The sequence below is a fragment of the Sporolactobacillus putidus genome, from assembly GCF_014647035.1.
Taxonomy (GTDB): Bacteria; Bacillota; Bacilli; order Bacillales; family Sporolactobacillaceae; genus Sporolactobacillus; species Sporolactobacillus putidus.
This window is the reverse complement of record NZ_BMOK01000012.1, coordinates 1-57671: the sequence shown is the minus strand read 5'-3', so window position 1 is coordinate 57671 and position 57671 is coordinate 1. Positions and strand designations below refer to the sequence as shown.

The 57671-nt window shown below is 45.9% G+C and carries 51 protein-coding genes, 3 pseudogenes and 1 riboswitch (1 of these 55 running past the window's edge); of the genes and pseudogenes, 9 read left to right on the top strand and 45 right to left on the bottom strand.

Going from position 1 to position 57671, the window contains the following annotated elements; all coding sequences use genetic code 11:
- The 20 genes from pcrA to IEX81_RS12600 all read right to left on the bottom strand — a co-directional run.
- A protein-coding gene (gene pcrA, locus IEX81_RS12695) for a DNA helicase PcrA (RefSeq protein WP_188803893.1) crosses the window boundary here: on the bottom strand, positions 1-2139 show its 5' portion. 96 nt of this gene lie to the left of the window's left edge; only the first 2139 of its 2235 coding nucleotides appear in the window; its start codon is at positions 2137-2139; the stop codon falls past the left edge of the window.
- A gap of 95 nt (positions 2140-2234) precedes the next feature.
- Positions 2235-2531: a YerC/YecD family TrpR-related protein gene (locus IEX81_RS12690; RefSeq protein WP_188803891.1), complete on the bottom strand. Its 297-nt coding sequence runs from the start codon at positions 2529-2531 to the stop codon at positions 2235-2237.
- Between the two features lie 150 nt (positions 2532-2681).
- On the bottom strand, positions 2682-4415 hold the full coding sequence (locus IEX81_RS12685; RefSeq protein WP_188803889.1) for an adenine deaminase C-terminal domain-containing protein: 1734 nt from the start codon (positions 4413-4415) through the stop codon (positions 2682-2684).
- Positions 4416-4829: 414 nt separating this feature from the next.
- Positions 4830-5810 (bottom strand): L-lactate dehydrogenase, encoded by a 981-nt coding sequence (locus tag IEX81_RS12680; protein WP_188803887.1) that lies wholly within the window; start codon positions 5808-5810, stop codon positions 4830-4832.
- Positions 5811-6043: 233 nt separating this feature from the next.
- Positions 6044-7321 (bottom strand): isocitrate lyase, encoded by a 1278-nt coding sequence (aceA, locus tag IEX81_RS12675; RefSeq protein WP_188803885.1) that lies wholly within the window; start codon positions 7319-7321, stop codon positions 6044-6046.
- Positions 7322-7399: 78 nt separating this feature from the next.
- Positions 7400-8995 (bottom strand): malate synthase A, encoded by a 1596-nt coding sequence (gene aceB / locus IEX81_RS12670; protein ID WP_188803883.1) that lies wholly within the window; start codon positions 8993-8995, stop codon positions 7400-7402.
- A gap of 398 nt (positions 8996-9393) precedes the next feature.
- Complete coding sequence (gene purD, locus IEX81_RS12665; RefSeq protein ID WP_188803881.1) at positions 9394-10668, bottom strand: phosphoribosylamine--glycine ligase; 1275 nt, start codon at positions 10666-10668, stop codon at positions 9394-9396.
- A 24-nt stretch (positions 10669-10692) separates the two neighbouring features.
- The gene (gene purH, locus IEX81_RS12660; protein ID WP_188803880.1) at positions 10693-12234 is read right to left on the bottom strand and encodes a bifunctional phosphoribosylaminoimidazolecarboxamide formyltransferase/IMP cyclohydrolase; all 1542 of its coding nucleotides are present in this window, start codon (positions 12232-12234) and stop codon (positions 10693-10695) included.
- A gap of 17 nt (positions 12235-12251) precedes the next feature.
- Positions 12252-12821 (bottom strand): phosphoribosylglycinamide formyltransferase, encoded by a 570-nt coding sequence (purN, locus tag IEX81_RS12655; protein WP_188803877.1) that lies wholly within the window; start codon positions 12819-12821, stop codon positions 12252-12254.
- Positions 12811-13851 (bottom strand): phosphoribosylformylglycinamidine cyclo-ligase, encoded by a 1041-nt coding sequence (gene purM / locus IEX81_RS12650; protein ID WP_188803875.1) that lies wholly within the window; start codon positions 13849-13851, stop codon positions 12811-12813. The genes purN and purM overlap by 11 nt, the downstream gene beginning before the upstream one ends.
- Positions 13852-13868: 17 nt before the next feature.
- On the bottom strand, positions 13869-15293 hold the full coding sequence (purF, locus tag IEX81_RS12645) for an amidophosphoribosyltransferase (protein WP_188803873.1): 1425 nt from the start codon (positions 15291-15293) through the stop codon (positions 13869-13871).
- On the bottom strand, positions 15269-17491 hold the full coding sequence (purL, locus tag IEX81_RS12640; protein WP_188803871.1) for a phosphoribosylformylglycinamidine synthase subunit PurL: 2223 nt from the start codon (positions 17489-17491) through the stop codon (positions 15269-15271). The genes purF and purL overlap by 25 nt, the downstream gene beginning before the upstream one ends.
- Positions 17472-18164 (bottom strand): phosphoribosylformylglycinamidine synthase subunit PurQ, encoded by a 693-nt coding sequence (gene purQ, locus IEX81_RS12635; RefSeq protein ID WP_188803870.1) that lies wholly within the window; start codon positions 18162-18164, stop codon positions 17472-17474. The genes purL and purQ overlap by 20 nt, the downstream gene beginning before the upstream one ends.
- Positions 18161-18412 (bottom strand): phosphoribosylformylglycinamidine synthase subunit PurS, encoded by a 252-nt coding sequence (purS, locus tag IEX81_RS12630; protein ID WP_188803867.1) that lies wholly within the window; start codon positions 18410-18412, stop codon positions 18161-18163. Before purS ends, purQ begins: the two co-directional genes overlap by 4 nt.
- Entirely contained in the window at positions 18409-19119 is a 711-nt protein-coding gene (gene purC, locus IEX81_RS12625) for a phosphoribosylaminoimidazolesuccinocarboxamide synthase (RefSeq protein ID WP_188803865.1), read from the bottom strand. Before purC ends, purS begins: the two co-directional genes overlap by 4 nt.
- A 282-nt stretch (positions 19120-19401) precedes the next feature.
- Complete coding sequence (gene purB / locus IEX81_RS12620) at positions 19402-20700, bottom strand: adenylosuccinate lyase (protein ID WP_188803863.1); 1299 nt, start codon at positions 20698-20700, stop codon at positions 19402-19404.
- Entirely contained in the window at positions 20697-21848 is a 1152-nt protein-coding gene (purK, locus tag IEX81_RS12615; protein WP_188803861.1) for a 5-(carboxyamino)imidazole ribonucleotide synthase, read from the bottom strand. The genes purB and purK overlap by 4 nt, the downstream gene beginning before the upstream one ends.
- On the bottom strand, positions 21845-22303 hold the full coding sequence (gene purE, locus IEX81_RS12610; protein ID WP_188803978.1) for a 5-(carboxyamino)imidazole ribonucleotide mutase: 459 nt from the start codon (positions 22301-22303) through the stop codon (positions 21845-21847). The genes purK and purE overlap by 4 nt, the downstream gene beginning before the upstream one ends.
- Before the next feature lie 187 nt (positions 22304-22490).
- A riboswitch (purine riboswitch) is annotated at positions 22491-22592 on the bottom strand.
- A 166-nt stretch (positions 22593-22758) separates the two neighbouring features.
- Positions 22759-23034, bottom strand: coding sequence for a hypothetical protein (locus IEX81_RS12605; protein WP_188803858.1), 276 nt, complete (start codon positions 23032-23034; stop codon positions 22759-22761).
- 198 nt (positions 23035-23232) lie between these two features.
- Positions 23233-24546: an NCS2 family permease gene (locus IEX81_RS12600; protein ID WP_308424087.1), complete on the bottom strand. Its 1314-nt coding sequence runs from the start codon at positions 24544-24546 to the stop codon at positions 23233-23235.
- Between the two features lie 625 nt (positions 24547-25171).
- Between IEX81_RS12600 and IEX81_RS12595 the strand changes: the two genes are divergently transcribed.
- From IEX81_RS12595 to IEX81_RS12580, 4 genes are all read left to right on the top strand, one after another.
- A complete protein-coding gene (locus IEX81_RS12595) occupies positions 25172-26188 on the top strand; it encodes a D-2-hydroxyacid dehydrogenase (protein ID WP_188803854.1) in 1017 nt (338 codons plus the stop codon).
- Between the two features lie 175 nt (positions 26189-26363).
- Positions 26364-26669: a hypothetical protein gene (locus IEX81_RS12590; RefSeq protein ID WP_188803852.1), complete on the top strand. Its 306-nt coding sequence runs from the start codon at positions 26364-26366 to the stop codon at positions 26667-26669.
- Positions 26670-27170: 501 nt separating this feature from the next.
- On the top strand, positions 27171-29774 hold the full coding sequence (gene adhE, locus IEX81_RS12585) for a bifunctional acetaldehyde-CoA/alcohol dehydrogenase (RefSeq protein WP_188803850.1): 2604 nt from the start codon (positions 27171-27173) through the stop codon (positions 29772-29774).
- A 508-nt stretch (positions 29775-30282) separates the two neighbouring features.
- Positions 30283-30585: a coiled-coil domain-containing protein gene (locus IEX81_RS12580; protein WP_188803848.1), complete on the top strand. Its 303-nt coding sequence runs from the start codon at positions 30283-30285 to the stop codon at positions 30583-30585.
- A 122-nt stretch (positions 30586-30707) separates the two neighbouring features.
- On the opposite strand, the gene IEX81_RS12575 is transcribed toward IEX81_RS12580, so the two are convergent.
- The 3 genes from IEX81_RS12575 to IEX81_RS12565 are packed head-to-tail and all read right to left on the bottom strand — an operon-like array spanning position 30708 to position 33037.
- Positions 30708-31334, bottom strand: a complete 627-nt coding sequence (locus IEX81_RS12575; RefSeq protein WP_188803846.1) for a TetR/AcrR family transcriptional regulator — start codon at positions 31332-31334, stop codon at positions 30708-30710.
- Positions 31335-32141, bottom strand: a complete 807-nt coding sequence (locus tag IEX81_RS12570) for a DUF2705 family protein (protein ID WP_188803844.1) — start codon at positions 32139-32141, stop codon at positions 31335-31337.
- On the bottom strand, positions 32138-33037 hold the full coding sequence (locus IEX81_RS12565; RefSeq protein ID WP_188803842.1) for an ABC transporter ATP-binding protein: 900 nt from the start codon (positions 33035-33037) through the stop codon (positions 32138-32140). Before IEX81_RS12565 ends, IEX81_RS12570 begins: the two co-directional genes overlap by 4 nt.
- Positions 33038-33365: 328 nt before the next feature.
- Between IEX81_RS12565 and cynS the strand changes: the two genes are divergently transcribed.
- Positions 33366-33809, top strand: a complete 444-nt coding sequence (cynS, locus tag IEX81_RS12560) for a cyanase (protein WP_188803840.1) — start codon at positions 33366-33368, stop codon at positions 33807-33809.
- Positions 33810-33937: 128 nt separating this feature from the next.
- Positions 33938-34174, top strand: a complete 237-nt coding sequence (gene tlp / locus IEX81_RS12555; RefSeq protein ID WP_188803976.1) for a small acid-soluble spore protein Tlp — start codon at positions 33938-33940, stop codon at positions 34172-34174.
- A gap of 130 nt (positions 34175-34304) precedes the next feature.
- On the opposite strand, the gene IEX81_RS12550 is transcribed toward tlp, so the two are convergent.
- Entirely contained in the window at positions 34305-34868 is a 564-nt protein-coding gene (locus tag IEX81_RS12550) for a GNAT family N-acetyltransferase (RefSeq protein WP_188803838.1), read from the bottom strand.
- 15 nt (positions 34869-34883) lie between these two features.
- On the opposite strand from IEX81_RS12550, the gene IEX81_RS12545 reads away from it, so the two are divergent.
- Positions 34884-35036 carry a hypothetical protein gene (locus IEX81_RS12545; RefSeq protein WP_188803836.1) on the top strand — a complete coding sequence of 51 codons (153 nt, stop codon included), beginning with the start codon at positions 34884-34886 and terminating at the stop codon, positions 35034-35036.
- A gap of 145 nt (positions 35037-35181) precedes the next feature.
- Here the strand turns inward: IEX81_RS12545 and IEX81_RS12540 are convergent, their stop codons facing one another.
- The 11 genes and pseudogenes from IEX81_RS12540 to IEX81_RS12495 form a co-directional block, all read right to left on the bottom strand.
- A complete protein-coding gene (locus IEX81_RS12540) occupies positions 35182-36213 on the bottom strand; it encodes an NERD domain-containing protein (protein WP_188803834.1) in 1032 nt (343 codons plus the stop codon).
- A gap of 291 nt (positions 36214-36504) precedes the next feature.
- Positions 36505-37716: a GNAT family N-acetyltransferase gene (locus IEX81_RS12535; protein ID WP_188803832.1), complete on the bottom strand. Its 1212-nt coding sequence runs from the start codon at positions 37714-37716 to the stop codon at positions 36505-36507.
- 511 nt (positions 37717-38227) lie between these two features.
- A pseudogene (locus tag IEX81_RS12530) lies at positions 38228-38364 on the bottom strand (ATP-binding cassette domain-containing protein); the annotation flags it as partial.
- Between the two features lie 200 nt (positions 38365-38564).
- On the bottom strand, positions 38565-39029 hold the full coding sequence (locus tag IEX81_RS12525; protein WP_188803830.1) for a DUF8821 family protein: 465 nt from the start codon (positions 39027-39029) through the stop codon (positions 38565-38567).
- 740 nt (positions 39030-39769) lie between these two features.
- Positions 39770-41110, bottom strand: coding sequence for a NosD domain-containing protein (locus IEX81_RS12520; RefSeq protein WP_188803828.1), 1341 nt, complete (start codon positions 41108-41110; stop codon positions 39770-39772).
- 134 nt (positions 41111-41244) lie between these two features.
- Positions 41245-42117, bottom strand: coding sequence for a fructokinase ScrK (scrK, locus tag IEX81_RS12515; protein WP_188803826.1), 873 nt, complete (start codon positions 42115-42117; stop codon positions 41245-41247).
- Positions 42117-43529 carry a glycoside hydrolase family 32 protein gene (locus IEX81_RS12510; RefSeq protein ID WP_229727605.1) on the bottom strand — a complete coding sequence of 471 codons (1413 nt, stop codon included), beginning with the start codon at positions 43527-43529 and terminating at the stop codon, positions 42117-42119. Before IEX81_RS12510 ends, scrK begins: the two co-directional genes overlap by 1 nt.
- Before the next feature lie 61 nt (positions 43530-43590).
- Entirely contained in the window at positions 43591-44571 is a 981-nt protein-coding gene (locus tag IEX81_RS12505; protein ID WP_188803824.1) for a LacI family DNA-binding transcriptional regulator, read from the bottom strand.
- A gap of 107 nt (positions 44572-44678) precedes the next feature.
- A complete protein-coding gene (locus IEX81_RS12500) occupies positions 44679-46040 on the bottom strand; it encodes an MFS transporter (RefSeq protein WP_188803822.1) in 1362 nt (453 codons plus the stop codon).
- Positions 46037-46162 carry a hypothetical protein gene (locus IEX81_RS16715; protein ID WP_268239357.1) on the bottom strand — a complete coding sequence of 42 codons (126 nt, stop codon included), beginning with the start codon at positions 46160-46162 and terminating at the stop codon, positions 46037-46039. Before IEX81_RS16715 ends, IEX81_RS12500 begins: the two co-directional genes overlap by 4 nt.
- 138 nt (positions 46163-46300) lie before the next feature.
- A pseudogene (locus IEX81_RS12495) lies at positions 46301-46573 on the bottom strand (MFS transporter); the annotation flags it as partial.
- A 79-nt stretch (positions 46574-46652) separates the two neighbouring features.
- On the opposite strand from IEX81_RS12495, the pseudogene IEX81_RS12490 reads away from it, so the two are divergent.
- A pseudogene (locus IEX81_RS12490) lies at positions 46653-47380 on the top strand (site-specific integrase); the annotation flags it as partial.
- Positions 47381-47495: 115 nt separating this feature from the next.
- On the opposite strand, the gene IEX81_RS12485 reads toward IEX81_RS12490, so the two are convergent.
- The 9 genes from IEX81_RS12485 to IEX81_RS16705 all read right to left on the bottom strand — a co-directional run bounded on the left by IEX81_RS12485 (position 47496) and on the right by IEX81_RS16705 (position 56125).
- Positions 47496-48734, bottom strand: coding sequence for a tyrosine-type recombinase/integrase (locus IEX81_RS12485; RefSeq protein WP_139692334.1), 1239 nt, complete (start codon positions 48732-48734; stop codon positions 47496-47498).
- Positions 48727-48933, bottom strand: a complete 207-nt coding sequence (locus IEX81_RS12480) for a DUF3173 domain-containing protein (protein WP_130032046.1) — start codon at positions 48931-48933, stop codon at positions 48727-48729. Before IEX81_RS12480 ends, IEX81_RS12485 begins: the two co-directional genes overlap by 8 nt.
- Before the next feature lie 506 nt (positions 48934-49439).
- Positions 49440-49667 (bottom strand): helix-turn-helix domain-containing protein, encoded by a 228-nt coding sequence (locus IEX81_RS12475; protein WP_093672815.1) that lies wholly within the window; start codon positions 49665-49667, stop codon positions 49440-49442.
- Positions 49664-50131: an RNA polymerase sigma factor gene (locus IEX81_RS12470; RefSeq protein WP_130032045.1), complete on the bottom strand. Its 468-nt coding sequence runs from the start codon at positions 50129-50131 to the stop codon at positions 49664-49666. The genes IEX81_RS12475 and IEX81_RS12470 overlap by 4 nt, the downstream gene beginning before the upstream one ends.
- Positions 50132-50404: 273 nt before the next feature.
- A complete protein-coding gene (locus tag IEX81_RS12465) occupies positions 50405-51124 on the bottom strand; it encodes a 4'-phosphopantetheinyl transferase family protein (RefSeq protein ID WP_139692332.1) in 720 nt (239 codons plus the stop codon).
- On the bottom strand, positions 51121-52491 hold the full coding sequence (locus IEX81_RS12460) for an MFS transporter (protein ID WP_188803820.1): 1371 nt from the start codon (positions 52489-52491) through the stop codon (positions 51121-51123). The genes IEX81_RS12465 and IEX81_RS12460 overlap by 4 nt, the downstream gene beginning before the upstream one ends.
- Entirely contained in the window at positions 52481-53320 is an 840-nt protein-coding gene (locus IEX81_RS12455) for an alpha/beta fold hydrolase (RefSeq protein WP_188803818.1), read from the bottom strand. Before IEX81_RS12455 ends, IEX81_RS12460 begins: the two co-directional genes overlap by 11 nt.
- Positions 53320-55365, bottom strand: coding sequence for a non-ribosomal peptide synthetase (locus IEX81_RS16710; RefSeq protein ID WP_268239359.1), 2046 nt, complete (start codon positions 55363-55365; stop codon positions 53320-53322). Before IEX81_RS16710 ends, IEX81_RS12455 begins: the two co-directional genes overlap by 1 nt.
- Positions 55352-56125, bottom strand: coding sequence for an AMP-binding protein (locus IEX81_RS16705; RefSeq protein WP_165361682.1), 774 nt, complete (start codon positions 56123-56125; stop codon positions 55352-55354). Before IEX81_RS16705 ends, IEX81_RS16710 begins: the two co-directional genes overlap by 14 nt.
- 307 nt (positions 56126-56432) lie before the next feature.
- Here IEX81_RS16705 and IEX81_RS12440 point away from each other — a divergent pair, with 307 nt between their 5' ends.
- Complete coding sequence (locus tag IEX81_RS12440) at positions 56433-56660, top strand: hypothetical protein (RefSeq protein WP_139692325.1); 228 nt, start codon at positions 56433-56435, stop codon at positions 56658-56660.
- A 595-nt stretch (positions 56661-57255) separates the two neighbouring features.
- Here IEX81_RS12440 and IEX81_RS12435 read toward each other — a convergent pair.
- Positions 57256-57552, bottom strand: coding sequence for an ArsR/SmtB family transcription factor (locus IEX81_RS12435; protein ID WP_010024626.1), 297 nt, complete (start codon positions 57550-57552; stop codon positions 57256-57258).
- Between the last annotated feature and the right edge of the window lie 119 nt (positions 57553-57671).

Genomic DNA, 57671 nt, shown 5'->3' with positions numbered 1-57671 from the left:
GCCTTTAATGCTGACCACGGTCCCCTGCCCCCATTTTTTATGGAGCACTTTGTCGCCGGCATGCCACTCCTCGTCTCCGTGCTGCCGCTTTTGCAGCATAGGCGCCGGTCTGTTGCCATACACCGAAGCGAAACGACTGGAAAAGGGAGATCCTTTCGCTGCGGGAGAGGCAAAACGTGTACCGACGGACGGCGCCTCCGGTTTCTCCATATCCAGCAATTCATCCGGTATTTCCTTGATGAAACGGGAAACGGGATTGACCGCAGTATTTCCGAACAAGGTGCGGATCTGAGCGGATGTGAGGAACAGGCGTTTTTTCGCTCTTGTGATGCCGACGTAAGCCAGCCTGCGTTCTTCTTCCATTTCCTCTTCATCATCGAGAGAACGCAGATGCGGGAAAATGCTCTCTTCCATACCGATTAAAAAAACAGCCGGAAATTCCAGACCCTTTGCGGAATGCAGCGTCATCAGGGTCACCGCATCATCCGTTCCCGTCTCCTCCTTTTCGTCGATATCCGCGTCCAGAGCCAGTTCAGTCAGAAAACCAATCAGCGATTTGTCATCGTGCTTGGCTTCAAATTCTTTTGTCACGGATAAAAATTCTTCCAGGTTTTCGATCCGGCTCTGGGCCTCGATCGTTTTCTCCGCTTTTAGCATCTCGCGATATCCGGATTTGTCGAGGACTTCTTCAACCAGATCGGTCACCGATAAAAACTCCTGCATTCTCGACCAGTTCATCACGAGTTCGGAAAAATCCTCCATTTTATGGACCGTCCGCGGAGAAATGCCGGTCTGGTCCGCTTCCCCGATGGCTTTCATTAGGGACAGATCCCCGTTGATGGCATAGTCGGCCAGTTTGTCCATCGACGACGCCCCGATTCCGCGCTTTGGTTCGTTAATCACGCGGGCGAGGCTGATATCGTCGTCCGGATTGGCGATCAGGCGCAGATAGGAAAGCATATCTTTGATTTCCTTGCGGTCATAGAATTTGATACTTCCAACCATGCGGTAAGGAATATTCGATTTGACAAGCGTTTCTTCAATCACACGCGACTGGGCGTTCGTCCGGTAGAGAACCGCGATATCCGAATAATTGAATCCTTCATTGGACAGTTCCCGCATTTTCCCGGCAACGTAATAGCCTTCTTCATGTTCCGTCCCGGCCTGATAGTAAGCGATTTTCTTTCCACCGGCGTTTTCAGTCCACAGTTTTTTCGGCTTCCGGTTGTGATTGTGCTCGATCACGTGGTTCGCGGCGTCAAGAATCTTCTTCGTCGACCGGTAGTTTTGTTCCAGTTTGATCACCGAGGCATCCGGATAGTCTTCCTCAAAAGACAGTATGTTATGAATATCTGCGCCGCGCCAGCCGTAAATCGACTGATCCGAGTCGCCGACAACGCACAGGTTCCTGAAGCGGTCCGCGAGCATGTGAACGAGCAAGTACTGAGCCCGGTTCGTGTCCTGATATTCATCGACATGAATATATTGAAACTTTTTCTGATAAAAGGCCAGCGACTCCGGCACGCGCTGGAAGAGATGCACGGTCGTCATGATTAAGTCGTCAAAGTCCAGCGACTGATTCTTGAGCAGCCGTTTTTCATACTCCGCATAGACGTCCCGGACGACCTCATCGAACGGGCCGACCGCCGTTTTGGCAAAGGCCGCTGCCGTTTTCAGCTCGTTTTTCGCCGCGCTGATTCTTCCGAGGATGCTGCGCGGGGTAAATTTTTTCGGATCGAGATTCTTATCTTTTAAGATATTTTTGACGACGGATTGCTGATCCGTCGAATCGAGTATGGAAAAATTGCGGCTGATGCCGAGCCGGTCGATATCGCGCCGTAAAATACGCACGCACATGGAATGGAAGGTCGACACCCAAACATCATCGACGAGCGGTCCCGCGAGCCCCGCGAGCCGTTCTCTCATTTCTTTCGCCGCTTTATTTGTAAACGTGATCGCCAGGATATTCCAGGGCGCTACATTCCTTTCGATCATCAGATAGGCCATGCGATGCGTGAGCACACGTGTTTTCCCGCTTCCCGCACCGGCCATAATCAGCAGCGGTCCGTCATGGTGCTTGACCGCCTTTAATTGCTCCGGATTGAGTCCCTCAAGCAATTGCTGTGAAATACTGTCCAATCTTACCACATCCTCATAGGGGTTGTTTGATGAAGTGACCAAAGGATAGTGTCAGATCGCCTGACCCCTTCTTAACAACCGGAGTTCTGCCGTTCTTATTTATCTTCGCTCAGTCGGTCGAGCGTCATCTGGTAGCCGTCGTTTCCGAAATTGATGCAGCGTTTCACGCGTGAAATCGTCGCCGTACTGGCGCCTGTTTCTTCCTCAATATGATGGTACGTGTGACCCGCCATCAGCATTCTGGCAACCTCAAGCCGCTGCGAGAGCGACTGGATCTCACCCATCGTGCACAAATCGTCAAAAAAACGATAGCATTCCTCTCTGTTCTTTAATGTCAGGATGGCGTTAAACAACTGATCGAGCGCCTTTCCTCTCAATTTATCGATTTGCACCCTTGTCCATTCCTTTCCCTTTCAACCGTTCTTCAAGCATACTTAAAGCGGCCGATCGATCCGTATTGTTTTCATATTCGGGGATGTTTGATGAGCCCGGGCAAAAAGGCCGGCATCCGGCCTTTTCCCTTCTTTATCGAACGAACCTGCTCATATTAATGGTTCGCTGGCTGCGAGCAGTTTTCTGTGCATCACATCGACGATCCCCTTCGGAGTGATGCGGATGTAGGGAAGATGGGTTGACGCTAAAAAAGACAGACTGAAAAAAGGATCGCCGAAGCAATAGCCGGCAGCCCGAAGCTTGTTTTCAAAACGGCCGGCCTCCTGTATCAGCCGCTTCATCGGCAGATCGGACATGAAACCAAAAAGCGGCAGAGCGAGTTCCCCGGTTATTTCCCCGTTTTCAGCGATCACCAGTCCTCCCTTTATTTTCTTCATGCGGTTAAAAGCAGCAACCATGTCTTCTTTGTTCCTGCCAATCAGCAGAACATCTCCCGTCGCGGAAAAACTGCCGGCAAATCCGGAAAGGCTGCGGGCGAATCCTCTTATATAAGTATTGATAATCCAGCTGCCCTTTTTATCGACAAGTGTCAGGTATAGCACATCGTGCGGCAGCTGCGTCTCCTGTGCGGTAATTGGCTGTTCAAACGGTTTGGTAATCGCGTCGTTCACCATATCCAGGCCGACGGTCGTTTTAGGGACGAGCTGCTCCGGCCTGAGCGAAAATTCGAATGCCGCACCTTTCAGATCAAGAGAGATATTAAATGGAAAAAAGTCATTGTCCACCGTTTTGCCGTCACGGAAAACCAAACGGCCCTTCGCCATGACCGCGACCGGGCGCGGATCGGACGGTGAAGGCAGAAAATTGATATTGGCGGCCCTTCCCGGGGCAATGTGCCCGATACGGTCGGCCAGATTATAGTGAACCGCAATATTGGAGGACGCCATCATATACGCGTCTTCCGGCGGCACACCCTGCTCCAGAGCGATCCGGATCAGGTGATCAACGACGCCGTCTTTCAGGAAGGCCGGCGTCGCTCCGTCCAGCGTCATACAGACATGATCAAAATCGTGCACACCCTTATCCACCATCGTCTTTAAAATATCCGGCAGATCGGGGCGAATGGATGAATAGCGCAGCGATACCGTATAGCCCAGTTTCAGACGCATGATCGCCTCTTCACCGGTCATCGCCTCGTGATCGCAGTCCGCGCCATACAGTTTGAGCTGGGTCAGCGTGCGTTCCGAGGCGCCGGGAAGATGGGTTTCGATAGGCTTCCTGAGAAGCTTCGTCTCGCGCATCCATGACAGGATCTGATCGTCGCCATGAACAACCCGCGGCCAGCCTGTCAGTTCCCCGCCCTGAACAACGCGCGGATGATTCAGCCAGCGCCTGATGCGCTCATCACTAAACGGCGAATCGATAACTGCCGATTGGGGATCGTAGCGGCACCACCAGTAAAAAGTGGCCGGCAACTGTTCCAGCCTATCGATTAATCGGAACGCATCCCCGTCGCTCAGCGTCTTAAATAAAATCGCATTATCGCAAATCAGCGTCGTCGTGCCGAATCGTGCAGCATACGCCGCAAGCGTCTGCGGGTTATAGAGCTGGCCGGGGTGGACGTGCGGTTCGATATAGCCGGGGACAAGCGTGTACCCTTTGCAATCGATCGTTTCCGTTGCGCGGCCGACCTTTGCCGGCACCTCTTCTCCAACATAGATAATCCGATCACCGTCAATCCAGATATTCGCTTTTTCCCAGGTTTTCAGGTAGGTATTCAAATAGAGGGCATCAGTCAGTACTAAGCCCGGCGCTTCCTCTCCGCGAATAATCGCCGCCTGTTTTCGCATTTGGGTGATCGTCCAGTAAAATTCCTGATTCATGATACACTCCTCTTGTATATGGTCGCACGCTAATCCATGAAAGTATTTCTCTTACCATCTTACCGCAATTGTCTTGATGAAGAAAGTTAAACCCCGCGTTACTTTTTTATTAAAAAACTGCTCGAAATACAAAACGATCCCGGGCTCCCCCGCGCGATCATCTCAAACAGGGGTTAATGACATGAGCTGCCGGAATTCGCCCATTAGTGACTCGGTATTGCCCCTTAAACCGGAGAATCACCCCAGAATCAAAAAGATTCGCCCGATCAGGGTGCGGAATCGCCTCATCAGCGCATGGAATCTCCCTCAAAACGACAGCCGCTATTCCGGTTTACTCATGTAAAAACGCTCAACGGCCGCGGCCATTGAGCGTTTTATTTTAACAGGCTATATTTGATTAGTCTACAGGTCGGCTTATCTTCCCGCCGGTTCCTCATGTTCAGCGAGTGTCTGATCGATGTACTTTTTAATCAGATCCGCCGATGCGTTGAACGACTTTTGTTCTTTCTCATTAAGATTCAGATGGATGATTTCTTCGATGCCGTTTCTGCCGAGCACAATCGGAACGCCGATCGACAGACCGTCACGGCCGTATTCACCTTCCTGAACGGCTGAAGCAGCGGTAATCACGCGGGCATCGTTTAAAATCGATTTAGCAAAAAAAGCGAGCTGGTTGCCGATACCGAACTGTGTATTGCCTTTGCGTTTATGAATTTCCCAGCCAAAATGCCTGGCCGCCTCTTCCACATTGTCCCGGTCAATGGTTCCGAAACGGTCGGCATTTTCGGCTTCATATTCATCAAAAGGCTTTCCGCCGACTGTGACATGGGACCATGCCGCAAACTGCGAGTCTCCGTGTTCACCGATCATGTAGGCGCTGATGCTGCGCGGATCAATACTGCCGATCACTTCGGAGATCTGCCTGCGCAGCCTCATGCTGTCCAGCGCGGTTCCGGTGCCGATGACCTGTTTTCTCGGCAGCCCGGAAAGTTTATAAAAAAGGTAAGTGATGATATCGCATGGGTTCGTGGCAATCACATAGATCCCTTGAAAACCGGCCTTCTTCAATTTAGGCACGATATCATAGGCGATCGCCGCCGATCCTTTAAGAAGTTCAAGGCGTGAACTGCTGATCACTTTCTTTCGTTCTGTAACCGAAACAAGGATGACATCACAGGCTGCCAGTTCTTCAACGGGAACGGCACTGACACGTGTTCTGGACGGCGTCAGTTCAATGCTGTCCGCAAAATCCCACGCTTCCCCTAATGCGCGTTCCGAATCAATATCCGACAGGTACAGCTCGTCCGCTATATTTTCGTGGACAATAGCCGACGCCGCAGCTTTGCCCACGTTTCCAATCCCGACAATACCGACTTTTCTGATTGTTTTGCTCACTTCAATCCTCTCCTTTTTCTCTGGTACTGGTTCCGTTATTTTACACCAACAGACTTCCTGCATCAAGGGCAATGGGATTTTTCTCCATTTCGTTTTAATGGCAAAAAAAAAGGGCCCGATCAGGCGGAGCCCTGGTTCAAGTATCTATCCCGTCCGAGTCTTTGACGGCTGAGGCGGGAAACCTGAAAAATTAGTCTGGGAAATACAAAATGAATGAATCACCAGTCAAAGAATCAGTTGGCCTGGAATTGCGCTTCTTCCGTTGAACCTTTCAGCGCGACCGTGGAAGATTTTCCGCCGCTGACAATGGTTGAGACAAGATCAAAGTAGCCGGTGCCGACTTCACGCTGATGGCGCGTCGCCGTGTAGCCCTCTTTCTCACTCGAGAATTCCGCCTGCTGCAGTTCGGAGTACGCCGCCATGCCGCGGTCCTTATAGCCGCTAGCGAGATGGAACATGCTGTAGTTGAGCGCGTGGAATCCGGCCAGCGTGACAAACTGGAATCTGTAGCCCATTTCCGACAGCATTTCCTGAAAGCCGGCAATCGTTTTTTCGTCCAGCTTTTGTCTCCAGTTGAAGGACGGTGAACAGTTGTAAGCAAGCAGTTTGCCCGGATACTGTTCATGAATACTTTCGGCGAATTTGCGCGCTTCTTCGACATTCGGTTCCGCCGTTTCGCACCAGAGCAGATCTGCGTATGGCGCATAGGCGAGCGCGCGAGAGATCGCCTGGTCGATGCCGGCCCTTGTTCGGAAGAAGCCCTCCTCCGTTCTTTCGCCCGTGATGAACGGTGCGTCGTAAGGATCAATGTCGCTCGTGAGCAGATTTGCCGCATTGGCATCCGTTCTGCCGACGATGACTGTCGGCACGCCCATCGCGTCCGCGGCAAGGCGGGCCGAGACTAAATTGCTGACGGCGGTCCGTGTCGGGAGCAGCACTTTACCGCCCATGTGCCCGCATTTCTTTTCAGAAGATAATTGATCTTCAAAATGGACACCCGCTGCACCGGCCTCAATCATACTCTTCATGATTTCAAAAACGTTCAGCTGACCGCCGAATCCGGATTCTGCATCCGCAACAATCGGTGCAAACCAGTCTTTTGAATGGTTGCCCTCAACCGAATCAATCTGATCGGCACGCTGGAACGCATGATTGATGCGACTGACCACCTCCGGCACACTGTTTGCCGGATAGAGCCCTTGATCCGGATACATCTGCCCGGCCAGATTGGCGTCTGCGGCCACCTGCCAGCCGCTTAAGTAAATCGCCTTAAGACCCGCCTTCACTTGCTGAACGGCTTGATTGCCCGTTAAAGCCCCTAATGCATTGACGTACTTTTCGCTGTTTACCAGTTTCCAAAGTTTTTCAGCGCCGCGCCTGGCCAGCGAATATTCAATATCGAGCGAACCCCGCAATTTAATAACATCTTCCGCCGAATACGGGCGTTTGATGCCCGCCCACCTTGGGCTTTTCCACGATTCTTCCAGCTTTCTCACTCTTTCATCCGTCATTTTCTTTCCTCTCCTTTTATTGGTTTTTTCAAATTCTGAAATACCTCGAAGAATAGCCTGGATTTCCCCGGGATCGATTTACAGGCGGGCATATCCCGGCAGCGTTAAGAAGTCGGCAAAGTCATCACTGAGCGTCAGTTCATCAAACAGTCCGGCCGCTTCTTCGAATTTGCCTGACACAAAACCGGTTTCTCCGAATTGCTGCTTTAACTTCTGCATTTCCTCTGCCCTGATTTGTTTATAGAGTTCGACAGTGACTTTCCGGCCATCTTCCAGAACACCTTTCGGATGGCGGATCCACTGCCACATTTGCGCCCGCGAAATTTCTGCCGTCGCGGCGTCTTCCATCAGATGATTGATCGGCGCGGCACCGTTGCCTCTGAGCCAGGACGCTATGTACTGAATCCCGACAGAGATGTTTTCGCGGACGCCCGATTCGGTAATGTGACCGACAGGAACGGCAAGCAATTGTTCAGCCGTGATACGAATGTCTTCCAGTGACTTTTTTTCTATTTGATTGGGCTCCGGCATGTCGCGATCAAAGATTTTCAAGGCTACCGGCACGAGTCCGGGGTGAGCAACCCATGTGCCGTCATGTCCGTCATTTGCCTCGCGCTGTTTGTCGGCCTCAACCTTTGCAAATGCTTCCTCATTAAGTTTGTCGTTCCCTTTGACCGGTATTTGCGCCGCCATGCCCCCGATGGCCGGCGCTTTGCGGCGATGGCAGGTTTTGATGGCCAGAAGAGCGTACGCCCTCATGAACGGCACCGTCATCGTCACCTCTGAGCGATCCGGAAGAATAATATCTTTCTGATTTCTGAACTTCTTAATATAACTGAAAATGTAGTCCCAGCGCCCGCAGTTGAGTCCTGCCGAATGATCGCGGAGCTCATAAAGGATCTCATCCATTTCAAAAGCCGCCGGAATGGTTTCCAGAAGAACGGTCGCTTTGATGGTCCCATTCGGAATGCCGGCGTATTGTTCCGAATAGGCAAACACATCATTCCAAAGACGTGCTTCTAGATGGCTCTCAAGCTTTGGAAGATAATAATAGGGAGCGGTACCGTTCTCAATCAATTGCCGGACATTATGGAAGAAAAAGAGACCGAAATCAAGCAGTGAACCGGAGACCGGCACCTCATTAATCCGGACATTTTTTTCAATCATGTGCCATCCCCGCGGTCTCGCCATCAATCCGGAACAATTGTCCTTCAGCTGATAGCGTTTTCCTTTTTCATTAACAAAAGAAATGGTCTTGCGAATGGCGTCGCGTAAATTAATCTGTGCCTGAATGACGTTGTCCCATGACGGCGACATGGCGTCTTCCAGATCCGCCATAAAAAACTTCGCTCCGGAATTCAGCGCATTGATCACCATTTTCCTGTCCGAGGCAGGTCCCGTGATTTCTACACGTCTGTCCAGGAGATCTTTCGGAAGCGGCGCAATCTGCCAGTTCCCTTCTCTGATTTTCCTTGTCTCTTCTAAGAAGTCCGGCCTCTCTCCCCTGTCAAAATCCTTTTGCCTCGCGTTCCGTTTGTTCAATAGTTCGATCCGGCGCTGTCCGAACGTCCTCTCCAGCCGATCGATAAAACGGAGCGCTTCTTGCGTCAGAATCGTATCGTATTCCGGACGCATCGGACCAGTGACTTTGATTCCCGTTGTCTGAGTAGCCATGAGTTCCCCTCTCTTCTGTTATATTACAGCTTTTAAAACTGTAAATGTATTATATAACAGTAAAATGGGTTTGTGAACCCGTTTTTTAAGATATCCGTCAATTAAAAATCGACATATTTTTCAGATGGGGGCCATGTCCAAGGGGGGCAAGTGCTCTATCTACAATTGCACGAATGAAAAATAAAATCGATGATACCTTTGGCTCATATTAATTTCAGCGTTAAAAAAGAAACCGGGAATAAAACATTTTTGAAGAGTTTTTCTTCATTTGAGGATTGTAACTCATAGTAAAATAAAAAGAACCGAGTGAAAATGATCTCGGTCCTGATTATCTGGCGGCGGATTGCCGTTATGAGGTCGTGCTAAGGAGTACAATTTGCCGCCGACTGCTAGAAATCTTATGCCTTCTTCGCCGCTGCCTCCAGCGCATGATGACCGATATCCTTCCGGAAAAAGACGGCATCCGTCCGGATTTTTTCCAGGTCGCGGTTTACGGCGTCGCGAGCGTCGCGAAGGTTGTCGCCAAGCCTCGTCACGAGCAGCACCCTGCCTCCATTGGTCAGCCAATCGGCGCCGGACTTCTTCGTCCCGGCATGAAAGAGCAGGGCATCTTCAGGAAGAGCGTCAAGATTACCTAGTTTTTCGCCTTTGGCGTATGAACCCGGATAGCCTTTGGCGGCGACCACTGTGCCGACAGCGGTTTTATCTGTCCACGAAAGCTGCGGCCGGACGCCCTTCATAATATCCTGAATGACCTGAACCAGGTCCGATTCCATACGCGGCAGAACAACCTGCGTCTCGGGATCGCCAAACCTGCAGTTGAATTCGATCACTTTCGGACCTTCTTCTGTCAGTATCAGCCCGGCATAAAGCACCCCCGTAAACGGGCAGTCTTCCTGAACAAGTCCCGCCGCGGCCGGCTCCAAAATGGTGCGCAAAGCTTCGGCGACAACCGTTTGCGGGATCTGCGGAACAGGCGAGTAGGCGCCCATTCCGCCGGTGTTCGGCCCCTGGTCTCCCTCGTAGGCCCGCTTATGATCCTGGGCGATGGCAAGCGGAACGACCAGCTTGCCATGCACGAGCGCCATGAGAGAAAACTCCTCGCCTTCCAGATACTCTTCAATCACAACACGGGAACCCGCTTCGGCGAACTTTTTATCTTTCATCAGTATTTTCAGCCCTTGTTCGGCTTCTTCTATCGTCAGCGCGACGATGACCCCTTTTCCTGCGGCCAATCCGTCGGCTTTCAGGACGATCGGGGCACCGACTTTTTGCAGATAGCCGCTGGCGGCCTTGTAATCCGTGAATGTCTGATAACGTGATGTCGGAATCTTATACTTTTCCATCAGCGCTTTGGCAAACGACTTACTTCCTTCAATTTGAGCCGCGGCACCGGACGGGCCGAAGATTTTCAAACCTTTTTTCTCAAAAAAATCAACTATGCCGCCGACAAGCGGCTGCTCCGGACCGACAAGCGTCAGGTCGACCTTATGTTCCTGCGCAAAAGCAGCCAGTTTCTCAAAATCCATGACATCAATCGGCGCGCATTCGGCAACGGCAGATATTCCGTCGCTCCCGGGCACCGCGTAAAGCTTATCCACTTCCGGGCTTTGTGCAACCTTCCACGCGAGTGCATGTTCGCGGCCGCCGCCGCCGACAATCAAGATATTCATGTTTTGACTCCTTTCAAGTCCGGATCAGTGCTTGAAGTGGCGCATGCCTGTGAACACCATAGCCATGTTGTATTTGTTCGCCATATCAATCGATTCCTGATCGCGGATCGATCCGCCCGGCTGAATAATCGCCGTGATGCCGGCTTTGGCCGCTTCTTCCACCGTGTCGCTCATCGGGAAATAAGCATCTGATGAGAGAACGGCTCCCTTTGTTTTTTCTCCCGCTTCCTCAAGCGCGATTTTCGCGGCTCCGACACGGTTCGTCTGTCCGCCGCCCATGCCCACCATCAGGCCGTCTTTAACAAGTGCAATCGCATTGGATTTGACATGTTTCACAATCGTCCAGGCGAATGCCAGACTCTTCAGTTCGTCATCCGTCGGTTTGCGCTCCGTGACCACTTTCAGGTTGTCCTTGATGTCCTCATAGCCCTTGGTATCCAGATCCTGAACGAGCATCCCGCCGCGGACCGACGTGTACTGGACAAAATCTTGATGATCATCCGTGAATTTGACCTGAAGCAGCCGGATATTCTTTTTCTTCTCAAGAACGGCAAGCGCCTCTTCCGAATAAGAAGGAGCGATGACAATTTCCAGAAAAATGCTGTGCAGCTTTTCGGCAAGCGACTTGTCCACTTCGCGGTTGAGCGCGACAATTCCCCCGAAAATCGAGACGGGATCTGCCTCATAAGCTTTGTCGTAGGCTTCGTTGACCGTTTCGCCGATGCCGATGCCGCACGGATTCATATGTTTGACCGCGACAGCGGCAGGCTGCCTGAATTCCTTGACAATGCCGAGCGCCGCGTCCGCGTCGCGAATGTTGTTATAGGACAGTTCTTTTCCATGAAGCTGCTTTGCCGCGGCGATGGTCGATTCGTTTTCAATCGGTTCGCCGTAAAAAGCCGCCATCTGATGCGGGTTTTCGCCGTAGCGCAGCGCCTGTTTCTTTTCATAGGTGATCGTCAGTTTTTCCGGGAAAACTTCACCCGTTTTTTTCGTGAAGTAATCGGCGATCAGAGCATCGTAGGCTGCCGTGTGGCGGAAAACTTTGGCCGCGAGCTTCTGTTTCAGTTCGAAAGGCACCTCGGCGTTGTCGTCGAGATTCTCCGCGACAAGATCATAGTCGGAAGGGTCGCAGACGACGGTCACGCTCTTATGATTTTTCGCAGCCGAGCGAAGCATGCTCGGTCCGCCGATATCGATATTTTCAACCGCTTCATCGTAAGCGACATCGGGTTTCGAGATGGTTTCTTTAAAAGGATAGAGATTGACAATCACAAAATCAATCGGCCGGATGCCGTGTTCGGCGATGGCGTCCATGTGCGCTTTCTTGCCGCGGACAGCGAGCAGACCACCATGAATCGCCGGATGCAACGTCTTCACACGCCCGTCGAGGATTTCAGGGAAACCGGTCACCTCGCTGACCGACATGACCGGAAGGCCCGCATTTTCAATCGCCTTTTTCGTTCCGCCCGTTGAAATGATCTCAACACCCGCATCAACTAACTTTTTCACAAAATCAATAAGTCCGGTTTTATCTGAAACACTTACCAAAGCACGCTTTGCCACTCTGACTCTTCCCTTCTTCAATTTCCAAGTATTTTCGCGATGGTTTTCGGATAAAGGATATGCTCTGCCGCGTGCACCCGTTCCGTTAAGGAATCGATCGAGTCCCCGTCTAGAATCGGGACGGCGGCCTGCGCAATGATCGGCCCGGTATCCATCCCCTCGTCTACATAGTGCACCGTAACGCCCGTGATTTTGACGCCCTTTCGAAACGCCTGGCCAATCGCGTCGAGCCCTGTAAAAGACGGGAGCAGCGCGGGATGCAGATTCACAATCCGGTGCGGATAGGCTTCAAGCAATGTTTTTCCGAGAATACGCATGTACCCCGCGAGAAAAATGTACTCGACACCGCGTTTCCGGCAGGCCTCAGCGATTTCTTCTTCAAAGGCGCTTTTCGTCGGATAATCCTTGCGCACGATCAGCATTGCTTCCACTCCGTTTTCTCTCGCCAGGTCCATGACAGCGGCACCCGGCTGGTCGCAGACCATCAGCTCAACCGTCGCGGGGATTTCGCCGCTCCGAACAGCTTCGGCGATCGCCTGAAAATTCGTTCCGTGACCTGATGCAAAAATCGCTATTTTATGCTTCATCCAGATTCACCAGCGTCAGTCCTTGTTTTTCCGTGACCTTCCCGATCACGTACGGTGTTTCGCCCAGTTCTCTCAGCTTGTCGATCGTGAGGCCCTCGTCTTCCGGCGCAACGGCCATCACCATGCCGATGCCCATGTTGAACGTGTGATACATATCATCCGCCGCCAGTCCCCCCAGTTTCTTCAGCCAGCGGAAAACAGCCGGAACCGGCCAAATCGCGGTGTCGATCTCGGCGCCGAGACCTTCAGGAAACATTCTCGGCACGTTTTCATAAAACCCGCCGCCCGTTATGTTGGCTAGCCCTCCGATATTGACTTCTTTCAAAAGGCTGAGGACAGGCTTGACATAAATCCGCGTCGGCCTGAGCAGTTCATCGGCAATCGTGCGGTCCGGATCCGGCTCATATGCGTCGCTGAATTTCAGCCCTGCATCGGCAATGATTTTTCGGACAAGAGAAAAACCGTTGCTGTGAAGGCCGTTCGATGCGAGACCGATCAGCCGGTCACCAGGCTTGATCTTGTCCCCAGTAATGCGTTTCGATTTTTCAACGACTCCGACTGAAAAACCGGCGATGTCGTAATCTTCTCCCTGATACAGGCCCGGCATCTCCGCCGTTTCACCGCCGATAAGGGCACAGCCGGCCGCTTCACAGCCATCAGCAATCCCTTTGACGATCGCTTCCGCTTTTTCAGGCTCCAGTGATCCGCAGGCCAGATAATCGAGAAAGTAAAGCGGCTCCGCACCCTGTGTCACGATATCGTTGACACACATCGCCACCGCATCAATGCCTACCGTATCATGACGGCCTGCGGCAAAAGCGACCATCAGTTTCGTTCCGACGCCGTCCGTTCCGGATACGAGCACCGGCTCCTTAAGATTCATCTTCGACAGATCTATTGCGCCGCCGAAACCACCCAGCCCGCCGACTACTTCAGGGCGGAACGTGCGCTGTACATGTTTCTTGATCCGGTCTACCGTCTCATAGCCGGCCTCAATATTCACACCGGCACTTTTATACGCATCGGCCATTCTCTATCTTCCTTCCTTTAGACAAGCATCTCTTTTTCATGCGGCAGAACGGTATCCGGATAAATTTCAGTCGGATATTTTCCAGTGAAGCAGGCCAGACACTGACCGCAGTTTTTCAGCGCGGGATCACGGCCGATCGCTTTCATCATGCCGTCGACGCCTAGAAAAACAAGCGAATCGGCACCGATCTCTTCCCGGATCTCCTCTACCGAGTGCGTGGCGGCAATCAGTTCGGATGAAGTCGATGTGTCGATCCCGTAGAAACAAGGATGGGTGATCGGCGGCGAACTGATCCGCACGTGGACTTCCGTCGCGCCGGCGTCCCGCAGCATGCCGACAATCCGTCTGCTGGTCGTGCCTCGGACGATGGAATCGTCCACCATGACGACACGTTTGCCTTCGATAATCGCACGAACCGGAGAAAGTTTCATTTTAACGCCCTGCTCGCGCAATTCCTGCGAGGGCTGAATGAAGGTACGGCCGACATAGCGGTTCTTGATCATGCCGAGCTCATAAGGAATGCCCGTCGCTTCGGCATAGCCGATCGCCGCCGAAATGCTCGAATCCGGAACACCGGTGACCACATCCGCTTCAACCGGGGCTTCCTGTGCCAGCATCCGTCCGAGATTCTTACGCGCGGCATGGACGTTGATTCCCTGAATGTTGCTGTCCGGCCTGGAAAAATAGATATACTCCATGCTGCAGATCGCCGGATTCGAATGATTGGTGTAAAACTCCGAGTGAAGGCCGTCGCTGTCAATGATCAGAATCTCTCCAGGATTGATGTCGCGTACATAAGTCGCCCCGATCAGATCAAACGCGCAGGTTTCCGAGGCAATCACCCAGGCTTCGCCGAGCCTGCCGAGGGACAGCGGGCGCAGCCCGTTCGGATCAAGCGCCGCAATCAGCTGACGTTCGGTAAGCATCGCGAGTGCATAGGCGCCTTTTATAACGGAAAGCGCATGCTTGACACTTTCAATGAAATTATCAGAAAAGTCCCTTTTGATTAAGTGGGCGATCACTTCCGTATCGGACGTCGTCTGGAAAATGCTCCCGCGTTCCTCAAGCTCGCCTTTCAGTTTGTGCGCGTTAACCAGATTGCCGTTGTGAGCAATCGACAGCGTATCCTTCTGCGAGCGGAAAACCAGCGGCTGGACGTTGGCATAGCTGTTGCCGCCCTGAGTCGAGTATCGGACGTGACCGATCGCCGCATGTCCTTTATTTAATTGTTCCAGTTTTTCATGATCGAAAACATCGTTCACAAGTCCGAGCCCTTTATGATCATAGATACGCTTTCCGTCCGTTACGGCGATGCCCGCCCCTTCTTGGCCGCGGTGCTGCATGCTGTGAAGGCCATAATAAGTCAGTCTCGCCGCATTTGCATGTCCCCAGATCCCGAATACCGCACATTCTTCGTTTAGTTCTCTGCCGACATAATGCATGACAGGGCTCCTCTCCATTCTTTTTCAAGTTCAGGGCGGTTCAGAGTGACCGTTTCAGATGCGAAATCAATAGTGATAAGCTCACCGCGGGTGACTCTGCCTGCAAACACGGCATCATCCACTGCGGCTTCGAAAGCCTTCCTGGACGCTTCAGGGACAGACACGATAAACCGGGACTGTGTTTCAGAGAAAAGTTCTGCGGCCGGATCCGTGTTAAAATGCAGATCCGCCCCAAACGCCGTCCCAAACACAGAATCGGCAATCGCCGCCGCCAGCCCGCCTTCGGAAAGATCATGAGCGGAGGATACATATCCCGCCTTGATCGCTTCCAGAACCTGGGCCTGCCGTTTCTTTTCAAGAGCCAGATCCAGCGCGGGCGCCTTGCCGCCCGCTTTGCCTTCGGTCAGGATCTGCAGCGCGCTGGCGCCGAATTCCTGAGCCGCCTTTCCAATGACATAAACCGCGTCGCCTTCGCGTTTAAAAGAGGCGGTCGTCACATAATCCAGATTCTCAACAAGGCCGACCATTCCGACAACCGGCGTCGGATCAATCGCCTCACGGTCTGTTTCGTTATAAAGAGAAACGTTGCCGCTGATAACCGGCGTCTCAAGCGCCTTGCATGCTTCCGCCATCCCTTTTACCGATTCTTCCATTTCCCAGAACACTTCAGGCTTTTCCGGGCTGCCGAAGTTCAGGCAGTCGGTGATGCCGAGGGGAATGCCGCCCGAGCAGACAATATTGCGCGCCGCTTCGGCGACGGCGATCTTTCCCCCTTCTTTCGGGTCCAGCGCCAAGTATTTGGCGTTGCAGTCCGTTGTCATGGCAAGCCCTTTTTTCGTGCCCCGGACACGGATAACGGCCGCGTCTGAACCCGGGGCAACGACAGTGTTGGTCTGCACCATATAGTCGTACTGGCGGGTAACCCATTCTTTCGAAGCAAGCGTTGGCTGCGCAAGCAGCTTTTTAATCGTTCCGGCATAGTCCTTAATCTCAGGTACCCAGTTCGGCGCCGACTGATTTTCCGTATATTCGGCCGGTATCTTGGACGGCATATGGCGCACCGGAGCAGAAGCAAGCGCGTCCGACGGCACTTCAGCAACGATTTTGCCCCTATGCTCGAGACGAAGCACTTCTTCCTCTATGACTTCTCCGACGGCAACGGCGTGAAGGCCCCAGCGCGCGAAAATTGCCTGGATCTCTTCCTCGTTGCCCTTTTTGATGACGATCAGCATCCGTTCCTGAGATTCGGACAGCATCATCTCATACGGTGTCATGTTCGTTTCGCGCTGCGGGATCAGGTCGAGATTCATATGGATGCCGACCCCGGCTTTCGCGGCCATCTCACTGGCGGAGGAAACGAGCCCCGCCGCGCCCATGTCCTGGATGCCGACGAGCGCCTCGTGTTTCGTCAGTTCAAGGCAGGCTTCAACAAGCAACTTTTCCATGAACGGGTCGCCGACCTGAACAGCGGAACGTTTCTCGTCCGATTTCTCGCTGATTTCCTCGGAAGCGAACGTCGCGCCGTTGATTCCGTCGCGGCCCGTACTCGCGCCGACGTACATGACCGTGTTGCCGATGCCCCGCGCCTGGCCGACCTGGATATCTTCATGATTCATGATGCCGACGCACATGGCGTTGACGAGCGGATTGCCATTGTAGCAGTTGTCAAACTGCAGCTCGCCGCCGACCGTCGGAATGCCGATGCAGTTGCCGTAACCGGCGATCCCGCTGACGACTTCTTCAAACAGATAGCGGACGCGCGGATTGTTCAGATCGCCGAAACGGAGCGAATCGAGCAGCGCAACCGGACGGGCGCCCATTGAGAATACGTCGCGGATGATTCCGCCGACTCCGGTGGCCGCCCCCTGATAAGGCTCGATAGCCGAAGGGTGGTTATGGCTTTCAATTTTGAACACGACAGCCTGGCCGTCACCGATATCGATAATTCCCGCGCCTTCGCCCGGTCCCTGAAGCACGCGGCTTCCGCTCGTCGGGAAGAGCCTGAGCAGCGGCTTTGATGTTTTATAGCTGCAGTGCTCCGACCACATCACAGAGAAGAGGCCGGTTTCCGTATAGTTCGGCTTACGCCCAAGCAATCTCCTGACTTCCTGGTATTCGGCTTCCGTCAATCCCATTGTCCGGTAGATTTTCTCCTGTTCAATCTGTTCCGGTGACGGTTCAAGATGTGTAAGCGGCATGAGCAGATTCCCTCCAATGGTTCAAGATTGACTGAAAAAGCCGGAGCCCGTCATCGCTGCCGAGCAAAGCGTCTGCTGCGCGTTCAGGATGGGGCATCATGCCGAGCACATTGCCGGCCTTGTTCATGATACCGGCGATGTCCGCACGCGAACCGTTTGGGTTTTCGCCATTGTAGGTGAAAATGATCCGGTGTTCATTCTTCAGCTCCTGAAGCGTCTCGTCATCGCAGTAGTAGTTTCCCTCACCGTGCGCGATCGGAATTCGGATCATTTCGTCTTGTTTATATAATGAAGTAAAAAGTGTATGGTTATTTTCCACTTTAAGATTCACGGTCTCGCAGATGAACTTAAGATGTTTGTTTTTCAGCATCGCTCCGGGCAGCAGACCGGCTTCAAGCAGAATCTGGAAACCGTTGCATACGCCGAGCACCGGCTTGCCTTCCCCGGCGGCCTTGATGACAGCCGGCATGATACCGGCAAAGCGCGCAATCGCTCCGGAACGAAGGTAGTCTCCGTACGAGAAACCTCCTGGAATCATCACGGCGTCAAAGCCGTCGAGCGAAGTTTCCGCGTGCCAGACGTATTCCACTTCTTCGCCTAGACCGTCCTTGATCGCATAGTACATGTCCTGATCGCAGTTCGATCCGGGGAAAACAATGACCGCGGTTTTCACGAGTGAATCTCCTCCCCGATTTCATAGCGATAGTTTTCAATCACCGTGTTGGCCAGCAGCTTATCGCAGATCGCGTCGACCTGTTCCGCAACGTCTGCCGAATCCTCCACCTCGAGTTCGATATATTTCCCGATCCGGACATCTTTCACATTCTGATAGTCCATATTGTGCAGCGACTGCATCACGGCCTGCCCCTGAGGATCAAGCACGCTCTCTTTTAAAGTAATAAATACCTTCACTTTTTTCATTTTACAGCCTCCAGACGGCTCAGCAGTTTTTCATAGGTTTCCGGCAGATCGGCAATATTGCGCCGAAAAACATCTTTGTCGAGCTTTTCGTGGGTTTCCTTGTCCCAGAGACGGCACGTATCCGGCGAAATCTCGTCGGCGAGAACGATCCCGCCATTTGATTTCAGTTTGCCGAATTCCAGCTTGAAATCGACAAGCAAAATGCCTGCTTCGGCGAAAAGAGCCTGCAGCACCTCGTTGACGCTGAGCGCCTGACGGCGGATTTCCGCAAGCTCTTCTTCCGTCGCGATCTTCGTGGCCAGAGCGTGATCGTCGTTGATCATCGGGTCGCCCAGTTCATCGCTCTTGTAGTAAAATTCGACAATGGTCTGTCCGAGATCCGTGCCTTCATCCAGGCCGAGCCGCTTGGCCAGGCTGCCGGCAACGATATTGCGGACGACCACCTCGATCGGAACAATGTCGACCGCTTTAACCAGCTGCTCAGTTTCAGAAATCTTTTCAATAAAATGGGTCGGAAGATTATTCTCTTTCAGAACATGAAAAATTTTGGTGCAGATCGCGTTGTTTAATTTGCCTTTTCCCGGAAAAACAGCTTTCTTTTTGCCGTTGAACGCCGTCGCATCATTCTTGTATTCAACGCGCAGAACATCCGGATCATCTGTTGTAAACATTTTCTTAGCTTTGCCTTCATACAGTAGCTGGCTCATCATTTTTTCCCCTTTTGTTTTGAGGTTTAACTGGTTTTCTCCATCAACTGCTCACTGAACTTGTTTTTTTAATATCTATGGCTCTGTTAAACCTGTCTGTCTTTTTTTCGCCCCATGCGCTCGCTTTCCGCAGGCGATCCGCGAGCCTCCTCGCTCAATACTTCGCTGCGGGGTCTCGCCTGGCTCGCTGTTCCCGCAGGAGCCCGCGCACTTTCTGCTCAATCGACAATCGAGCAAAATCAACATTAAGCTTTAACATAGCCTTATCTATAAAAGCTCGTTTCAGTCATTCAAGCCGAGACGTTCAAAAATGAGATCGACATTTTTCAGATGATACGTTTCATCGAAGCAGTCATCCAGTTCTGCTGCCGAAAGGTTGTCCGTTACACGATGATCCTGTTCAAGCAGTTCTCTGAATGGTGTTTCCGTCTCCCATGACTTCATGGCGTTCGGCTGAACAATATCATACGCCGTCTCGCGGCTCAGGCCTTTTTCAATCAGCGCGAGCAGCACATGCTGGGAGAACGGAAGTCCGAACGTCCGCTTCATGTTGCGGCGCATATTTTCCGGGAACACCGTCAGGTTTTCGAGAATGCCGGAGAAGCGGTGAAGCATGTAATCCAGAGCGATCGTTGCGTCAGGGAGAATGACCCGCTCCGCAGACGAATGCGAGATATCGCGTTCATGCCAGAGCGGCACATCTTCATAGGCCGTCATCATATAACCGCGGATGACACGCGCCATACCGCACATATTCTCCGAACCGATCGGATTGCGCTTATGCGGCATCGATGACGAACCCTTCTGGCCCTTTGCGAACCCTTCTTCCACCTCGCGGATCTCCGAGCGCTGCAGGCCGCGGATCTCGACGGCGAACTTTTCAATTGACGTCGCGATCAGTGCCAATGTCGCCATATAGTGGGCATGGCGGTCGCGCTGGAGCACCTGGGTTGAAATCGGCGAAGCCTTTAATCCGAGATGTTCGCAGACGTATTTTTCAACGGAGGGATCGATGTTCGCGTACGTGCCGACCGCGCCGGACAGCTTGCCGACACGGATGTCGCCTGAGGCTTCTTTGAAGCGCGCCAGATTGCGCTTCATTTCTTCGTACCACAGCGCCATAACCAGGCCGAATGTCGTCGGTTCCGCATGAACGCCATGGGTTCTGCCCATCATCACGGTATTCTTGTACTTTTTCGCTTTTTCACGGATGACATCGATAAAATGTTCAATGTCTTTGAGTAAGATATCATTGCATTGTCTGAGCAAATAGGATTGCGCCGTGTCGACAACATCCGTTGATGTCAGCCCGTAGTGCACCCACTTTTTTTCTTCACCGAGTGATTCCGAAACCGTGCGGGTAAAGGCAACCACATCGTGGCGCGTGATCTGTTCAATTTCATGGATGCGTTCTACTGTAAAGGTTGCGTTTTTCCTCAGTTTCCTAGCGTCCTCTTTCGGAATTTCACCAAGTTCGGACCAGCCTTCGCACGCGAGAATCTCGACTTCAAGCCAGGCTTTGTATCTATTTTCCTCTGTCCAGATGGCGCCCATTTCCGGCCGCGTGTACCGATCAATCATGAATTCTGACCCACTTCCTGTTCAATTTTCCATATCCCTAATCTTTCTGCTTTATCTATAGCTTCCTGCACGGTGCTGCCAAGGATGGTCAGGTGGCCCATTTTCCGGCCGTCTCTCGCCTCATCCTTGCCGTACAGATGCAAATGCGCATCCGATAAAAGTGAAATTTTGTCCAGCACCTGCTGCACATGCTCTCCAAGTATGTTAACCATAATCACCGGTTTCAGAAGATCCGGGCGACCGAGCGGCAAGCCGCAGATCGCACGGATATGCTGCTCAAACTGAGACGTTTCGCAGGCGTTGATTGAAAAATGGCCGGAATTGTGCGGACGCGGCGCCGTTTCATTGACATAGACCTTGCCGTCTTTGCCGACAAACATTTCGACGGCAAGCGTTCCGACGAGATGGAGGGCCTCCGCAAGCCGCAGTGCATGCCTGGTAGCCTCTTCGCGGAGTGTGTCCGGTATTCTCGCCGGCACAACCGTATGATGCAGAATATTACGCCGATGTATATTTTCAGCGACGGGAAAAACCGATGTTTCTCCCGTGGTGCTGCGTACAACAATCACTGAGATTTCTTTTTCAAAAGGAAGCCATTTTTCAAGCTCGAACGGCACGTGGCCGATGTACGGAAGCGCCTCTTTCAAATCATCTTCTGATTTCAGCACATACTGTCCTTTTCCGTCATAGCCGCCTTCCGTGGTCTTCAGTACGGAAGGAAAGCCGATTTCGGCCATCGCCGTTTTCAGTTCTTCTTCATTTCTGATGGGCAGATACGGAACAACCGGGAGACCGGCCGCTTTGATCGCCGCCTTTTCATTAAGCCTGTCTTTTGTGATCTCAAGCAAATGCCAGCCCTGCGGGAGATAACTGTGTTCCTGCAGGTAATCTGCCGTCTTCACATCGACATTTTCAAACTCATAGGTCACAACATCCGCACATTCCGTCATTTTTCTTGCGGCTTCCGGATCATCGTATTCCGCCACGATCGCGGTATCGGCAACCTGGGCGCACGGACAATCCTCCGCCGGATCGAGCACGGCGATACGGTAGCCCATTTGCTTGGCAGCGATCGCCATCATCCGTCCAAGCTGGCCGCCGCCAAGAATGCCGATGGTCTGCCCCGGCAAAATGGTTTTCTGCTTCACTTTAAATCACTTTCCTTTACTTTCTGTTCCAGCGATTTGCGATAGCTGTCCAGCCGTTCCTTCAGCGGCTCGTCAAACGCCGACAGAAACTGGGCGGCCAGAAGACCGGCGTTTATTGCGCCGCTTGCGCCGATCGCCACCGTAGCAACAGGAATTCCCGCAGGCATCTGCACAATGGACAGCAGAGAGTCCATGCCGTGCAGCGCTCTTGACTGTACCGGTACCCCAATCACCGGAAGCGTCGTCTTTGCCGCAATCATTCCAGGCAGATGTGCCGCACCGCCCGCTCCGGCGATAATTACTTTCAGTCCGCGTTCCCTTGCCGTTTCCGCGTACTGAAACATCAGGTCCGGCGTGCGGTGAGCCGAAACCACTTTTTTCTCATATGAGATCTCCATGCTCTCCAGAATATCGCACGCGTTTTTCATCGTTTCCCAGTCTGAGCTGCTTCCCATGACCACACCGACTGTTGCTTTACTCACAATTCTGCCTCCCCCAAAACAGTTTGTTTAAAGGATCGAAACACTCTTTAAACATACGCAAAATCCGGACATAAAAAAGCCCAGAACAGCCGCTTCTCCCGAAAAAGAGAAAACAAACCGTCTGGTCTTCAAACCGCGAGATCAGCGGCTCAAGTGACAAAACGTTACGATTTCCCTTCATAGTCCGGCAATTTCCGGTCGCCGGGTAGAAACAGATGGGCCTTATTCCCAAAAATATATGAGGGTTCACATTCTTCTTTTTTGACACTCCCATCATATCAGCATCGTTCGGATTGTGTCAACCTAATAATCGAACATTACAAGAAGAACAAGATGATATCGTTCGCCTTTTGTCTCCCGTGTTTCATGGGCAGGAAAAATTTTTCATAGCTGTATGCCGGCTGAACAGAGATGGACCGCCTGAGAATTTACCAGTAAAACGCCAAGGCCACAAATCCAAAAGTGATCAGTATCGATCCGGAAACATTGGTAATGATCTGCACGAGATAGCCCGGAATATACTTAAGTATCTTGCCTTCTATGATCATTGCGATGCTTGCGGAGTTGTCCTTTCCCTTCTCGTGTTCGGCATGGATAAGCAGGTGTCTCCCCGCCGCCTTCATTTTCCGTGTCAGAGTATAACCGGCAAGCATCAGGGCGATGCCGGCGAGCCAGAACAGGATAGCTATGATTAAAGAACCCATCAATACTCACGTCCCTTTGAATTGATTATTCTTATCATGGCTCTCCAGGTTCCGCGCTATGCGGTGCGCCCTTTTTCAGTGCAAAAAAAAAAATTCCCTTCCTAAAATGCAATGCGCCCCGAATGTTGGATTTTCATGTCCAACATGGAATGCACAGCAAAATAGGAATAGAATTTTTTCTATTGATCCGTGTCAGATTTAACCAAAAAGCACCGCAAAGAAAATAATGAAGACGAAAAACAGACCATACACAATCGGATGAATTTCCTTTGCTCGTCCGGAAGCAATCATCGTGATCGGATACGCGATAAAGCCGAGCGCGATGCCATCGGAAATGCTGTAGGTCAGCGGCATGCCAAGCACGGTCAGAAAAGCGGGCACTGCAATTTCGAATTTATCCCACTCAATCTTTTTCAAAGCGCTTGCCATCAGTACACCAACAATGATCAGGGCAGGTGCGGTAACCTGAGAGGTAACAACGGCCAGCAGCGGCGAGAACAGAAGGCCAAATAGGAACAGAATGCCGGTGACTACCGCCGTAAACCCGGAACGGCCGCCTACTGCGATGCCCGTGGATGATTCAATATACGCCGATGTCGGTGAAGTACCAAGAACCGAGCCGACAAGCATAGATGAAGAATCGGCCAGCAGCGCCTGCCCGACACGGGGCATCTTGTTGTCTTTAATGAATCCCGCCTGCTCGGCAAGACCGATCAGCGTCCCCGCGGTATCAAAGAATGTGACAAGCAGGAATGTCAGGACAACGACGGCAAGCTGCACCGTATTGATCGCGCCAATATGCGTAATCGCTACACCGAATGTCGGTGCAAGACTTGGTGCTGCCGAAATAATTTGGGACGGTAGCGGAATTAGACCGGAAATCATGCCGACGATCGAGGTCAGTGCCATGCCGATGAAGATCGATCCCGGAATTTTTCGGCACATCAGGATGACCGTGACAATCAGGCCGAAAATCGTCAGCCACGTCGTTCCCTTCGTCAGCATGGCAAAAGAAACGAGTGTGTCTTTATTGGCAACGATCAGGCCGCCTTCGTTCAGTCCGATAAAAGCGATAAAGAGCCCGATGCCCGCGGCCATGGCAAGCTTCATGCTTTGCGGAATCGCATTGATGATCAGTTCGCGAATTTTAAATACTGTAATAATGAAGAAAATAACGGCGGCAATGAAAACCCCTGCAAGGGCTGTCTGCCAGGGAACCTTCATACCAATGACAACAGAAAAAGCGAAGAAAGCATTGACACCAAGCCCGGGCGCAATCGCGATCGGATATTTGGCGACAATTCCCATAATCAGACAGCCGAGCGCACTGGACAGCGCGGTCGCTGTAAAGACCGCACCCTTGTCCATACCTGACGCGCCAAGCACGCTGGGGTTTACAAACAATATGTACCCCATTGAAATAAACGTTGTCAGACCGGCAAGCATTTCACGGCCAAATGTTGTTTTCAATTCAGAGAACTGAAAATAACGTGATAACCAGTTGCTGTTCACAATAATCCCCCTTTTTGAATCGTCTTCATTCCCATTCATCAGCCAATTTTTCCAGAGACACTGAACGAGTTCCTCCAGCCTTTCATCACGTAATAGGGCATTAAAATTAGAAAATTTGGCTTCGCGAAACCTTAGTTGCGCTTATACTATAATCCTTAAAAATTTTGTACCTATAGTACAAAAAAAGCTTCAAAACGCATTGAAGCATTTAATAAAAAATAAATGAACCAGGCTGGATAAACTCTGGAAAGTTTCAATGAATGTTCACAAAGATAGAACACCATTTTGCAAGTTCATTATAACAACGGTCTTGACCGGAGTCAAACAAATAACGAACGATATTACGGAGGGCATCTAAATTGTTCGTGAATTAGATAAATACAGTAAAACAGAGGGAGGGGCATGCTAAGCATGTACGACCGATTGCGCAACGGCTTTTATACATCAAAGCAAGTCCTCATTGATGCTTTAAATCGGAATCGTTTACATTAAAGATAAAATTATGTACGATTAAATTGTGAACTAATTCACGATAGCAACAAATTTTCACCCGCCATATCTTCCTGCACGGCTTAAGCCGGAAACAGGATCGCACGGAATTCAATAACTCGAGGTGGATAAAATCATGAAATTTCTTATGTTCCATGTGATTAAAGATGAAGAAGATGCGGTTCAGCGCTGGTCGGAACAGCACAACGTTGAAATCGGCATTTCCCGGGACATCCTCTCACTCCGGACAATTGACCAGGTCAAAGGATATGACGGCATTTGCATTCAGCAGATCGTGCCGATAGAAAGTCCCGACATTTACCGGAAATTAAAACAATATGGCATTCGACAGATTGCCACACGCTCCGCCGGATACGATGTGATCGACCTGAAAGAAGCGGATCGGAACGGATTGATCGTAACTAATGTTCCGGCTTATTCTCCGTACGCGGTAGCCGAGCTGGCCGTTGCCCAGGCACTGAATCTCGTTCGCCATATTCCGCAATTCAATGAAAGGATCGCCCGTCACGATTTCCGCTGGAACGGCCTGATCTCGCGAGAAATACGTTCGATGACCATAGGCATTATTGGCACCGGACATATCGGGGCCATTGCTGCCCAGTTGTTTAAAGGTTTTGGCGCACGGGTCATTGCATTTGACCAATACCCGAATGAAAAATTAAAGAACATCCTGGACTACCGTTCTTCTATTGAAGATGTACTTCGGGAAGCGGACATCGTCTCTTTGCATACGCCGCTATTCGATTCCACGGCACACATGATCAACAGAAACACGTTAAAGCTGATGAAAAACACATCATTTTTGATCAACATGGCACGTGGCGGCCTCGTCAATACCGGCGACCTTATTCAGGCGATCGAAAATCATGAGATTGCAGGAGCCGCGTTGGACACGTTTGAAGATGAAGGTTTCATTAATAAAGATCTGAGCCGTGAAACCATCGGTAATCCTCAGTTGTTGAAATTAATTGAATCAAACCAGGTAATTCTAACCCCTCATATCGGCTTCTATACAACAACGGCCGTTCAAAATATGGTTGAAGGCGGCCTGAACAGTGTGCTTGAAGTTTTGATGACGGGAACAAGCAAAAATCAGGTTCCGCTTCCGTTAAAGGAAAAGCCGATAAATTAACAAAAAAAGATTGCGACAGGAAACCGGGCAGAATGTCCGGTTTTTTACTTTAACTTAAGTTTCGGGGTTATCAAATCAATGCAAAAAAAATTGATTCTCAAAGAAGCAAGAAATACACAAGCTATTGCCATTCATTTATAATAATTAGTAAGATCAACGAGGAGGTGCAGACCATATGAATGAGGACCTAAAATTAATTCTTCTAGAAATGAGACAGGGTTTTAAAGAAGTTAACCAAAAATTTGATGCCATTGATCAAAGATTTGATGCCGTGGATCAAAGGTTTGACGGAATTAATAATCGATTGGATCGAATTGAGAAAGAAGTAGATGGTATTCAAAAACAAGTTGTTAAAAATTCAGAATCCATAACCGAACTGGTCGCTAAAGTTGATGAACAGGCAACGCTCCTTACTACCCTGTCCATACGGTCGATTGCCCACGAAGGTGAAATAAGAAATCTAAAACAAATCATGCGATAAAAACGAACGCATGCAAACGATCAAAAAGAAAATATAAAGTCCGCTTGAAGATCAATAAATTGGAGTAAGGCAACACCACGACCAATCCAGAACGATTTGAGTACTTTTTTGCGGTACTTATTATGTTTTATCCTCTCAAAACCTTTTCCTCTTCCCACTTTACGACGTGTGCAACCGGCTGTTTGCCGACTTGAATTAGCTAACGAAGTCGCAGATTGTTGTTTGACCGACTGCACTTATTTCTTAGTTAAGACCATTTCATGAAGTGATCATAACATTGCCGGCTGAATCGTGTTACCCGGGAAATTACGAATGAAACGAATAACCTCCGCAAAGAAAACGTTTTCACATAATGTTCATAAGTATTTTAACATTTGATGGCATCGCAATCTTTTCGGTTGAATAACACGCGAAAAAGAAATAAATTATATATGTGAAAAGTTTCACATATTAAGCTTCTTTTATAGCTTCACTGTAAAAGGCTTACGAGGAGGATGAACAATGGCAATCGAAGAAAAGGCTTTAGGCGGGTCTGAATCTCTGGAGACGATGATTGACAAACTTGTTGCCAATGCACGAGCTGCCGCAGAAGAGTTCGGACCGCTGGATCAGAAACAAATTGATGAAATCGTCCGGCAAATGGCGCTGGCAGGTCTTGATCAGCATATGAAACTGGCAAAAATGGCCGTTGAGGAAACAAAGCGCGGTGTGTATGAAGATAAAATTATTAAAAATATTTTTGCAACCGAATACATTTATAACTCCATCAAAAAGAATAAGACGGTCGGTGTCCTATCCGACGATCCTTATGCAGAAATTGTGCAGATTGCCGAGCCTATCGGTGTCATTGCAGGTGTGACACCAGTAACGAATCCGACATCAACGACGATGTTCAAATCGCTGATTGCCATAAAAACGAAAAATCCGATTATCTTCGCTTTCCATCCGTCGGCGCAGAAATCGAGCAGTGCGGCGGCTAAAGTGCTGCTTGATGCTGCTGTCCGTGCGGGGGCGCCTGAAAACTGTATCCAATGGATTGAACAGCCGTCAATTGAAGCGACGCAGCGGCTGATGCACCACCCTGGCGTCTCGCTGATTCTGGCGACCGGAGGCCCCGGTATGGTCAAGGCCGCATACAGTTCCGGAAAACCGGCAATCGGCGTCGGCGCGGGCAACGTACCGTGCTATATAGAAAAAACGGCAGACATCAAACAGGCGGTCAATGACCTTGTGCTCTCAAAAACGTTCGACAATGGCATGATCTGCGCCTCTGAACAAGCGGTCATTATCGATCAGCAGATCTACGAAGAAGTCAAACAAGAACTGATCGACAATAAATGCTATTTTCTCAACGCCGAGGAAAAAAAGAAAGTGGAGAAACTGGTCATCGATGAACGGCGGTGTGCCGTCAATCCGCAGATTGTCGGAAAGCCTGCCCCATTCATCGCCGGTCTGGCAGGAGTGACCGTTCCTGAAAACACAAAGGTTCTGATTGCGGAGCTTAAAAGTGTCGGGCCTGAATCGCCGCTTTCACGGGAAAAACTCAGCCCGGTTCTGGCCTGCTACAAGGCGAAAACAACAGAAGAAGGATTCCGGCGTGCTGAAGAGATGATTGCTTTCGGCGGAAAAGGACACTCGGCGGTCATTCATTCCAATGATCAGTCGGTGCTGAATGATTTTGCGCGCCGTGTGAAGGTCGGACGTATTATCGTCAACGCGCCCTCATCCCTTGGCGGCATCGGTGACATCTATAATCATTTCATTCCATCGCTGACGCTTGGCTGCGGATCGTATGGCGGCAATTCCGTTTCCACAAACGTCGGGACCGCCAATCTGATCAATATCAAAACGATGGCCAACCGCAGAAACAACATGCAGTGGTTTAAAGTGCCGCCGAAAATCTACTTTGAAAAAAATTCAACCAAGTATCTGTCCCAGATGCCGGACATCTCGCGCGCATTCATTGTCACCGATCCGGGTATGGTTAAATTCGGTTACGTCGATCGGGTCCTCTATTTTCTTCGGCAGCGTCCGAACCCGATTCACTATGAGATTTTCTCTGACGTCGAGCCGGATCCGTCGGTGGCAACCGTTCAGAGAGGCACGGAAATGATGCGGAAATTCGAACCGGACGTGATCATCGCGCTCGGCGGCGGTTCGGCGATGGACGCCGCCAAAGGTATGTGGCTGTTCTACGAGAGCCCGGAAACCGATTTCTTCGGTTTGAAACAGAAATTCCTGGATATCAGAAAACGCGTGTTCAAATTCCCGACTCTTGGCAAGAAAGCGAAGTTCGTCGCTATTCCAACGACATCCGGAACCGGATCGGAAGTCACCTCTTTCTCGGTTATTACCGATAAGGAAAATGACATGAAGTATCCGCTCGCCGACTATGCGCTGACGCCGAACGTCGCGATCATCGACCCCGAGTTTGTTATGACCGTACCGAAACGGGTGCTTGCTGATTCAGGGCTGGATGTACTGACCCATGCGCTTGAGGCCTATGTTTCGAATATGGCCAATGATTTTACCGACGGGCTCTGCATTAAAGCCATTCAGCTCGTCTTCAAATATCTGCCCCGTTCCTACCGGGACAGCAGTGACCGCGTGGCCAAGGAAAAAATGCATAATGCCGCAACGATCGCCGGCATGGCTTTCTCTAATGCTTTTCTCGGCATCAATCACAGCCTCGCCCATAAACTGGGCAATGAATTCCACCTGGCTCACGGCCGCTGCTGCGCCATTCTGATGCCGCATGTCATCCGTTATAACGCCAAGCAGCCGACTAAATTTGCCGCTTTTCCGAAGTACCGCCACTTTATCGCCGACGAACGCTACGCAGAAATTGCCCGGATCATCGGCGTTCCCGGAAAAACGACGGAAGAAGGCGTCGAGAACCTTGTTCAGGCGATCATTAATCTGGAAAAAGAACTGAACATTCCCACAAGCATTGAAGCCAACGGCGTCAGCAAAGAAGCATTTGAAAAAGCAGTTGACAAATTGGCCGATCGGGCTTTCGAAGACCAGTGTACGACGGCCAACCCGAAGATGCCGCTGGTGCCTGAACTAGCCGAAATTTACCGCCAGGCTTTTAAGGGAGTTTAAGCATCAGTACTTTAAATCTCCGATGAAAAAGCGTCTCTTCTCAATGAAGAGGACGCTTTTTTTGTGTGGAAAATCAGTCGGTACGCGGCGATATTTTACAAGCTCAATAAACACACCTATTTCTTCTTCCTGAAATCATACAAAACGGCAGCCGTTACGATTAAAGCAGATAAAGAAATAACAAAGAGCGTAAAGCGATTTACTGAAAAAAGATGCCCCAGACCGTTAAGAATAAAAAATCCGATGAGATATAAATCAAGGGATATGAGGAAAGTCCGCTTGTAAATTCTGGGGATCTTCATCCAGCATTTAAATAGTTTCCACATAATTCCACCTGCTCGACTTTGTATTTCTCTAGTCAATTGGGAGAGTTCTCCAGATCCGGACGATCAGCCTTTTTCAATTGATTGTTTCATACGGATATCTGTTTTGAAATTTGGCATTTTCTCATTGCGTGTTTTACTTTTCAGCTGATATAATTAAAACATGCGAAAGGAGGTGCTGATCGATGTCGAGTGAGCTTCAGATGGTGATGCAAGCAATCAAAGAACTGGGTCATGATATGAAATCGCTAGATCAAAGAATGAGCGGGCTTGATCAAAAAATTGACGGGCTGACCGAACGGATGAGCGGGCTTGACCAAAGAATGGACAAGCTGGAGGTGACCGTTAAGTCCGAAATCGCTGCGCTCAGGCAGGATATGGAGGACAAGCACTTTGATATTCTGGATAAAATCGATATTCTGCGCGAGCAGGCATTCCAAACGGAACAGGAAGTCAAAAGAATGAAGCGGAAAGTGGGACTAAAATAAGAAAAGTTATTCTTCTCTTGGTTCAGCTCCGGCTTCCGCTTCACTTATCACTATTTGGCTAATATCTCAAAACCTGTTTTTCCTTCCAACATCTCTCAATATTTATCCTTACAAAAAGAATTCTAAAACAGCCCTTCCTGCTCGTTCTTCAGCAAACCTCTCAGGCTCATGGAAATCATCGCCAGAAACTGATCGATGAACGGCCTAAGATCATCAATTTTTGCTTCATGATGAAGCTTAAAATAACCCATGGACTGATTTAAATAGTAGTAATAATGTGACTGCAGCACAGCCTGAAGTGTCCCCCGATCGACATTATCCTTCAGATCAAAACCGTCGATCAGCTTTTTGAAGAATTCAGGCACCAAAGATTCCATTTCACTGAACAGACTTGTCATCCTTTCGGTTAATTCCTTTGGCGGCCTCGTAAAAGCGGTAACGACCAACTTATAAATATCCGGGTAATTTTTACAAAACTGAATTTCCTGCTCACAATACTTTTTAAATTTATCGATGACATTGCCTGTAAGATCCCATTTGTTATAATCCAGTTCCTTCATTGAAAAATTGATGGCATAGATGACGCTCTCTTCAAAAAGTTTTTCCTTGGAACCATAATAGTGAAAAACAAGTCCCTTCGACACACCCGCCGACTTCGCAATCTGATTCGTCGACGCCTGTTCAAATCCCTTTTCTGCAAATTCATGTATGGCGGCTGCTAAAATCGCGTCTTCTTTGGATTCTTCCATTTATGCTTTCAAATCCTTCCTCCTGTAAATCCAGAAAGTCAGTAAAACGGATACGGCCAGCACGATCAAGTCGGTCCAGACATAGTTCCACTTGATACCGTTCCTGAAAATCGCGCTGGGCAGGGCGGTGTCCACTGGCGAGAAATAAACCAGTGCCTGAAAGGTGTCCTTCAGTTTGCCGACCACGCCAAGAATAAACGTCAGGAATACCAGACCCAGTGACAGGGACGTCGCCGATTTACTTGAAGAAAGAAGCGATGACAGGAGAAATCCTATGCTGAGGAAGGTCAGACCCATCACCCATCCGGTAAATGTCAGCTGAGAAAAACCTTTGAACAAATCGGACACGGAAGCTCCGGACTCCTTAAAAATCAGGCAAACGAGAAAAGCGACTGCCATCGAAACAACCCAGTAGAGCGAATAAATCAGGGCGTTTGCCAACATTTTTGATGAAACGATCAATGCACGCGAAATGGGCTGAGCGTACAAATAGGTAATGGTGCCCTCCGATTCTTCTCGCGACAGAGCATTGGTGCCAAGCATCGCCGCAAAAATACCGGTCGCAATCATGACATACTGAAATTCATAGCCAAAATAGCCTTTAATGGTTGCAAGCGCCGCCATGTCTGACAGATTAAACGCCTTCAGCATTTCCTTCGGCATCGACTTCAAGTCGATCTGCTGAAGCCCCATGCTCTTCATCGACGGAAACAGCGAAACCAGACCAAGCGTCAGCACACCCACGACAATTATCCAGATCAGCAGCGTTTTTACATGTGTTTTGCATTCAAGCCTGAAAAGGGTCATATCCGTTCCGCCTCCTGATTTTCATACATGGACATAAATTGTTCTTCAAGGTCGCGATTGTCGACCGTTACATCATCCAGTCCCGGAGCAATTTCAGATAGTGTCTTAAAAAGTACGGGCAGTTCTTTTTCATACGTCAGGCGAGCCTCATGTTGCCCTTGTTTTATGATCTCCGCGCCGATCGCTTTCATTTGTTCAAGAGGCAGATGCTCACCTTTTAAAGTTATAATTTTCACGTTTTTGTTGATCACCGTCAGATCTTCCACGCCCATCAGGCGACCGGCCTTGATAAATGCCACTTTGGAGCAGTAATCTTCAACCTCTTTCAGATTGTGGCTGGACAGAAAAACCGTCACACCCTGTTCCTGCTTTTCCTTCATCAGACGGAACAGCCTGGCGTGCATCAGCGGATCGAGTCCGTTGGTCGGTTCATCCAAAATCAGCAGTTCGGGGCGATGAATCATCGCGCAGACGACCGCCACTTTTTTCTTATTTCCCAATGAAAGATCGCCGAACTTTTTCTTTAAATCCACCTCAAAAAGTTCACAATAACGATCCAATTCCTTCTTGTCCTCTTTCTGGTGGTGAAAATCGAGCGTGTAGCGGATTAGATCGTGAACACGAAGCTGCGGATAAAAACGGACATCGCTCGGGACATAGCCAATTCGCTTCTTCACGGCTACATCGGCCGCCGGCATTTCCTGCCCGAGCAGTTGGATACTCCCGCCGCTGCACTTGATAAAATTCAGAATCATATTCATTGTGGTGGATTTCCCCGCCCCGTTCGGTCCGATGAAGCCGAAAAACTCGCCTTCATCAACCTTTAATGACAGATCTTTCACTGCGGCGAATTTGCCAAAATACTTGCTGATGTGGTTTAGCTCAATGACTGGCACCGCCCGTCACCCCTCTTTATGCCGTATTGACCATGTGGTCAACATGAATTTACCACAAATTGACCAGGTGGTCAATAATTAATTCTCTTGATTGGGCTTTGCTCAATAACTCTGCTGTCCAGTGAAATTCATGATTAAAAAGTCCGCTTGCCTTGCGGGTTTAAAAATCATTTGGAGCATATTCCCATTATTGAGTGCAAAGTGATTTTTTCAAAATATCGTCAGATCATCTGACATAAATTAAACGATTTCATTTAAACATGCTATTCTTAAGTTATCAGCAAATAATAATTATTATAAATAATATCGTCTGGGAGGCATCAGGAGCATGGCACTTTCTGCAGTAACACAGCTCATCTTAGAAGCGAAAAAAAAGAAGGAGTTAACTTTCTTACAAATAGCGGAGGCTGCAGGCTGTTCTGAGGTCTATTGTACGGCCGCTATTTACGGTCAGCAGACGCTGAGTGCCGAACAGGCTGAAGCGATCGCCAAACTGCTTGATCTTCCTGAAAAAGCCGAAAACGAACTTAAAACGATCCCCTTTCGCGGCGTGAATTTTTCCATGCCGCCAACCGACCCGACCATCTATCGTCTGTACGAAATTGTACTCGTGTACGGCGATACGATCAAGGCGTTGATTCATGAGAAATTCGGCGACGGCATCATGAGTGCCATCGACTTTAAAATGGACCTGGACAAGGAAGAAAACCCGCACGGCGATCGCGTCGTCATTACATTGAATGGAAAATTCCTGAAGTACAAAACCTTTTGATGATCCAAGCAGTTTAGTGAGCATTCTGTTTGACCGGCTCGCTGTCGCCATCCGGGAATTGTCTTCTGAAGCAACAAGATACATATCTCCTCCCCTCTGTGGCATACTAAGGTCACTTTCAAGGAGGGATAACAATGGCGAAACCTGATGATCGTTCCGATAATACAGAAAAGATTGCGAAAAACATTGGCGATACGCTGCAAAACATGAATGAGGCCCGTGATTACGTCAAAGCACACGGTGATGAAATGAGTGAAGAAGAAAAACATCAGATTCGCGAGAAAAATCAGCGTCGTGAAGCAAGCATTCACGGCCTTCGCGAAGAAATCAAAGACGAAGCTGCCTATAGTAAAACAAACAAATAGTGTTTTTTCCACTTAAGAAAGTATGGCTTGTTTTCAGCACCCCGGTCTGATCGTTAATATAGACCCGGGTGCTTTTTTTATAAATGAACCGGACAATCAAACTCTCAGGCGGTGTCAGCAGCTTTCATTTTTACGTACGCTCAGAACCCCGTTCCCGGGAGACTTCAAGCGGTTCTGTGTTTGCCTGCTGCTGATCAATGAACTTGGTCATTAAGTACTCGTCAACATATCGATCGCCCTCTTTCATGGCCTCCCTGTCCTCCCCATAAATGAAAAATCCCATTTTTTTATAGGCCTTGATCGCTTGCGTGTTTGACGTCATCACGAACAGATAAAATTTTCTCACAACGCCTTCTTCTTTAACGATTTCCATCAACTTTTCAATCATCCGTCCGGATATTCTCCGACCTCTGCATTCAGGCTTCACATAAACAGCTTCAAGAGTTGCCCGATGACGCATTTTGGGCAATGTCTCTTTGACCAATGTCACAATACCGACGAGTCTGTCCTGATCAAAAGCGCCGATCGTAATCGCGTGATCCCTTGACAGGCGTTCCTCAAAATCGGAAAGCGAATCATGGATTTCGACATCATACTCTGAGGCGAACGCTTCCGGATTTTCATGCAAAGCTTCCAAACGCAACGCTCTGTAGATGGCTGCATCTTTTTCCGTTAATTCTTCAAATCGTATCATGGAAAAGGCCTCCTGATGGATAATCTTGTCTTTGCTATTATGTACTTGAAAAAATTATCCTATAAGCGAGGCGGCTGCATTGAAAATTTTCGAGTGAAGAAGCCGGGCGCACACTATTTCATCCGAAAAGGAGCTTATGTGGTGATTTTCAAGGCACGCAACCTCTGATTGGGCGGACCAAAGCGAATGGTTTTAGGTTTATCAGTCTTTATCTGCATTTTATCGGTCGTCTCGAATGTTTTATCGGTCGTTTTCAGTATTTTATCGGTCTTCACGAATGTTTTATCAGTCGTTATGCCAAATTTATCAGTCGTCAGTCTGTCGTCACGCGTAATTTTTCATTCCCAGGAGCTTCTCTTTCATCATCGCTTGCTTCGGTCAGCAATTGAAAGGATAAATGATAGATCCTGGCCCTGTTTTCACCTTCATAGTGTGAGGCTACTGCCTGAAGAATCTTTTTAGCGATTGTGGCAGAGTCCAGCATCAAAAAATCTCTGCATTGCCTGTTTGTCATCGCGGGTCCAAAAATCAAAAAGTAATCGAGTAGTGCGACAAGGTGGGCTTTTTTCGACTCATGTCCACATGAAGCACAATGCCAGATTCGATTTTCTCTTTTCATCGGCGTTTCTCCACATTCGGGACATTGCACACCTCTGATAATGTCGTTAGGTTCGGCGGGCGTGGTTGAGAATATATCGATTATTCGCGGCTGATGTTGTACGAGCAACATTCTTGCTATTTTTTCCACAAGCCCGGTGTCTAAACATTCATTGGAATACTGCTGATTCAACTTAACCAATGCTCTCTTGAGATTAGACCTCCTTATAATTTTTTTGATCCGATGATTTTTTAAATCAGTGACCTGCAATTGGGCGGGGGAAGCAATGACCACGCGGTCGGCAGTCGGTAACGCCGGACTGCCGTAACGTGCTTCCAGCCACTCAAACAATTGCGTATTCAAGTTCTCTGCCTGTGAAATCGGATCGTCAAAAACATCTGTTGTCTGATCCAGTTCGCGAATCAGCTGCGATAATTCAGTATCAAAAGTCAGCTTTCCGGCAATGTTTTTTACTTCTAAAATTAAAATAAACCGCGGACACAAAATAAGGAAATCGATTTGAAAATAATGCGCGCCGTCAAACAACCGCAGATTGTGGAGGATGAAGAATTCCTCATTGGGGAGATAACTGAGAGGGTAATCCAGGGACTGTTCCCCGCGATAACCGGCCATCCCTCTTTTCAAGCGGGATTGGGCATCAGCTCGGAGAACTGCAGGTGCCAGTCTTCTGGAAAAAGCTTCATACTGCTGAACATGATATGGAATTTTTATTTTTTTAAGATACATTCAACCGCCTCACTCTCTTTTAAAAAGTTTCGGCCTGATCATTACCACATCCTGCTAAAAAAGTTATGAAATTAGAAATATTTTGTGACATTTTGATCTGCATCTTGGCGTACAATCCTTTTTATCGGTCATCATGAATGATTTATCGGTCGTTTCCAGTATTTTATCGGTCGTTGTTAGCAGTTTATCAGTCGTTACGGTTCATTTATCGGTCGTCGCGAGTGATTTATCAGTCGGCACAGAAAAATGGTATTAAACTCACCCGCAAAAAAAATTAATAAGGTATTTTTCTTAAAAATAATCCGAAAAATAGGATGTCTGCTGTTCGATTGCATCCTCCAGCATATCCACGGTTTCAGGGAGACACGAAATACGGCCGATTTTATAAAGATAGTCTGGTCGTTTGTACCCCAGCAGCATTGTCGTCAAGGTTTGAATATCAATTTGATCATGATTTCGTTCTGACGTGCGAACGACTTCACCTTTCCCTTCAGCGGTGATACGCAATGTGAAGACGCCTTGATTCCATGAAAGAAGCGGATCATCCAGCGTGAATGTCCATTCCCTGTCTGTCGTATCCGGCTTAAAAGGGTATTGAGCAATAAACTGCTTCAAATCTACTATGCGCGCCATGAAATAAGGAGAGATCGTTTCCTTAATGTCCGCATCCTCCAATAAAAATGACAAAGGTTCATCCGTATACGTATTGCCAATGACCTTTGAAATCATGGAGAAGTGTGCGCTGATAAAATTCCAAAGTCCGCTGCGGGCTTCCTCATTAACAAATATCATATCCTTAATATGGAAGACTTCATCAGCGATCCAATAAAGAACATAGCCGTCCGGCAGTCCTTTATCGTTGTAATATATGGCTGCCATCAGATCATCTGAGTCCCACAGCCAATACTCATTCCAGGCTAACTCATTGCGCAGCATAGCACCGTGGGTCTGTATGGCAAACCGCTCATAAGCTTTTTTTACCTGCTCGCTTTCCACATCAACACGTTCGACTTCACCGGGTACTTGCTTATTCCTGGGCAATTGATAATCATTAATTTCGTAGGAAATTTTATCGGAAATGATTTCCCATCCTTTTCTGCGATAGTAAGGGATAGAATAGGGATACAGGTAAGATATTGACTGATTTCGTTTTCTCATGTGTTCCAATGCTTGATACAACAGCTTATGCATTAAACCCTGGTTGGAATACTCGGGATAGGTGCCAACGCCGGTAAGACCTCCCATATCGTAGGTTTGATTGAAGATACGCACCTGTAAGGGATAAACTGCTACCTGGGAGATCAGCTTATCACCGTCAAACCATCCAAAGACATCCGCTTGTTCCAAAACTGGAGATTTTGCCCGAATGATCTCTTTTTCTTCCCATCCAATCTGATGTAATTCCTGGTCAGTGACTTGAAAAACATACCTCAGCAGTTGATTATACTGCTCTAGATGCTCCGGCCCGACTTTCTGCATTTTCAGTTGCCTTTTTCTACGCATACAAATCTCCCCTCTCAGACGCATCAACGATCGTGGGTGTTTCTTAAATAGTTAATAGCCTTTGATAAAAACAGACGGCAAAAACACAAACAATAAGGGTAAATGATCTGATCATTAGGTTCGCTTCGGCAGTATTTATTCTTAATAAGTTTTTCCTCTGATCGTATGTTTTTCATACGATTTCCCGATGTATCTGATGAGACTTTTAAGCCGCTTCACTTCCCGTTAAAGTAGACTCCAGTACAATACCAGAGTCAATTGAGAACTATGAACAACTGCAGCATTCGTCTACTGTGCAGCAGTAGACTTTCCTCTATTATAGAGCAACAGGGGGTTATGACGAATCTCTTTATTCTGAAACTTAGTGACATGTAGGCCAATGGATTGATTTTAGTTATCTGGAACCTAGAATAACCATTGTTGAAACGGGGTTATCAAACCGACCAGAATTGTCTGAAGGAATGGACAGCCATCTTTGAAAGTGGAGGCAGGCCTGTTCTGCACTTTCAGACTTGACGGTACCGAGGATTGATTTGATGGTTGTGCTTTTCCCCGCACCATTCGGACCGATCAGCCCGACCGGCTCACCTTTGTCTGCCGAAAAATGTGGATATCTTTTAACACGGGGCTGACAAAAAAGGCAATCATTTTTAAAGCAATCAAGCGTTTAGGTATTATCAAAAATCTGACAACCGGGTCATTAAAAATCCCCTTAGGCACTCGCTAAGGGGATTTTTTCACTCTATATTATCGAAAAAGATACTGTGCCGTAACTGATCGGACGGCACTTGAAATCCCTTCTACAGGTCCTTCATAAATAATCTCACCGCCACGAGAACCGTGTTCCTTTAATATTCCCCTTTAATTACAAAAAACGAACCCCGAATTGTTCCAGCTAGTTTAGACTTCTGCCTGGCAAATTTGAACTTTTCTTCTAATTCCTTGGGAACTTCCATCCCCTCAGAAAGCTTAAAACCAACGGCCCGCTTCTTAGATTCATCCATCGTATACATGACGTTAACCTCAAGGCCATCCTCATAAAAGACGTAGGCAAATTTGATATTTTCCACTTGGAAACGCGACGTTTCTAAAGGTTTGGCCACAAACTCAATATCTCGTTCTTCTTTCAAAATTCGAGTCACGTAATCAAGGGTCTCCTGACTTTCGCTGGCTGGTACAACTGTAAATTCATGCTTATATTTGTTCATAAAGTAACGGGCCTCATTAGCACGTAAACCGGCAAGCGCCTCTGCTACAGGTGAGGACGCGAGTCCAATCGTGGACACATTTTTAAAATCAACGATATAAGCCATCTTCATCTCTCCATTTATCACTTTATCTTCTAACAACAGGAATCCACATATCGCCAAAGTCGGGCTGTTTCGCTGCCCGTCTCAACCGTTGCCTTTAATTAATCAAATGCTTATTTTCTTCGCTTGACAGATATAGGATACCCCTAAATTATATCAAAAGCGATACTGTTTCGATGTTGCGATGAAAAAAGTGAACGCCAAATACTATGGTTTATCGAGCCATTGACAGATTCGAAACATTAGAATGTAATAATTTGGAGCATGAGAAATTTTCTTGCCAGATTGGCCGTCTGAGTAATTCGTTGATCCATTGACTGATCCGGATTGGACCACAACATTTCCGAAGCCTTTTGCTGGAGTACAGTGATCGCAGAATCCGGCGTTATTAAAAATTTTTCAAAAAAGCTGGCGTAGTAATCAACATAGTTAATATAGGTTAACTCAAGGTCGATAAACTCTCAGATATCACCTTTACCGAAGCGATCCGACAACTCATCGACTTGTTTCAAGTGGCCTTCGAGAATGAACCCGTTCTGTCTGAGAAAGTCATGGATCAAATGATTGAACATGATTGAACGGTTTCTGGAAAAACTGCCGTTCAGCTATCAGGAACAGCTGACAAAAGTGCCAGCTTGAGCTAATTTATCCAGGAAAAACATAGAACCAGCAAGGGATTGGGACACTTTTCTATCTTTCAAGTTTTAGTCACTAACTTCTTCTTGGACAGCCGTTCATTTACGTTATGATAGCGTCGGCGTGGCTCTAAATGCATTGGCCGTCTTGTCCATAACCACTTGGGCATCACTGCCAGAATCAAGAATCGTATTACGGTGTGATTGACTTTCAACCAGTACCGTAATGACATTAAGCGGCTTTGATTCTTCGGTTGTCAGCAAAGCGTCTACTTGCGAAGCGAAGCAAGAATCACTCCCCTCCGCGTGGATTTCCGTGGCAACGATATTATTATTAGAAATATAATTTTCATTGCCAGCAACCACCCGAATAATCACTGGCGTTACCCCCGCTGGCGTGAGATATTGCTTATCCATTATTTCTGAAAAATGATTTCCAATTACGGAATTATGATTACCATTGATCCACAAGAGGCCATACGAATCATCTAAGCCGTTATTGTGTTCCTGCATTGGTGTCCAAGGTTCACGGTCATGTAAAAAGTGATTTGAAGAGATCAAGTTTTCTGAACAACCTTTACTGAAAACCACCATCCCGGGATAAAATGCATGAAGGATATTATTCGAGATAAGTGAACGGGTCACACCATCACAATAGATACTGCTTGCACCGCGTGGAAAAATATTATTTGCGGTAATCAAAAGTTGGCCAAAATTTTGCGCGAAAATCGAATAGCCTTTAAAACCCGCTCCAATCAAATTATCAGTTACTTTCGAGGCCTGTCCCCAGCCGCGCAGTTCGATACAATTTCCACATTCAGCAATAAAATTATTATGGATAGTGAGGGCATCCGCATGATAAATCGTCATACCATGCTCTAAATAAACAAACCCCATATCAGTAATTTTAAAGGAGTCTTGCGCACTTGCAACATAAATACCGGTTTTACCATTAGTATAAGTATTTTCTGGATTCAATTCTCCGGAACCATCGTCCACAAAATGGAGGCCATCGATACAGAAGTTTGCAAATTCAACAGAACTTATTCGTGGATCACCACTGCGTTCAACATAAAAGGCTGCTCCGGCCGATTCGGCAGCATTTGCTGTTGGGGAAATATCTACTAGGATACGGCTGCCACCTGGCCACAATTCATGTAATTTCGACCATTCGTTTTCAGGAACATTATAGCGAATACTTGAAGACGTAAATCCATGTCCCGATCCTACAATTTTAAGATAACTAATGTCAATAACTACTTGCGTGGTCAGGTGATAATCGGCCGGCGGAAGATAGATAACCGCTCCGGGCTTGCCACCCTCGTTCACGTTAGTGTCGGTTTGCCGACTTTTAATATCGGCTACAATGCTATTGATGACCTCGCCAATATCCTTGTAGGGGTTACCAACCGGCCATTTCGTCACGTCATAATAATTTTTATTATTCATAATTTCTCCTCTTTAACCTTATTTTTTTAATTTTCGTTCAAGCCACAAACAATACTCAGTTTCATTCGTTGATTGCTACCATCAATCTCAAAAAAAGTGTCTCAACTAATGGCTATCAGTCAAACATATCGATACTATTCAAGCAATAACCTGTAAGCTAACGCAAAGTTGCCGATATTTGCAGAATTATTATTGGCTGCTTGGGGGGGCGCAATATATTGATCCAAAGGTGGAACTTCAACATAGCCATTTAAAATTCTTTGAAACTCGTTACGAATTTTTTCTAACAACGTCTCATTTGTAACGCCGCCCCCAAAAACAATTTTATTAGGGCGTAAGATTAAAGTTGTTTGAATAGCCGCTTGTGCGATATAGTAAGCCATGATATCCCAAGTTTTATCTGTCAACGGCACATCTTCTCCTTTTTTCCCGGTCCGAGTTTCAAAGGTTGGACCAGCAACTAATCCCTCCAAACAATCCCCATGATATGGACAAATGCCCTTAAAATTTAAATCATCTGGATGTCTTTTTAACAGTACATGTCCCATTTCAGGATGACCAATACCACCAATTAAATGACCATCAATCACCGTTCCAGCGCCAACCCCAGTACCTATCGTGTAATAAACTAACGAGTTAATTTTTTCGTTAAATAATGTTGACATCGTGTATTCACCAAACGCTGATCCGTTCACGTCAGTTGTCCAAGAAATAGGTATCTTAAGTTCTTTTTTAATCAAGCCTAAAAAATCGGTGTCACGCCAACCTGGTTTAGGCGTCGTCGTGATGAACCCATATTTTGGCGATGTTTTCCTAATTTCAATTGGTCCAAAAGAAGCGATACCTAAAGCAGCAAGCTCAAATTGTTTAAAATAGTTAACAACTTGGGTTAACGTTTCAATGGGTGTGGTGGTTGGAATTTGGATTTGATCTTTTATTTGATAATCTTCGTTGCCAACGGCACAAACAAATTTAGTCCCACCTGCTTCAATGCTACCTAATAACATTACATTGCGCCTCCAAGTTGGTTGACTTTAACATCATAATTATTTGAGTTACTAATCGTTTCAATATAAATATTCTTTTCGTCATAAATTCTTTCGGTGAAACACGCTTCACCATTATTGACAAATATTTCCACCGAACTATTATCCATCAATAAATGAACATCTAAGGTTGCAGCAGGATGCACACTAGCTACTCTTAAAGATTCATCGTTATACTTCTGTAACGTTACTTTACCGACGGCTGAAGAGTAGTTAAATTCTAAGAGCAATTGATGATCAATATCCCGTATCTTTATTGTTACGTTATCTTTGGCATTAAAATTGGCCAAATACTCAATACTCTTAGTAGGTGCCTCAAAAATATTTTCCCGACTATTAGGATTAGAATCATCTAATAAAACTTGTTCACGTAGCCGTGCTAGTTCCCTTACAGGCGTCATTAGCAATTTGCCATCTCGCAGATTTAACTCTCGCGGAAATGTCAGTGCGCCGGCCCAACCATCTTGTTGTTCTGGCATGTCACTTTCCCACATATCCATCCATCCAAATACCAATCGTCTACCATCGGGGGCCAACATTGTTTGGGTGGCATAAAAGTCATGGCCGTGGTCTAGCTCTTGAAATTCACCATGAATAAACTGGTTATGCTGCTCATCAAATTTTCCAATCATATAGCCAGTTTGATATAGGTTGCGGTATTTTAATTCTAAAGGTTTGATTCCTTGCGGTGACATGAGCAAGACATTTTGGCCAGCAAGTTCGAAAAAGTCGGGACATTCCCACATGTACCCTTCAGTATCAACTGATTTGGCAGTCGCAATTGGGCCAAGATAATCCCAATGTTTTAAGTCCCCTGAACGATATAAAATTACCCTACCTAAACCTTGGCTATTCTTACTACCTAAAATAACAAGCCATTGATGATCACGGTACCAAATTTTTGGGTCCCTAAAATCAGCAGCATTATCCAGTGGTGGTTTAGTAATAATCGGATTGGCCGCACATTTTTTAAAATGAATTCCATCATCGCTAACTGCTAAGTTCTGGTTTTGCCAGTAATCTTCCGGATTGTTTTTAGCTACCAGATGATGACCAGTATAAATTAAATATAGGCGATCATCTTTAACAATTGCACTGCCAGAAAAACAACCGTCAGTGTCTTCTGGATCGCCTGGATATAAGGCAATTGGTAGAGGTTCCCAGTGAACTAAATCCTTACTTCTTGAGTGTCCCCAATGCATTGGCCCCCATTCTGCCGATTCTGGATGATATTGATAAAAAATATGATAATAGCCTTTAAAAAAGCAAAAGCCATTTGGATCATTTATCCATCCCGATGGAGCCATAATATGATAATTTAAACGATACCTACTATTTGTGACTTTTGGATAATTAGTTTCTTTGTTTATCAAGTTGCTCCTCCTCGCTGTGACATCCGGTTAACATATTGTGCGAAAAATATAGAGTTCCGGCTTATGCCGTTTCCCCTTTGTGAACTGTTACCGGTAGCACGACTTTCAGCGGTGTTTCTTTACCAGCTATTTTATCCATCAGCGTTTCAACTGCCGCCTCTGCGATTTGTTCGATGGGCTGAACAATTGTTGTTAGCTCTGGTTTGAATAATCTTACTATGTCGGTACCATCATAGCCCACTACCAGTAAATCTTCGGGTACGCGCTTTTGATATTCCTTAGCCAGCTTAATAATTAGACTGGCATCAACATCGTTTGATGCAAAAACCGCATCAACCTGCTTATTATTTTGAAATATTTTTCTAAACACCTTGATTTTTTCTGCTTCGGACAGGTTAAAATCCACCGTGTAAGTGACTGCTGGCAAGTTACGGGCCCGCATCATTTCTTCATATGCGCGTCTTCTTTCTTGTGCTGGTGAAGCTAAATCAGACGGGCCATTAACGTGCACAATATGCCGAGCCCCACGTGCCAATAATATTTCCATTGCCTTTTTGCCACCATCATAATTATCAGAAGAAATAACTGGAATGTCCTTATTCATAATTCGATCGATCGCGACAATCGGCAAGTTGGCGTTATTATATTCTTCAATATCCTTGTTGTGAGCGCCTACGATTAAACCATCAACTTGATTGGCAATTAGTTTTTGTAAGTAGGTCTCTTCTTTTTTAGGATCATTCTTAGAATTTCCAATTAGCACTTTATACCCCTTATTAAAGAGCCTAGTTTCTAATTGATACGCCATTTGGCCAAAGAATGGATTGGCAATGGTCGGAAAAATCAAGCCTATTAATTTAGTTTCTTTATTGAAAAGCTGTCTGGCAACATCATTTGGTTGATAATGCAGCGCTTTCATTGCCGCATACACTTTTTTTATTGTTTTTTCACTTAGATACCCTCGATTATTTAACACTCTCGAGACAGTTGTTTTAGAAATACCTGCTAATTTTGCGACATCATCAAGTTTGGGACTTTGCATTTTTCGCTCCTAAGTTGACTAGTTTTAAATGAAATCTTAACATATAAAGCATTTACAACTTATATTTTAACATAAAGAGCAAAAATGATTTTCCCGTCAACTAATCATTATTTTTGAATAGCTAAAGCGGTTCTTACTGTTGATTCATTTTTCTCATACTTCGCGTAAAAGAACATTGGAATTGCGGCAATAATAAATAGAATCGCTGGTAACCAAACAAAACTAATGTTTATTCCAAGTAACGATTGCTGGCTCTGAACGTGATTGGGGATATAACCAAAATACTGCATGACCTTTGCTGGGATAAAACCACCAATCCCACTGCCAGCTTTGACACAAAAAGCACTGCCAATTGAAGTTAAAAAGCCACTAGCTCGAATGCCATTTTTCCATTCCCCAAAGTCAACCGCATCGGCTAACATCAAAAAAGGCATCGCAGCCGCCACCCCAGTGCCAATTGAGCCTAAACAAAATAAGGTGATTACTGCTATTTGATTACTGCCAACAACTTGAAAGAGCATATTAGAAATTGCTGCCACTAACAACGAGGCAATGAAAACGGTTCTTTTATTTGTTTTCTTGACAAAAAAGGGAATTGATATCATCCCAATAACTGCGACGGCGGACAAACCACCGGCAACCGGAATTAGGGATTTAGCGTGCACATTATATTGAAAATAGTAAATCATGCCAGAACTTCTAACAGTGGTCCCAACCCAATAAAATAAGTTGGTGACAACGATTAAAATCCAGGGCCAATTACTCTTAGTTGCTTTAGCACTCTGCTTTAATGAAATTGATTTGACAGCAACCGAATTAACTTCACGTAAATTCCAAAAAGCGGTTAAAAAGGATACGATTGAGACAACGCCTAAAATTAATAGAGTATATGAAAATCCCTTACGATCATTCCCTTGTCCTAGTAACTGAACTAAAGGCAAAACGACACTATTAGCAACCAGCAAACCAATATTACCACCGACCATTCGATACGAATTTAGAACGGTTCTTTGGTCTGGATCATTTGTTAGGTTAGGTAAGATTGAGGTCATCGGTGTACTAATACCGGTATATAAAATACCTGATATCACATAAGTTAAGCTGGCATAAATAATCTTACTAGTACCTGACAAACTAGGTGTTGTGAACGTTAACCACGTAAAGAACGCAAATGGTACACACAACCACAAAAAATACGGGCGACTTTGTCCCCAGCGGGTATGGGTATGATCGATTAGAACCCCCCAAATGGGTGCGTCAATCATATCTAAGCATCTAGTAACCAGTAAAATGGTACCGGCAACACCAATTTCTAGTCCAAAAGTATCCGTATAAAAATACAACAAATAAGTACTGATACTTACAAATAAAACATTACCGCCGAAATCGGTAAGAGAATAACTCAACTTTCGAAAAAGTGGTATTTCTTCTTTAGTTTGGCGAGATTCTTCATAAACTATAGATTTCATTCTATCTGCTCCATCCTATTGGTTTTAGAAAGAACTCTCTCACAATTGAAAGAGGTCACATCGTCAAATTGATAAAAACCATCAATACCAAAATTGCTGTTCATTTGCCAAAAGTCATTCATATAAAATTCCTCCAAAAATTTATTCACAAATAGGAAAGCGCTTTCTTTATTTGTTGTACTTAGTATAAAACAACCGGTTAACACATGTCAACCGGTTTACATGTGTTTATTAATATTATTAAGATACTAGCGTAGCACAAACATCTTAGTTCTATTTATCAAAATATTCAGTCCTAATCCAAGTAACATGACCTTCTTACGATTTATCCCGGAAAACAATAACGGCAGGGTAGGTCCCGACGCAGCAATAGTAAGAGCAAAAAGACTCACCAGTAATCCAGCTTTTGATATGCTGACATTAAAGTGATTAGCAATGGAAGGCAATAACCCAATAACCCCCATTTCAGTATTTATGATGCCGAAAACTCCTATGGTCAATATGAAAATCAACAAATGGGTTCGTTTAGTCAAAAGAACAACTCCTATCTTCAATAAAATGCCCCCAAAAAAGGAACGAGGGAATTTATTAAAATTAAAAGTGGAAATGTCAAAAAAACAAGAGTCACAAATTGATTTTTGGACAAAAGAAGTATTTGAAAAAGTCATCTCGTTCATTTATAAAGACGACTTTTATCAACACTTCTTGTTCATTTCTCTCTGGTTTTTTTTATGATGGGTATGCGCATTGGGGAAGCGACTGCCATTCAATGGGATGATCTTGATTTTGAAACGGGCGTGCTGTCGATTGACAAAACGCTCTATTACAAAAATCAGTATGACTACCGCTTTGTTGAACCGAAAACGAAAGCGAGTGTCCGCCATATTGTCATCGATGACTATACGCTGAACCTGCTGCAAGAATGGCAGGCAGTGCAGCAAAAGGTTATCAAAACCGACTTTGCGATGAGCTACAACGGCATCCCGACGCAAAAGCACACCATCGCTTATGCGATTGAACGCTATGCAAAAATGGCTGGCGTTCACCGAATCCGAATTCATGTTTTGCGTCATTCTCACGCTTCGTTGCTCATCAGTATGGGCGAAAACCCGCTCATTATTAAAGAACGTCTGGGTCATAAAGACATTGAGACAACATTAGGAACCTACGGACATTTGTATCCCAACAGCAACTTTGACGTCGCACACAAACTAAATGGAGTCATCGCCTTTAAACCTGCAATCCGAAATTACGATGATTCCCCAAAGAACCAATTCACGGTCAACTATCTCAGAAGACGGCATATGAAAAAGTGCAATGATAGTGCAATAGGAAAATAAAAAAGAGCCGAAAAGCCCATGAATACTAGGGTTTTCAGCTCTCCAATTCCTATTCCCACTCTAAGTTTGCAGGTGTCGTCAGAATGCCTTTATATCAGCATTTTTAACACCTTTCCTATATCTTGGCGGGGATTCTGGCGGAACTTATTTTTTTTATTGCCTGATTGCCATTAAATTGAATCGCTGACTTAGGAGCGGTTTGAATCTTGACATTTCCGGCCATCTCTTCAGCAATTAATTCATCAATCCCAGACCATAAATGAGAGTAATGCTTCAACGTAATTTCAGGACTTGAATGACCCATCCGTTTCGATAAGATCAAAACAGAAACATTAAACTCATTGATGAGATACGATGCATGTGAATGACGCAATCCTTTCGCTTGAATACGATGCACATTTGCCAATTTAGCATAACGTCCAATAATTCGAGAAAGAGTCGATTTAATCATTGGCATTCCGTCATAGCTAAAGACAAAATCTTGAATATTCAATTCGGATTGTCGTTCTTTCCAATCTTTGAGTACCCGAATAGTATCATTATCCAGCGAAATGATTCGCTTTCCATCAGCGGTTTTCGTGTAATTTTTGCGTTCCCAGTCCATCTTATTTCTCATAAATAAGATATGATGAACACGAAGCCGCTTATTTTCAAAATCAATATCCTCCCACCATAAGGCTGTTCCTTCACTCACTCGGATCCCTGTCATAAAGTAAACCCACAACATCACAAAACACAAATGTTCATATAAATCATCTAAACAAATCGTTGAAATGACTTTTTCAAACTCTGTTTTTGTCCAATAAGGAACAATTGCTTTTCCCTTTGGGATGGGTTTGACTTTTTTAGAAATATTGTACTCAAGATACTCCATTTCAACAGCCATATCCAAGCTCTTGCGAAACATACCAAAAACCAAACTCGCATACGCTTGAGAATATCCAGCCCCATCTTCAGAAAGTAACCACGTCCGATATCTTTGGACATCTTCTATAGAAAGCTTTCGAAGTTGGATGGCTGAGAAGCGATCTCTCATACGCTCTAAAGTACGTTTACGAACATAGAATGTACTTTCTTCTACATCTGTCTTGTAAGCAGGAATATATACGTTATCCATAAACTGACCATAAGTCATATGATAATTCGCATAACCCTGAGTGGACAAATACTCATTCTTAACGCGTACCAATTCCTTGTAGGCTTGCAAAGCAGAAGTGAACTTTTTCCCTTGGCGATTGGTTCTTGATTTTTTTCTTAATCGTTTTCCAGTCAGTCGATCTTTTCCTAATTCCGTTTCATAATAGTATTGTCCAGTATCATCAACATAAACACCAGAATACTTTGTTTTAGCCACGAGTGTTTTTCTCCAATTCTAGTCCACATCCTAGAATCGATTCAACAGTCTCTTTTGGCACACGCCCTAAGCGCTTATTATTGTAAAATGGATATCCTTGTTGTACCATAATTTGTTTTGCCTGTCTAATGATAGTAACAGCCGTATATTTAGAATATCCCTTTTTAATTAAATCATCTTTGGTGATTAATTCATTCATAAGGCAAGTAATTCCTCCTTTAATCTCACAACTTCAATAGATACTTCAATAAGTTTGAGTCTCAGAATAATTACCGTCTTTTGGTTATTAGTTAATTAGCAACTCGAACAGCTCTGGCAAAGCTCACGGGAATCTCACCCCTGCATGGTTCTCATGCAGCCGCACCCATTGCCTGCGACGCCTTTGACGCTCGAACTATGGCTATACGGGAGTATCATTATCCTGATAAAGAAGTCATGGCAGCAATCCTGCCTTGGATTGCTTGTGGATCACTGACGGGAATCGCTCGCTATTTTACTAGGTCTTGGCGTGTCAGCCCACGGGCTCTTTCATTATCGGAACGTATTCGATTGCTATATACGACGCCATAATGGGCGTTTTCTTTTTCAAAGAACGTAGGCTTTGTCAGCCTATCAAAGCATACGAAGTAATCAATATGCTTTAATAGAATGACAAATTCTAAATTATCGCTTATAATTAATCTTGTTATTCGTGTTTATAGGATACTAGATTTCAAAGTCTAAGATCATTTGCAGCAGAGCAGTGGTCAGCTGTTCCTGCATCTCTTTGTCTACGAAGAAATAACCGTTGCTGTATTCGTCTGTGAGCGTTTTTGTAGCAAGTGTGACAATATAGCCTTCGTAATGTTTTAATATATATTGAATGGCTATGGCATCACCACTGTTTGCTGCTTCAATGATAGAAAAGGGAATTAATTTTTTCTTCTCTCTCATGGCTCGTCCTCCAATAGCGTTTTGATCATTTCTAATGCACTATGGCGGTTGCGATAGACCGTGCTTCGGTTTACACTTAATTCTTTAGCAATTTCTGCGTCTGACATTTCTAGAAAGTAGAACATCAGAATAATATCACGCTTGCGCTTTGACAAAGTATCCAGCGCTTCAGCAATTTGACAATCAGTAACTTGCACATCCATTGATAAGACTTTATAAAATCGACGGTCCAGACGGTAAGTATCAGAAGTGTGTAATTTATTTATATCTAAGTCTGAAACTTCTGAAAATAGACTTTCGTGCCTTCTTCGTCTACCAATCGAGCGACGGTAGTTACTTTTAGTACGTATCATCACCTTTCTTGCCATATAATCAAATTGAAATTGTATGGTTGTCTGAAAATCATCTTGAATCTGATAATTAACCTTTTCAGGATGTATTTTGTTGAAAGAAGATGGCCTCACAAGTATCACCCCCCTTCCAAGTCAGCAAGAAAAAGGAAAAGTTTGATTCTTTTTCTCTTTCATACTGACTCTCACCAAAGGGAAGCTATTTGTTGCAGGAAACCCCCTATCTAAAGTATTGAAAAAAGCCCGAACGGATGTAATCATCCATACAGACTTTCGAATGCATATACATAATCTTTATTATTCGGACAAGTTTTTACAAGTTAAACGGTAACAGTGGGTATGCTAGTAATTTCATCAAATATAGTTTACCTGGTTCATTATTGTAATCTAAACCCCTGGATAATTTGTTAATGGGACAGCACCATCATAAAAAAAAATTTGAGAATCAACCATCTGAACTTTTTCTGTTTTTCTTGTATCAGCTACTGATAGGATATAATCATTATCTATCTCATACTGCTTAAATTTCCAAATACAGTTTAAATCCTCTCCCTCTGATGTAGAGGATATTTTAGGAGACCGATTCTGATTAAGTTCAATAGAGAAAGAAGATAAGTCTCTGCTTAAACCTTCCCCAACAGCTTTTAGAAAACATTCCTTCATCGTCCAGATCTTAAAAAATCGTTTTTTCCGCTCCAAACTATTCTTTGAGAGCTTAAGAAATTCGCATTCTTTCTGCGTAAAAAATTGCTGAGCCACATCCAATTCAATATCTTGAATCTTTTCAATATCTATTCCAACAGGCTCATTATCTACCACGCAAACTACCCAGCTACCAGAGTGTGAAAGATTAAAATGAACATTTTTTGGGGTCATTAGTCGCGGTTTTCCATTTATTCCAGTACAAAATTTAATTTCTTGCTTAGAACAACCGCTAAATTGATTGACCGCATATCGTACTAAAAGTTCAGCAAAAACACTCCTAATTTTGTCTTCTTGTTTTCTGTATTCCTTTATCCTAACGATTCGTTCTTTGCTAATCCTTAGCAATAACTCTTTGTATCGCAAACCCTCAATATTGAAATCAAGCTTTATCGCCCAAATCATTTTACAAGAGTTGAGCGGAGACCGACTGAGGAAAGAATGCCGAGTAGAGAAAGAACGCTTGATCCAATCATTGCAGCGCTAAAGCCATTCGTAAATGCAGTTGTCGTCACGATATCTCCAAAAGCGTAGAAAAGGATGACAGAAACAGTGATTCCTACTGCACCACCAAGGAGCCGAAACATATTATAGATCCCTGACGCTTTAGCAATCTCAGCTCTGCCGACAGATCCAAGTGCTGCTTTCTGCAATGCGGGCCCTGCCATTGAAATTCCAGCACCCGCAAGGATAAGCGGAATAATCATTAGCCAATATGGGCTCCCTGGTACTGAAGTCAGCACAATCCACAAATAACCTATTCCTTGAAGAAGCAGACCAGTAATCGCTACCAAGCGTTCACCAAATTTATCGACAGCTTTTCCAGCTATTGGCGCGACAATGACCAATGTCCCTGTCCAAGGTAAAAGTTGAAGCCCGGCAATCAATGCGTTTGATTTATCTGCAACCTGTAAATATTGGGGCAAGAAGAACACCACGCCATACATAGATGCGTAAAGCAGAAAAGTAGAGATGACTCCACCACTGAAAGTCCATGATTTGAAAAAAGAAAGTGGAATCATTGGCCTTTTTTCATACCTCTGTCTCAAAACAAAAACGACTCCCAAAACAATGCTGAGCACACCAACAATTAGTGTTGAAGTCTGGATCATTTTAGAAGTACTTTCTGATAACGCCCAGATAATCCCTGCCGAAGAAAGTACAATGAGTATAGAATCAATGATGTTTAAATGATTGCCCTCTAATTGAGTTTCTGGTAATTTACGTTGCGACAGATAAATACCAACAAGACCTATGGGAACATTGATCCAGAAAATCCATTGCCAGGCAAGCTTAGCAACAATCAGGCCACCCAGTGCAGGCCCTACAATGAGAGCAAGTCCGCCTATCCCACTCCAAATACCCAGAGCCTTTCCGCGTTCGGAAGGAGGAATGGATGCCGTTAATATGGCCATCGACATAGGGGTCATTACAGAGGCACCGATTCCCTCTATGACCCGGGAAGCTATTAAAAAATCGATATTGCTTGATAATGCACAAAAGACTGAACCCAGAACAAAGATAAAGAGACCGATATTATACAGCCTTCTGTGTCCGATGCGATCTCCAATCGCAACACCAATCAATAAAACAGCTGCAATTGTAATGTTATAGGCATTGAGCGCCCATTGTAGCTCGCCAACCGAAATTCCAAAGTCATTTCGAATCGCTGTTGACGCGGTTGTTACAATCATCGAATCCATCATCGCCATGAAGAAGCCAAGCGATGTGAGCACGAGTACCCAAGTTGGATTTGTTTGTTTATTTGCCATTGGATACCGCCCTCCTGTCAACTCCACTGAGATGCTCAAGAATTTTCAGCAGAAATATCTCTGGAGACGTTACTGGGACAACATGCATTGCGCCTGGAATGATCTGTATTATTGAATTGGGAATTATTTTTGCAGCTTCCTTTGCGACAAGCCTATACGCAGGACGAGCATACTCACCATAACTTATAGTAACAGGACACAAGATTCTTTTTAAGTCCTCCGAAGAAGCTGGTAAATTTGGGGCACTCCGTTCAGTAAACATCAACGGAACTGTGCTTGCATTATCAAAGAATCTCTGTTTTAGTTCCTCATCGAAATCTTCAAATACTCCTTCTCGATTGCAGGCTCCATTAACAATATATTTAACAGCTTCTTTTGTATTCCCAGCTTTTACTGCTCCTATAGCGGGGCTTGCCATTTCTACACGATCGCGCTGGATTTGCTGCAATATTTTTTTATCTAAAACAAAAGATGAAATGCCAGGTTCATAAGCAAACACAGATTTAACCAGATCCGGTCTTCTTGCAGCAACCAGCAAGACAAGTGACGCTCCATATGACCATCCAACGAGGTGAACAGGCGGAGTACAAACTTTTTCTAAGAAATCAACAATATCTTCTATATGATTATCAACACTAAAATTACTTTCTCTGAACTCCAGCGAGTCTTCCCAAAAACCCTCGAGCGTAGGAAAAAAAAGATGACCCGAATCGTACCAATGCTCTCTTACCTGTGACCAAATCCGTCGATCGGAAATATAGCCATGAACAAACACGATCTCTTCGCCCTGCCCGACCTCGTCATAGCATAGGGCACGATTGTTACTCATCATTTCTCAGCTCCTTGTTTGCTAACCATTTTCGATAACTCGGATCGAAATATCTCCTGAAATTTATCAACAAATTCAGGATTGAGGATTGTATGGTGCTCTCCTGGAACTTCTATGTACCGCACAGGGGAGCGAGAATATTTATCCCACTTCTTTAACATTGTTTCAAAGTAATCCGCTTTACTTCCCCATATCGGTTGAGCATAAAAGACGGTAATGTCATTTACGCTTCCCTTAGGTTTGTAAGAACCTCCAATTTGAGAAAGACCATAAGCCAGATCGTTCCAGTGTTTAAATGTCGTCAAATCTTGTCCAAGCTCTCGAATTCTCGAGGTCGGTGCCAATGAAAAAAGATAGTCTACTGGATTTATATCCTCAGATTCTCTTAGATAATTACCAAGAGTATCAAGTTGACTTTTATCAATAAAGCCGAGAAAGAAAGACAACATAAGAGCACTTTCTACCCTATCAACCTTACCTCGTGGATGTTCAATTACTGGCGGAGCATCAATTACTAAAACATGTACCTTCTCTCCCATCGCTTCCAAAGTTTGTGCAACTGGTAGTGAAACTGGACCACCATAGGAATATCCTGCAATGTAGTACGGTCCATGTGGTTGATATTGCTTAATAGCAGCAGCATAGGTCGATACAAGTTCATCAAAAGATTCAAAAAATTTCTCGTTTGGATTGAATCCACGTGCTCTTAAAGCATAAATAGGTCTTTCATCCATGAAAAAATTAACCAGATTTACAAAAACCAGAACCTCTCCGACTCCTGGGTGAATCATAAAAATGGGTGCTCCAACTCCTTTTTTCTGAAGCGGCACGATTGGATTGTATTCTTTATTATTAGCTGTTTTAGAAGAAGCAAGATGAGCTATGCCTCTAGGTGTAGGGTCTCGAAGCAAGTCTACTAAAGAAAAATTCCGTTTGGTGTCAAATTGTCCTTTAAGACTAGTAAGTAAACGTAATATCTCTAGCGATGTACCACCTAGTGAAAAGAAATTACTAGTCGCACCTATTTCTCCTGTTGAAATCCCTGTTATCTTAGAAAATAAATTGATTATTTTCTCTTCGTATCCATTCTCAGCAGGCACAATTGGTGGAGTATATTCTTTTTCTAAACTAGCAAAATCTGCTATTAAGCTATCAAACTCTCCTGATTCGTATTTCTTTCGCAGCTTAGAACGCTGAATTTTACCAAGACTTGTCTTAATAAGTATATCTTTGGATACAGGAAGCACTAAAAGAGGACGGAATCCCCAGCGTAATATTGTGATATTTCTAATCGCAATGTTAATATTCCTAAGTTGTTGAGGTGTATTATAATCACTCAGTGGAGTATAGAAAACAACAAGTGACTCGGTATCCGATCCAACTGGCCGCGTTGAGAATGCAGCAATAAAAGAAGGCGCTATACCTTCAAGACTTCCAATTACTGTTTCCAGTTCGTAAAGAAAGTAATTGTTACCATTAACAATAATGCTATCTTTACTTCTCCCTACTAAGCGTAAAGATCCTGAGTCAGGCTCAATAATGCCAAGATCTCCTGTTTTAAACCATCCATCTTCAGTAAATGCTTCCTTTGTAGCTTTTTCATTGGAATAATATTTATTGAAGATCATAGCACCGTGCAGCTGAAGTTCCCCTTCTTGGCCTGGGTTCATGACCTCCCCGTTTTCCCCAAGAATTCGAATTTTCAAACCAGGAATAGGTTTCCCGAGAGTTGCGAACTCACTCTTGCCGATTTCATTCTCAAAATTAGTTGAATAGATTGATCCAGCACAGGTTTCAGTCATACCAAATGCTGGCCAAATGACTGAACGTTTCATACCTAGATCTGCAAATGCATTTAAGAAGCGGTCTCCCGTTTCACATACGTTAGCCTCACCTCCAGAAATAATACGTTTGAGGCAAGAAAAATCCATTTGCTGAATTTTTTCTGGCAAACCATTTGTACCATCTATCAGTGAAGTGATTTGTCCCAGTAGGAAGTTAGGTGTAAATGTATGTGAAACTCGATATTTGCTAATTATTTTCAAAAAAAAAGAGTGGATCTGAAACAATATCAACCGCTGGAACTTGAATCTGCGTTGAGCCCGTGAACAATGGCAAGAAGTGGCACTCTGTTAATGCCGCAACATGATCAAAAGCAATCCAATTCATGGTAATATCGGTATCCTCTATTCCTGTAGCAAGTCGCTTTCCTTCTAATGAATTAAGGATATTTTCATGAGTCAGAGTAATTGCTTTCGGAGCACCTGTTGAACCAGAGCTCAGCATTAAAAAGGCAATATCCGGAACATTATCGCTATCGACTTTTGCAGGTGCAGATACAGGGTTATGTAAATCTTCTACCTTTAGGATTTTGTTATCTACATCAAATAATTTAAGGTTACGCGATGAAATGATAAAAGTGGGATTATTAAGCAATTTTGATATATGGTTTAGATTGCCTCTCCATACTTCCATATCTGCAACTCGTGGAATTATTGGGCAAGGTATTATTCCTCCCAAAACACAGGCCCAAATTAAAGGAATGAAATCAGAGTGTTCCTCTAGAGCTAAGACGACAATATCTCCAGTTTTAATTCCGCTTTGATGCAAATTGTTAAGTATCAACCTAGATTCGTTATAGGTATCAAGATAAGTGGTGATTTTTTCCCCTCTAGAATCTACATAAATAATTGATTTGTCTGGAAAATTCTCAACAGAGTAAGAAATCATTTCGGAAAGATTTGCTGGATACCGATGAAAGCCCTCTTGTATTCCACGTTTAGCGGTAATATTATCGCTTATCATAATTATCCCCATCTCCTTTATCAGTTCAAAAGTACAAATTGTTTTAAACTATAATATATTATACCGCTAATGCATTAATGGTTCAATAGTACAAATACATTTGAACTTTAATGTAGTATACCACCTATATATTTACTTTTCAAGAACGTTATCTAGTTTAATATTTCTCAAATCAACTTTCACAGTTCAAAAATAAGGACGTGACCCTGGAATGGTCAGACGGAACCACGTTTCTCCCCGTTAACTTTTCCCTGCTCAGTTTAGAAAAAACAGTGATAAATAGGATTCATGCTGGTATCGACAAGAAGTGTTCCGGATACAAACGTCGGATCAAAGCCTTGCAGATAGCTCCAGATCAAATTCCTGCCATGGTGGAACGGATGTCAAGGGGGTTCATGCCCCCTATGTCCTGATGGACAGTTGGTTCACACAGCAGCTGCTGGTCAAAGCGCTGACCTGTCAGGGACTAGATGTCATTAGCATAGTGAAAGCGACAAATCAGCGTTATCAGGTTGACCGAAACAGTTTGGATTAAAACCTCTGTTCCGGCTCGCTGAACCAGTCACCAGTCAAAAAGGCATTCTGTGTTCAATCCGCACCACCCTGCCAATTGGATTCCGTCCAAAGTGGTTTTCGCACAAAACCGTTACCAGCAGGACCGCTGGATTGTCATTTTTAGTACCGACTGCACGATGACGGAATATAAATTATCCGAATCTAAAGAAGAGACGGGACATTGAGTTCTTCTTTAAAACGACCAATTTTTTCTAAAACTACAAAAATAATTTTAGGGACGGTCGTATGACCCCATGATCAGCCATACAGCAATCGTATTTACTCGGTTCATTCTTTTCTGGACTGGCGAAACCGCTGCAGTTCGGACGAACTGACACTAGGCGGCATGTTCTAAGAACCTTGCGACGAAATAAGGACCCTGGATTGGGGCGTTGCCCTGACCCATCTACTTGACCTTTTCCATTTAGATTTAGCCGAAACCAAAAATACAATCAAGAAGTGTATCGTCTGTCAACTCCAGCAATAGATTGACAGACTACCCAACTATATCAGGGTTTACCTACCAGGATTAAGCTGCGAAAGTTGCGTTCTCAATAAACAAAAAATTTCTAAATTCAAAGAGAATCTAGAAATTTTGTCACATATTTATCAAAGATATCATAATTAAGAGAAACATATTTCTCTCTGGACTGCTTTCGTGTAAGAATTAATCCTGCTTCTCGAAGAATTTTAAAATGATAAGAACCTGCAGATTTACTCATTTTAACTATCTCTCCGATTTCACCACAAGTTACCCCTCGATTTACCTTTTTTAAATATCGAATAATCTCCAATCTGATTGGATCCGATAGAGCCTTAAAAACTTTTACTCTTAATTCATCTTCTTGTTTTTCTGTTAGTTTAATAATCATAATACTATTGTATCAACTTCAGAGAATTTTATCAACCGAAATTACTATTGAGATTGAGTCAAGTCTTTGTAGGCAAATTTTTATCTGCCAGCGTGTACCCAATAGTGTAAACGAATTCA

What these genes read in the sequence shown, in the direction of transcription:
- IEX81_RS12460 (WP_188803820.1), bottom strand. Translation starts at nt 52,491, where the DNA reads ATGGCAAATAAACAAACAAATCCAACTTGGGTACTCGTGCTCACATCG.
- IEX81_RS12550 (WP_188803838.1), bottom strand. Translation starts at nt 34,868, where the DNA reads ATGATACGATTTGAAGAATTAACGGAAAAAGATGCAGCCATCTACAGA.
- purB (WP_188803863.1), bottom strand. Translation starts at nt 20,700, where the DNA reads ATGATTGATCGGTACACGCGGCCGGAAATGGGCGCCATCTGGACAGAG.
- purE (WP_188803978.1), bottom strand. Translation starts at nt 22,303, where the DNA reads ATGGGAAGCAGCTCAGACTGGGAAACGATGAAAAACGCGTGCGATATT.
- purD (WP_188803881.1), bottom strand. Translation starts at nt 10,668, where the DNA reads ATGAATATCTTGATTGTCGGCGGCGGCGGCCGCGAACATGCACTCGCG.
- purS (WP_188803867.1), bottom strand. Translation starts at nt 18,412, where the DNA reads ATGAAAAAAGTGAAGGTATTTATTACTTTAAAAGAGAGCGTGCTTGAT.
- IEX81_RS12525 (WP_188803830.1), bottom strand. Translation starts at nt 39,029, where the DNA reads ATGGCTTATATCGTTGATTTTAAAAATGTGTCCACGATTGGACTCGCG.
- IEX81_RS12475 (WP_093672815.1), bottom strand. Translation starts at nt 49,667, where the DNA reads ATGAGAGAGAAGAAAAAATTAATTCCCTTTTCTATCATTGAAGCAGCA.
- IEX81_RS12545 (WP_188803836.1), top strand. Translation starts at nt 34,884, where the DNA reads ATGGATAATCTTGTCTTTGCTATTATGTACTTGAAAAAATTATCCTAT.
- IEX81_RS12480 (WP_130032046.1), bottom strand. Translation starts at nt 48,933, where the DNA reads ATGAATGAATTAATCACCAAAGATGATTTAATTAAAAAGGGATATTCT.
- IEX81_RS12685 (WP_188803889.1), bottom strand. Translation starts at nt 4,415, where the DNA reads ATGAATCAGGAATTTTACTGGACGATCACCCAAATGCGAAAACAGGCG.
- IEX81_RS12500 (WP_188803822.1), bottom strand. Translation starts at nt 46,040, where the DNA reads ATGAAATCTATAGTTTATGAAGAATCTCGCCAAACTAAAGAAGAAATA.
- IEX81_RS12465 (WP_139692332.1), bottom strand. Translation starts at nt 51,124, where the DNA reads ATGATTTGGGCGATAAAGCTTGATTTCAATATTGAGGGTTTGCGATAC.
- aceB (WP_188803883.1), bottom strand. Translation starts at nt 8,995, where the DNA reads ATGGCTACTCAGACAACGGGAATCAAAGTCACTGGTCCGATGCGTCCG.
- IEX81_RS12570 (WP_188803844.1), bottom strand. Translation starts at nt 32,141, where the DNA reads ATGACCCTTTTCAGGCTTGAATGCAAAACACATGTAAAAACGCTGCTG.
- purC (WP_188803865.1), bottom strand. Translation starts at nt 19,119, where the DNA reads ATGAGCCAGCTACTGTATGAAGGCAAAGCTAAGAAAATGTTTACAACA.
- IEX81_RS12605 (WP_188803858.1), bottom strand. Translation starts at nt 23,034, where the DNA reads ATGGGTTCTTTAATCATAGCTATCCTGTTCTGGCTCGCCGGCATCGCC.
- IEX81_RS16705 (WP_165361682.1), bottom strand. Translation starts at nt 56,125, where the DNA reads ATGATAAGCGATAATATTACCGCTAAACGTGGAATACAAGAGGGCTTT.
- IEX81_RS12455 (WP_188803818.1), bottom strand. Translation starts at nt 53,320, where the DNA reads ATGAGTAACAATCGTGCCCTATGCTATGACGAGGTCGGGCAGGGCGAA.
- IEX81_RS12575 (WP_188803846.1), bottom strand. Translation starts at nt 31,334, where the DNA reads ATGGAAGAATCCAAAGAAGACGCGATTTTAGCAGCCGCCATACATGAA.
- adhE (WP_188803850.1), top strand. Translation starts at nt 27,171, where the DNA reads ATGGCAATCGAAGAAAAGGCTTTAGGCGGGTCTGAATCTCTGGAGACG.
- IEX81_RS12505 (WP_188803824.1), bottom strand. Translation starts at nt 44,571, where the DNA reads ATGCAAAGTCCCAAACTTGATGATGTCGCAAAATTAGCAGGTATTTCT.
- purL (WP_188803871.1), bottom strand. Translation starts at nt 17,491, where the DNA reads ATGCCGCTTACACATCTTGAACCGTCACCGGAACAGATTGAACAGGAG.
- IEX81_RS12535 (WP_188803832.1), bottom strand. Translation starts at nt 37,716, where the DNA reads ATGCGTAGAAAAAGGCAACTGAAAATGCAGAAAGTCGGGCCGGAGCAT.
- IEX81_RS12435 (WP_010024626.1), bottom strand. Translation starts at nt 57,552, where the DNA reads ATGATTATTAAACTAACAGAAAAACAAGAAGATGAATTAAGAGTAAAA.
- IEX81_RS16715 (WP_268239357.1), bottom strand. Translation starts at nt 46,162, where the DNA reads ATGAATGACTTTTGGCAAATGAACAGCAATTTTGGTATTGATGGTTTT.
- purN (WP_188803877.1), bottom strand. Translation starts at nt 12,821, where the DNA reads ATGAAGCATAAAATAGCGATTTTTGCATCAGGTCACGGAACGAATTTT.
- purF (WP_188803873.1), bottom strand. Translation starts at nt 15,293, where the DNA reads ATGCATTATGTCGGCAGAGAACTAAACGAAGAATGTGCGGTATTCGGG.
- IEX81_RS12595 (WP_188803854.1), top strand. Translation starts at nt 25,172, where the DNA reads ATGAAATTTCTTATGTTCCATGTGATTAAAGATGAAGAAGATGCGGTT.
- IEX81_RS12580 (WP_188803848.1), top strand. Translation starts at nt 30,283, where the DNA reads ATGTCGAGTGAGCTTCAGATGGTGATGCAAGCAATCAAAGAACTGGGT.
- cynS (WP_188803840.1), top strand. Translation starts at nt 33,366, where the DNA reads ATGGCACTTTCTGCAGTAACACAGCTCATCTTAGAAGCGAAAAAAAAG.
- IEX81_RS12540 (WP_188803834.1), bottom strand. Translation starts at nt 36,213, where the DNA reads ATGTATCTTAAAAAAATAAAAATTCCATATCATGTTCAGCAGTATGAA.
- IEX81_RS12590 (WP_188803852.1), top strand. Translation starts at nt 26,364, where the DNA reads ATGAATGAGGACCTAAAATTAATTCTTCTAGAAATGAGACAGGGTTTT.
- aceA (WP_188803885.1), bottom strand. Translation starts at nt 7,321, where the DNA reads ATGACGGATGAAAGAGTGAGAAAGCTGGAAGAATCGTGGAAAAGCCCA.
- IEX81_RS12520 (WP_188803828.1), bottom strand. Translation starts at nt 41,110, where the DNA reads ATGAATAATAAAAATTATTATGACGTGACGAAATGGCCGGTTGGTAAC.
- purM (WP_188803875.1), bottom strand. Translation starts at nt 13,851, where the DNA reads ATGGCCGATGCGTATAAAAGTGCCGGTGTGAATATTGAGGCCGGCTAT.
- scrK (WP_188803826.1), bottom strand. Translation starts at nt 42,117, where the DNA reads ATGTTATTAGGTAGCATTGAAGCAGGTGGGACTAAATTTGTTTGTGCC.